We start from the raw sequence: 54807 nt of genomic DNA, 5'->3' as shown, positions 1-54807 counted from the left end.
CAGGCCGAGGTAGAGGCGGCGGGTGCCGGCCCGCAGGCCCAGCAGCCGGGCGTCCTCGCTGACGGCGGCGTTGACCTCGCCGATCAGGACGATCTCGTCGGGGGCGCGGGTGCCCACCTGCCGTGCGGTGTCGCGGACCGCCTGCCACAGCACGGGTTCCTGCGCCTCGGTGACGGGGACGCCGGCCGGCGGTTCACCCCGGGGGGTGCGCAGCATGGACATGCCGCGCACGATCGGGACGGCGAGGACCACGGAGACGAGGGCCAGCTTGCCCATGGCCAGGCCGTGCAGGCCGTTCGCGAAGGCCACGTAGTCGAGCCCGGCCAGAACGGCCAGCAGGACCGCGCCGAGCAGATAGAAGCCGGCGAGCAGGACGAGCGCGCGCAAGGCACGCAGTGAAGCGCCCATATGGACAGATCCCCCCACGGGATGGATGCGGTGCGGAAGTGCGTGGTGCGTCCGCGTCCGTGTTCCCGCCCCGTACCCGCGATGGGTCGCCCGCGATGCGGCCGTGCGAGGGTGCGTGCGCGCGCCGCCACCGCCGCATCATGCGGCCCGGAGGGCACTTACGGCAACCTTATTGAGCGGCGGTCTCGCGGCGGTCTTCCCTGGTGGGGCGTCCTGCCCCGGGCCGCCCCGCCCCGCCGCGCCGCCCCGTCAGTGCGGCAGTGTCGCCGGGGAGCCGCCGTTGGCCTCGTAGCCGGCCACCGCCAGGGCGCGGCACACCGCGTACGCGGCGGCCGGGTCCGGCGAGGCGGACCACGGGAGGGCGCCCACGCAGCCGTCCACGTGCCGGACCTGCTCCATCGCCTCCGCCCAGCGCTCCATGTTCACCAGGAACCACAGCAGCAGGTGCCGTACGTGCGCCAGCATCGGGTCGTCGGCCCGCGCCGACTGCACCGCGTACAGCGCGCCCTCCACCGCCCGGGTGACGACCGCGCTCCGCCAGAAGCTGCCGACCAGGACCACCTCGGGCAGGTGCTCGTACACCGCGAACAGCGGCAGCGCCGCCAGCAGCGAGCCGCGCGGGGCGCGCGCGGCCGCCGCGTGCGCGAAGGCGTCGGCCTGCTCCCGCGAGCCGTGCCACTTCTCGCACCAGTAGTGCAGCGCCGCCAGGTGCGCCCCCATGTGCGCCGGGGCGAGGTCGATCACCTTCGCCCACAGCGCGTCGAAGTCCGCCTCGGAGTACCCCAGCGCCCGCGCGATGGCCAGCTCCGTGATGTACGGGACCGGGTCGCCCGGTGCCAGCAGGGCCGCTTTGCGGCAGGCCGTCCGCGCCTCCTCCAGGATGATCCGGTGGTCCTCGGAACCGACCCCGCCCGAGTGCCGCCACGCCTGCTGCACCAGCAGCTCCGCGTGCACCTGGGCGCCGCCCGCGTCCTTCTCCGCCTCCAGCCGCCACGCCTTCAGCCACAGCGCGCCCGCTCCGGGCTGCCCGGGGGACGTCTCCCGGCGGTGGCCGGGGGAGAGTTCCAGCGCGGCCGCGCCGCCGAAGGCCTGCACGCGCTGCCAGCGCTGCTCGCCCTCCTTCGGGGTGCCGGCCAGCAGCGCCGAGGCCGCCTGCCACTGCCCGCCGCGCTGGACGTGGCCCAGGGCGTCCATCAGGTCCTGGTCGGGTCCCGGCACCCGGACGTCCAGCTCCTCCTGCAGGGCGAAGCCGTAGTCCGCCGGGTCGGCCGCGTCCGGGCTGCCGGGCGCCACCAGCCGGGGGCCGCCACCGCCACGCCTGACCCGGACGAAGCGGAACGTCATCGCCACGGCCAGGGCGAGCACCATCAGGACCCAGATCATCTGCATGACCTCAAGCGAACCAGACGGGGTGGCGGAAAGGCGAATGCCCCCGCCCCCGGAAGCCGTGCCGGGACGCGGCCGCCGCGCAAGCCGGGACGCCGGTCGGGGCGCAAGCCGGGATACGGACCGGGGTACAAGCCGGGACGCCGGCCGGGGCGCAGGTCAGCGAGCGGGTCAGCGGCCCGCCAGCGCACCGTCAGGCCAGGAGAGGACCACGGCCCGCCCGGGGCATAGCATCGGCCCATGAGCGACGACAGCCACCAGCACCAGAGCTTCGAGACCCGCGCGATCCACGCGGGCAACACGGCGGACCCGCGGACCGGCGCGGTCGTGCCCCCGATCTACCAGGTGTCCACGTACAAGCAGGACGGCGTGGGCGGACTGCGCGACGGCTACGAGTACAGCCGCAGCGCCAACCCGACCCGCAGCGCGCTGGAGGAGAACCTCGCGGCGCTGGAGGGCGGCCGGCGCGGCCTCGCCTTCGCGTCCGGGCTCGCCGCCGAGGACTGCCTGCTGCGCACGCTGCTCTCCCCGGGCGACCACGTGGTCATCCCCGACGACGCGTACGGCGGCACCTTCCGCCTCTTCGCGAAGGTCGTCTCCCGCTGGGGCGTCGAGTGGTCGGTGGCCGACACCTCCGACGCCGACTCCGTACGCGCGGCCCTGACCCCGAAGACCAAGCTCATCTGGGTCGAGACCCCCTCGAACCCGCTGCTCGGCATCACCGACATCGCCATGGTCGCCGACATCGCGCGCACCGCCGGCGCCAAGCTGGTCGTCGACAACACCTTCGCCTCCCCCTACCTCCAGCAGCCGCTCGCGCTCGGCGCCGACGTCGTCGTGCACTCGCTGACCAAGTACATGGGCGGCCATTCCGACGTCGTCGGCGGCGCCCTCGTCACCGCCGACGAGGCCCTCGGCGAGGAACTCGCCTACCACCAGAACGCGATGGGCGCCGTCGCCGGCCCCTTCGACTCCTGGGTCGTGCTGCGCGGCATCAAGACGCTCGCCGTCCGCATGGACCGGCACGCGGAGAACGCCGAGAAGATCGTGGAGGTGCTCAAGCGCCACCCGAAGGTCACCAAGGTCCTCTACCCGGGCCTGCCCGAGCACCCGGGCCACGAGATCGCCGCCAAGCAGATGCGCAACTTCGGCGGCATGGTGTCCTTCCAGGTCGCCGGCGGCGAGGAAGAGGCCGTCGCGGTCTGCGGCCGCACCAGGATCTTCACCCTGGCCGAGTCCCTCGGCGGCGTCGAGTCCCTCATCGAGCACCCGGGCCGCATGACCCACGCCTCGGTGGCCGGCTCGGCCCTGGAGGTCCCGGCGGACCTCATCCGCGTCTCCGTCGGCATCGAGAACGCCGACGACCTGATCGCGGACCTCACCCAGGCCCTCGGCTGACACCCCCTGCCCCTGGAGGGCTACCAGCCCTCCAGGGGCGGGGAGACGTCGCTCGGCGGCGTGGCCCAGGGGTGGGTCAGCGCCGCCCACACCGTGAAGGCCAGCGCCGCCGCGCACAGCAGCGCCCAGCCGAACCGGCGCAGCGCCCGGCGGCGGCGCAGCATCCGCCGCCCGCGCGCCCGGGCGGCCGCCGCCAGTCCGGCCGGGACCGCCGGATGGGGTCCCGCCAGCAATGCCCTGACCTGGGCTTCCTTCCGGTCGAGGGGGCTCATGCGGCCGCGCCCCGGGCCGGGTTGGCCGCCGTACGCATCGTGGCCACCGCCCGGTTGCAGACGGCCTCCACCCGCTCCGGCGCCAGTCCCAGCTGCGCGGCCGTGACCTCCTCGGCGACGCCCTCGTAGATCCGCATCACCAGGACGAGCCGCTCCAGCGGGCTCAGCCGCGCCAGCACCCCGGTGCCCGGGCCCAGCCGCCGGGCCGTACGGGCGTACGCCGCGCACAGCTCCTGGCGGGTGTGGTCGTACGGGTCGTCGCCGCGCAGCCGCTCCCAGTGCGTGTACGTACGGGCCAGCGCGCCGGCCAGCAGCCCGCGCGCGGCGGGCGCCCCCTCGGCGGCGCCCGCCGCCACCGCCGGTGCCCCCGCCCGCGGTTCGGCGGTCAGCAGGACGGCGACGTGCAGCAGCCGCCCCGCCGCGCCCGCGACGAAGGCCTCGAACTCCGGGTCGCGCCCCGAACGCCGGTCCACGGCACCCATGGTGGGGCCGGTGCCACCACCCCGGTCAAGGGGTCGGACACGGCCGGATCAGCGATACCGCCTCAGGAGGCCGGACCGCCCTCGGCCGCCGCGGCCATCTGCTCCGACAGCGCCAGGTTGAAGCGGGTCAGCAGCTTGGTGAACACCTCGCGCTCCTCCTCGTCCCAGCCCTCGGTCACCCGCACCATCAGCTCGCGCCGCGAGGAGCGGACCTCCTCCAGCCGCGCCAGCCCGCGCGCGGACAGCGCGAGCACCACGGCCCGGCCGTCCTCGGGGTGCGAGGTGCGCTTGACCAGCCCGGTGTCGACGAGGGGGGCGACCTGCCGGGTGACGGTGGAGGAGTCGATGCCCATCCCGCCGGCCAGCGCCTTCACCCCCATCGGGCCTTCCAGGTCGAGGCGGTTCAGCAGCAGGTACGCGGCGCGGTCCATCGAGTTGCGGGCCTGGCCGACGCCGCCCAGGCGGGTCTGCTCGGCCCGCCGCGCGAAGACCGCGACCTGGTGCTGGAGCGCGTCGAGGAGACCGGATCCGGCGGGCGCTTCGGCCGCCGCGGGCAGGTCGGAACTGGCCGGGATGGAGGGCATGGCCGTGGGCTCTCTTCGGATGGGGCCGACAAGGATGGGGGACAGAGTACGCGGCCGTACGGCGCCTCGTACGCCGCGTACGAGAACTCGTACGGCGCTTGGACCCGGCGGCCCCGGCGGCGTTCCGCATGGCGAGATTTCGCCCCTGGGCCGGGACTGTGTCGCACCGGTCCCTCCCCTGAGCGCGGCTGAGCCGCGACCCGCGCGGGCTGCGAGACTGGCCGCATGAACTACCGCGTGCCCGAGCCCGTCCCGCAGGTCATCCTCGACGACGTCCGGGGTGCCCAGAAGATGCTCTCCGGCGTGTCCCGGGTCACCGCGATGGAGGGCAGCCGGCACCTCTCCGCCCTCACCGGCTCCCCGGTCCACTTCAAGTGCGAGAACCTCCAGCGGACCGGCTCCTTCAAGCTGCGCGGCGCGTACGTGCGCATCGCGGGCCTGCGCCCCGAGCAGCGCGCGGCCGGCGTCGTGGCCGCCAGCGCCGGCAACCACGCGCAGGGCGTCGCGCTCGCCTCCTCCCTGCTCGGGGTCCGCTCCACGGTGTTCATGCCGGTCGGCGCCCCGCTGCCCAAGGTGGCCGCCACCGAGGAGTACGGCGCGGAGGTGCGCCTGCACGGCCAGGTCGTCGACGAGAGCCTCGCGGCCGCCCAGGAGCACGCGGACCGCACGGGCGCGGTGTTCATCCACCCCTTCGACCACCGCGACATCATCGCCGGTCAGGGCACCGTCGGCCTGGAGATCCTGGAGCAGTGCCCGGAGGTGCGGACGATCCTCGTCGGGATCGGCGGCGGCGGTCTCGCGGCCGGGATCGCCGTCGCGGTGAAGGCGCTGCGCCCGGACGTGAAGGTGATCGGCGTCCAGGCGGCGGGCGCGGCCGCCTACCCGCCCTCGCTGAAGGCCGGCCACCCCGTCTCCCTCGACGACCCGGTCACCATGGCGGACGGCATCAAGGTCGGCCGCCCCGGCGACATCCCCTTCCGCATCATCGGGGAGCTGCTGGACGATGTCCGTACGGTCTCCGAGGACGCGCTCTCCAGCGCCCTGCTGCTCTGCCTGGAGCGGGCCAAGATGGTCGTCGAGCCGGCCGGGTGCAGTCCGGTGGCCGCGCTGCTGAGCGAGCCCGAACGGTACGGGAACGGGCCGGTCGTGGCCGTCCTGTCCGGCGGCAACATCGACCCCCTGCTCCTCCAGCGCATCCTGCGTCACGGCATGGCCGCCGCCGGCCGCTACCTGTCGCTGCGGCTGCGCGTGACCGACCGGCCGGGCGCCCTCGCGGGCCTGCTCGGGGTGCTGTCCACCGTCGACGCCAACGTGCTGGACGTCAGCCACGTACGGACCGACCCGCGTCTCGGGCTCACCGAGGTCGAGGTGGAACTCCACCTGGAGACGAAGGGCCCCGAGCACTGCGCGCAGGTGGCCCGGACCCTGCACGCGGCGGGGTACCCGGTCACGGGCTGAGGGCGGGGGCGACCCGCGGCCGGGCGGCACCCGGAGCCGTGGGGTGCGGGACTTCGGGAAACCCGTGGCGCAACGCGATATGACGCGATACGGTGCCGGTGCGCCGGTCGAGGGCCGCCCGGCATGCCTAGGATTCGCGTAGGAACGCCCCGATTTCGATACCGATGTCGCCGCGCCCCTACGGTCCGATCGACTCTGGGAGCACCGCTATGCCAGGCGCCATCTACGCCGAAGGTCTGGTCAAGACCTTCGGCGACGTCCGGGCTCTGGACGGAGTGGACCTCGACGTCCCCGAAGGCACCGTGCTGGGCCTCCTCGGCCCCAACGGCGCCGGCAAGACGACGGCCGTCCGCGTCCTGACCACCCTCCTCCGGCCCGACCGCGGCCGGGCCGTCGTCGCCGGGATCGACGTCCTCAAGCACCCCAACGACGTCCGCCGCTCGATCGGCGTCTCCGGCCAGTTCGCCGCCGTCGACGAATACCTCACCGGCCGCGAGAACCTCCGGATGGTCGGCCAGCTCTACCAGATGAGCGCCAGGGCGGCCAAGGCGCGCGCGGCCGAGCTGCTGGAACGCTTCGACCTCGCCGGGGCCGCCGACCGCACCGCCAAGACCTACTCCGGCGGCATGCGCAGACGCCTCGACCTCGCCGCCGCGCTCGTCGTCCGCCCGCCCGTCATGTTCATGGACGAACCCACCACCGGCCTCGACCCGCGCAACCGCCAGGCCCTGTGGGACGTCATCGAGGAACTCGTGGCCGGGGGCACCACCCTGCTGCTCACCACCCAGTACCTGGAGGAGGCCGACCGCCTCGCCCACGACATCGCCGTGGTCGACCACGGCAAGGTCATCGCCCGCGGCACCTCCGACCAGCTGAAGGCGCAGACCGGCGGCGAACGCGTCGAGGTCGTCGTCCACGAGCGCGACGACATCGCCACCGCCCGCCAGGTGCTCGCCGGCTTCGGCAAGGGCGAGACCACCGTCGAGCCGCACACCCGCAAGCTGACCGTCCCGGTCTCGGGCGGCGCCAAGCTCCTCGCCGAGGTCATCCGCGAACTCGACGGCCGGGGCATCGAGATCGACGACATCGCCCTGCGCCGCCCCACCCTGGACGACGTGTTCATCTCCCTCACCGGCCACGCCGCCGAACGCACCCCGGACGACGAGGGCGGCACCGCCCCGGCCGCCGGGGGCACGCCCGCCGCCCCGACCGGCGACGCCCGGCCCACCGAGCCGACCGGGGCCGCCCGGCCCGCCGCCCCGACCGGGGCCGCGCAGCCCACCGACCCGACCGGCGACGCCCGGCCCACCGACACGACCCGGGGCGGAAACGGCCCGCACAAGGAGGCGGCGCAGTGACCGTCACGTCCCCGGCCCCGGAACTCGCGGCCCCCCGCCCCCGCGGCGGCCTCGTCCAGGGCGTCCGCGACTCCCTGGTGATCGCCCAGCGCAACCTCATCCGGATGTCCCGCATCCCCGAGGTGATCATCTTCGGCGTCATCCAGCCGGTGATGTTCGTCGTCCTCTTCAGCTACGTCTTCGGCGGCGCCATCGCCGTCGGCGGCAGCACCGACCCGGCCGCGTACCGCGAGTTCCTGATGGCCGGCATCTTCGCCCAGACCGTCACCTTCGCCACCGCCGGCGCGGGCGCGGGCATCGCGGACGACATGCACAAGGGCCTCATCGACCGCTTCCGCTCCCTGCCCATGGCCCGCGGTGCGGTCCTCACCGGCCGCACCCTCGCCGACCTCGTCCAGACCACGCTCACCCTCGTCGTCCTCGCGGTCGTGGCCCTGCTCGTCGGCTGGCGCACCCACACCAGCGTCGGCGAGGTCCTCGCCGGCTTCGCCCTGCTGCTCCTGCTCGGTTACGCCTTCTCCTGGATCGGCGCCCTGATCGGCCTGTCGGTGCGCACCCCGGAGGCGGCCACCTCGGGCGGGCTGATCTGGCTGTTCCCGCTGACGTTCATCTCGAACGCCTTCGTCCCCTCCGACAACATGCCGACCTTCCTGCGGCACATCGCGGAGTGGAACCCCTTCAGCGCCACCGTCCAGGCGGCCCGCGTACTCTTCGGCAACCTCCCGGAGGGCTACCCGGTCCCCGCCGCCTGGCCGATGCAGCACCCGGTGGCGGCGTCCCTCCTGTGGTCGGTGCTGATCGTGCTGGTCTTCCGTACCCTCGCGGTCCGCAAGTACCGCTCGGCGACCGCCTGAGCCCGCGGACGCGCGTGAGCCCCCTCCGGACGCATCCGGAGGGGGCTCACGTACGAGCGCGTAGGCACGCGCACACCAGGGCGATCGGCCCGATGATCAGCCGGTGAAGGGCTTGACCGCCAGGATCTTGACCGCGGCCTTCTTGCCGTTCGGCAGCTCGTACTCGGCGTCCTCGCCGATCTTCTTGCCCATCACGCCGCTGCCCAGCGGGGACTGCGGGGAGTAGGTCTCGAAGTCCGAGGACGCGTACTCGCGGGAGGCCAGCAGGAACTCCAGCGTGTCGTCCTCGTCGCCGTCGAACGCGATCGTCACCAGCGTGCCCGGGGCGACGACGCCCTCGGCGGCGGGCGCGGTGCCGACCTTGGCGTTCTCCAGCAGCTGGGTGAGCTGGCGGACCCGCAGCTCCTGCTTGCCCTGCTCCTCCTTGGCCGCGTGGTAGCCGCCGTTCTCCCGCAGGTCGCCCTCTTCCCGGGCGGCCGCGATCTTCGCGGCGATCTCCGTGCGGGCAGGACCAGAGAGGTAGTCCAGCTCGGCCTTCAGCTGGTCGTACGCCGCCTGGGTCAGCCAGGTGACGCTCTCGCTCGTCTGGGTCACGGGTGCTCCTCGTCGGTACAGGGGACTACAAAGCCGCCAGCGGCGGGCGAAACCACGAGCCTAACAATTCGGGAAGAAAAGGGGGAGGACACCCTGTGTATGAAGTGTGTCATTGCACCCGCCGAAACCGTCGTACGGCCTGGTGGCACCGGTCGTCCGCGCTCGAAATTGGTCAGGACACGACCCTCGACCTGCGCGTGTTCCCACCGGCGACCCGTGGGGCCGCCTCGTGAGGCTCAGCCCCGCGCGGACGCCACCTGGCAGCCGACGAGTTCGATCATCGTCGCGCGGCCGGTGGTCTTCAGGGTGACCATCTCGTCCACGCGCGTGCCGCGCTGCGCGAAGGTGAAGTCGGCCCGGCCCACCTCGCCGTGCTGCTCGTCCTGGGACATCAGGGTGCACACCCCGGTGACCGAGGCGTCCTTGCGGACCTCCAGGTGCACCTTGACCTCGGAGTCCGACACGATCTGGAACTTGATCACCTCGGCACTGACGGCCTGCCCGCCGACGTAGTCCCAGCCGATCCACCCGACCACGGCCAGCAGCCCGACCCCGAGCACCGACCCGACGACCTTGAGCTTCCGGTCCGCCCGCTCGTCCGCCGACCGCCCGTACCGACCCTCGGGCAGCCCTTCGCGCACCGCACTCATGATCGTTCCTCTCTGCGGGGCCGGGGGACGCACCTCCGGTCCGATCGCCTGCCAACCGAGCATGCCATGGCCACCGCACGGCGAGGCAATCGGGCTCCTTCGGAGACGGAACCCGGTCGGTCACCCGTTCGGGTGGCGTAGTCGGTTTATCGGAGAGCGGCCCGGGCCCGGCTCCTAGGTTGGTGCCGTGACGGAATCGGAGGGACCGCGCGAGCCGGGGTACGCCCGGTACACCTACCGGCTGCGCGTGTCGTCCACCGCCGTGTCGGCTCTGCTGTCGGAGTGGGACCGGTGTCGGTGGGTGTGGAACCAGTGCGTCGCGCGGTCGCGCGCGGCGTTCCGGGCGGGGGAGGAGTGCGGGGCCGCCGGGCTCGACCGGATGCTGACCGGGTGGCGCGGGGAACATCCGTGGCTGCATGCGGGGGGCAGTGTGCCCCAGCAGCAGACCGTCCGGGATTTCGCCACGGCGCGCGCCCGGGCTGTGCAGGACATCAGGGACCGCAAGCCGGTGCGGCGGCGGGCGGGCCTTCCCGGGTTCAAGAAGAAGGGTGTGGCGGCTCCGTCGCTGAACTACACACGGCGTGGGTTCCGGGTGCGGGACGGGCGACTGCGGCTGGCCGGCGGGGTCACGGTGGCGGTGGTGTGGTCGCGCGGGCTGCCCGCCGAGCCGTCGAGCGTACGGGTCTACCGCGACGCCCTCGGGCACTGGTACGCCTCGTTCGTCGTCCGGACCGAAACCCGGCCGCTGCCCGCGACCGGTGCGGTGATCGGCATCGACTGGGGTGTGCGGGAGACCGCGACGACGACCAGCGACGCCCATGACCTCCCCCACCCCCGCCACGGCGAGCAGGCGGCGGGGCGGCTGGCCCGGTATCAGCGGATGATGGCCCGGCGCCGGCCGGGGCCGGGCCGCCCCGCCTCGAAGGGCTACCGGTGGGCGCGGCGGCAGGCCGCGAAGGCGCACAGGAAGACCGCCCGGCAGCGCCAGGACACGGCCCGCAAGTGGGCCAGGCGCGTCGTGCGGGACTTCGACCACCTCGCGGTGGAGGACTTCCGCCCGAAGTTCCTCGCGAAGTCCACACTGGCCCGCAAAGCGGCCGACGCGGCGATCGCCGCCACCCAGGGCGAACTGCTCGGCATGGCGCGCAAGCACGGTCGGACCGTCCACCTCGTGGATCCGGCGTTCACCACCATGGACTGCGGACGGTGCGGAGCGAGAGCCAAGCACGCCCTGCCGCTGTCGGAACGCACGTACACCTGCACCGCGTGCGGAGCCGTCTCCCCCAGGGACAAGAACTCCGCGCGCGTGATGCTCGTCCGGGCAGGTCTCGACCCGGCCGGCGCCGATCGCGGAAGACCCGGCCGTCCACCGGACGGCCGGGCGGCGTGAGCCGGGAATCCCCTTCGTGGTTTGCAGAGGGGAGGCGTCAATATAGGAGTTGCCCGTCGCGCCCCGCCCGCGCCCAGATCACAGAGGATCCTGTCTTGACCGAGCAGCTTCGACTGATGGCCGTCCATGCCCACCCCGACGACGAGTCGAGCAAGGGCGCGGCCACCATGGCCAAGTACGTGTCCGAAGGAGTGCCCGTCCTGGTGGTGACCTGCACCGGCGGGGAGCGCGGCTCCGTGCTGAATCCCAAGCTCCAGGGCGACAAGTACATCGAGGAGAACATCCACGAGGTGCGGGCCCGGGAGATGGACGAGGCCCGCGAGATCCTCGGCGTCGAGCAGGAGTGGCTCGGTTACGTGGACTCCGGCCTGCCCGAGGGCGACCCGCTGCCGCCGCTGCCCGAGGGCTGCTTCGCGCTCGCGGACGTCGACGAGGCCGCCGGCGAGCTGGTGAAGAAGATCCGCGCCTTCAGGCCGCAGGTCATCACCACGTACGACGAGAACGGCGGCTACCCGCACCCCGACCACATCATGACCCACAAGATCACGATGGTGGCCTTCGACGGTGCGGCCGACACCGAGAAGTTCCCCGAGGCCGAGTACGGCGCCCCGTACCAGCCGATGAAGCTGTACTACAACCAGGGCTTCAACAAGCCCCGCACCGTCGCGCTGCACGAGGCGCTCCTCGCGCGCGGCCTGGAGTCGCCGTACGGGGAGTGGCTGGAGCGGTGGAAGGAGTTCGAGCGCACGGAGCGGAACCTCACCACGCACGTGCCCTGCGCCGACTTCTTCGAGATCCGTGACAAGGCGCTCATCGCGCACGCCACGCAGATCGACCCCGACGGCGGCTGGTTCCGCGTCCCGATGGAGATCCAGAAGGAGGTCTGGCCCACCGAGGAGTACGAACTGGCGAAGTCGCTCGTCGACACTTCCCTCCCCGAGTCCGACCTCTTCGCGGGCATCCGGGAGAATGCGTAGCTATGAGCGCTACGCAGGCAGCAGTCACCCAGCTCCTTCCGCTGGCCGCCGACACCTTCGACAAGAACAAGGTGACGCCCGGGCTCCTGGGCTTCATCGTGTTCGCCGCCCTCGCCGTCGGCGTGTGGGTCCTGATGAAGTCCATGAGCCGGCACATGGGCCGGGTCAACTTCCAGGAGGCCCCGGAGCCCGCCGCCGCGGCGCCGGCCGCCGAGGGCGCCAAGGGCGCCAAGGCCCGCAAGGGCGCTTAGCGGCGCCTGGCCCGCCCGGCCCCGCCGTCCGGCCCGCCCGGCCGTCCGGGCGGACGGGCGGCGCGTGCCGTTTGCGTACGCCGCCCCGCCCGCGCGTTTCCGTACGCGCGGCGGTGGGGCGGCGGTTCCCGGGCATCGCCGCGCGCCTCCGGGGCCGCGGTCCGACGCGCGTGCGGCCGGGCAGCGGCGGTCAGTCCGCCGTCCGGGAGGGGAGCGGGACGCCCATGACCTCGCGGGCGGCCAGGTCCGGGACCATGCCGAGGCGCCACGCCTGCCAGCCCTCCGCCGGGTCGACGCCCCGCCCGAGGACCACCCCGTACGTCTCCAGGAACTCCGCCAGCCGCCCGTCCCGCAGCGGGTGCGGGGCCGCCGTCAGCCGGTCCAGTTCCGCCCGCGCCTCCTGCGGCGCCGCCGGCACCGCGTACGGCAGCAGCGTGCAGCGCAGGAAGCGGGCCCAGTCCTCGCCGCGCCGGTCCCCGTACGAGATGAACAGCCGGGTCGCCTCCTCGCACAGCACCAGCGCCTGCGCCACCCGCCCGTTGCCCGCGTCCACCACCGCCAGCTCCAGCGCGGTCCAGGCCTCCCCGTGCGCCAGCCCGATCCGCCGGAAATCGGCCCGGGCGTCCACCAGCAGCTGCCGGGCGAACCCGGAATTGCGCAGGTTCCCCGTCCGCGCCGCCCGCTGGTCGCGCGTCACCCGGCCCGACTGGTAGCGGGCGTGCGCCAGCCCGTACACGTCCCGCATCCGCGAGAACATCGTCCGGGCCCGCTCCAGCTCCCGCACCGCCCGGTCGAGCTCCCCGTCCTCCTCCAGCGCCAGCCCGAGGTAGTACAGCGTCCAGGCCTCGCCGCGCGCGTCCTCCGCCAGCCGGTGGCGGGCCAGCGCGTCCCGCAGCCGTTCCAGCGCCCCCGCCGGATCCCCGTCGACCACCCGGGCCCGGCCCAGCTGGGTCAGCGCCCACGCCTCGCCCCGGTCGTCGCGCGTGCGCCCGTACAGTTCCAGCGCCCGGCCCAGCTCCGCCTCCGCCCGCGGTACGTCGCCCAGCCGCAGGTGGACCTGGCCCAGCTGGAAGTGCGCCCACGCCTCCCCGTGCACGCTCTCGCTGTCGCGGTGCAGGGTCAGGGACTCCTCCAGCAGCGCCATCGCCTCCGCCAGGTGCGCCCGGTCGCGCTCGACCGCCGCCAGCGCGTGCAGCCCCCACGCCCGGTCCCCGGCCAGCTCCGGCGCCTCCTGGAGCGCCAGCGCCTCCCGGATGCGGGCCGCCGCCTCCGGCAGGTTGCCCTGGTGGTGCAGGGTGATGCCGAGCGAGACCAGCGCCATGCCCGCGCCCGCCTCCTGCCGGGCCTCGCGGAACTGGTCCACCAGTGAGGTGAGCGTCGTACGCGACTTGTCCAGCTCGCCCAGCTGGCGCGCCGCGATGCCGGTACGCCACTGCACCGACCGGTTCAGCCGGCCGCCGTCCACGGCCCGGGTCAGCTCGTTGATCTCGCCGAGCCGGTACAGGTCCCCGCGCAGCAGACAGAAGTCGCACAGCGCGCCCAGCAGGTCCAGTACCGCCTGCTGGTCCACGCCCTCCGAGTGCCGCAGCGCCGCCGTGATGAAGCTCGACTCCTCGTCCAGCCAGCGCAGCGCCGCGTCCAGCGAGGCGAAGCCGTGGCCGCCGAAGGCGTGGGCGCGCGTGGACATCTTCCCGTCGACCATCCGGATCACCGCGTCCGCGAGCTGCGCGTAGTCCCGGATCAGCCGCTCGTGCGCGGCCGCCGCCTCCGCCCGGTCCTCGTCCGCCGCCAGCCGGGCCGCCGCGTAGGCCCGTACCGCGTCGTGCATCCGGTACCGCTCCCCGCGTACGAGGTCCAGCAGGCCCGCCTCGGCCAGCTCGCGCAGCAGCCGCCCGGCCTCGGCCCGGTCCGTGCCCGCCAGCGCCGCCGCCGCGGCCGCCCCCAGCGAGGCCCGGCCCGCCAGGGTCAGGCGCCGCAGCAGCCTGCGGCGGTCCTCCGGCAGGCGGGCGTACGCCAGGTCCAGGGCGTGCTCCAGCGAACCGTCCCCGGCGTCCGAGGCGCGCGCCGACCCCAGCGGGGCCAGCGCGCGCAGCGCCAGCGGCAGCCCCGCGCCCAGCTCCAGCAGCCCGGCCGCGGCCGCCTCGCCCGGGGCCGGCCCGCCCGCGGCGCGCGCCCCGGCGGCCAGTACCTCGGCCGCCTCCGCCCCGGCCAGGCGCGCCACCGGCAGCTGGTGCACCCACGCCGACAGGCCGGACGGCAGCTCCAGCGGCTCCCGCGCCGTCACCAGCACCAGGCTCTCGGAGCGCTCCGGGACGAGCGCGCTGACCTGCTCCGCGTCCACCGCGTCGTCCAGGACCACCGTCACCGGGAGCCCCTGGAGGTGCTGGTGGTACAGCTCGCCGAGCCGGCGCACCTGCTGCTCCGCGGTGGCCCCCTCGCGGAAGAGGAGCTGCTCGCGCGGGGCGCCGAGGCGGTTCAGCAGGTGCAGCAGCGCCTCGCGGGTGGGCAGCGGGGGCTCGCCGGGGGCGGTGGACCCGCCGCGCAGGTCCACCAGGCAGGCCCCGCGGAACTGGTCCCGCAGCGCGTGCGCCGCCCGCAGGGCCAGGGCGGTGCGGCCCACCCCGGGCTCGCCGTGCAGGACCACCACCACCGGGCGGGTCTCGGTGCCGGCCCGGGCGGTCCGCAGCCACTGGGCGATGCGGGTCAGCTCGGCGCCGCGGCCGGTGAACAGGGCGCCGGGGTCCGGGAGCTGCCCGAAGGACTGCTCCAGCACGCGGCGCCGGCGGGCTTCGGCGCTGCGGTCGCCGCCGCGCCCCGACGGGACGGAGCGGGACCCCGGCGGCTTCGTGGCGCCGGTACGGGTGCCGTTGGCGCCGGGCGGAGCCGACCGTACCGGGCGCCGCTGCTCCAGGAAGGGACGTATCCCGCGTACCTCCAGCGCCGTCAGCCACTGGAGCCTCAGCTGTTCGGCCCCGCCGGGGCGGCCCGCGGCCCCGGCCCGGCGGTTCGCGGCGGGCAGGTGCACCGCCGCCACCTTGGCGGCGGTCGTGGCCGCCCCCGCGACGCCGACGACGATGCCCGCGCTGAGCGCCGTACCGGCGGCGACGCCGAAGGCCAGGTCGGCCCCGGCCGCCGCGACGGCCGCGACCGCCGTCACGAGCAGGGCGCTCGCGCTGCCGCCCTGCCGGAACGCCTCGCCGAGGGACTGCTGCCCGGCCGCGGCCGCGTCCAGGGCCGCCACGTACGCCGCGTACTCCTCGGCCGCCGCCGCGGCGAGCCCGTCCAACGCCTCCCGCCCGCTCGCCAGCAGCCCTTCCCGGTCGACGGCCGCCCCCGCTCCCGCCCGCCGCACCTCTTCCCCGACGGCCCGGGCCAGCAGCCGTTCGGCCTCTTCGCGATGGCTGTCCCGCATCGGCATCCTCCTCGGAGAGCTCCGTGCAACGTGGCCCAAGTGTGCGGCGCCCCCGCCCACCACGCGAGCAATCTGAGCTAGTTCAGAGGGAGTTGGCCTCAGACCTCTTTGTACTGGTCCACCTTCACGATGCGGTCAGTGGTCTCCGAACCGGGCGACACGACCTCGACGACCAGGAGTACGTGCTCGGGACGGGTAGGCGTGAGGTCGATGGTCTCCGCCCGGTAGACGATGACGTCCGGACGGCGGTTGGTGAGCGGAACGTCCTGCAGGCGGACGTCGAAGTCCGTGTCCGCGTTCCAGTCCGGGCCCGCGGCGGCGTCCAGGGCGTTGGCCAGGATGCGGGCCAGCCGGTTGTGCCGCTCCGAGGTGCTCGGGTCACGACGACCATGCCGTCCACGATCTCGATGCCGGCGCACTGTTCCTCGGACCAGGAGTCGTACTGCTCCGCGCTGATCTGCGCATGCATCCACGCGGGCGCCACCATCTCGGCGCTCATGGTGTACCTCCTTCGAGGAGCATCGCCAGGTCCGGCGCTGCCGCGCCCAGCCTATTGTTCCGGGGCGTGGGGCCGCCCGACTCGCAGGAACGCGACACAGTGCCTCACCCGTGCAATACGGCCAGGCGAGGTGGGCCCGTCAGGGGTTCGCCGGCCGCGGCAGGCGTTGTGAGAGGCTGGGGCGTATGAACCGGCTGGCTGGTGTGACCTCGCCTTATCTGCTTCAGCATGCTGACAATCCGGTCGACTGGTGGCCCTGGGAACCCGAGGCGTTCGAGGAAGCGCGACGGCGTAACGTGCCCGTGCTGCTGTCGGTCGGTTACTCGGCGTGTCACTGGTGCCATGTCATGGCGCATGAGTCCTTCGAGGACGAGGCGACCGCCGCCTATATGAACGAGCACTTCGTCAACGTCAAGGTCGACCGTGAAGAGCGGCCCGACGTCGACGCCGTTTATATGGAGGCCGTGCAGGCCGCCACCGGGCAGGGCGGGTGGCCCATGACCGTCTTTCTGACCGGGGACGCAGAGCCGTTCTACTTCGGGACCTACTTTCCGCCCGAGCCCCGGCACGGCATGCCCTCCTTCACGCAGGTCCTCGAAGGGGTGGCCGCCGCGTGGACCGGGCGGCGCGACGAGGTCGGCGAGGTGGCCCGGAAGATCACGCGGGATCTGGCCGGGCGGCAGCTGGACTACGGCAAGGCCGGCGTTCCGGGGCCCGAGGAGTTGTCCGGCGCGCTGCTCGGGCTGACCCGCGAGTACGACTCCGTACGCGGTGGCTTCGGCGGCGCGCCGAAGTTCCCGCCGTCCATGGTGCTGGAGTTCCTGCTGCGCCACCACGCCCGCACCGGGTCCGAGGGCGCCCTCCAGATGGCGGCCGACACCTGCGAGGCCATGGCGCGCGGCGGGATCTACGACCAGCTCGGCGGCGGGTTCGCCCGGTACTCCGTCGACCGGGAGTGGGTCGTCCCCCACTTCGAGAAGATGCTGTACGACAACGCCCTGCTCTGCCGGGTCTACGCCCACCTCTGGCGGGCCACCGGGTCGGCCCTCGCGCGGCGGGTCGCGCTGGAGACCGCCGACTTCATGGTGCGGGAACTGCGCACCGAGCAGGGTGGTTTCGCCTCCGCGCTCGACGCCGACAGCGAGGACCCGGCGAGCGGGAAGCACGTCGAGGGGGCCTATTACGCCTGGACGCCCGCGCAGTTCGCCGAGGTGCTCGGGGAGGCCGACGCGGCGGTGGCGCAGGCGTACTTCGGGGTGACCGAGGAGGGCACCTTCGAGCACGGCACCTCCGTACTGCAACTCCCGCAGGACGGGCCCGCCCTCGACGCCGAGCGGCTCGCCGGGATCAAGGAGCGGCTGCTCGCCGCCCGTGCGCGTCGCCCCGCGCCGGGCCGGGACGACAAGGTCGTCGCCGCCTGGAACGGGCTGGCCGTCGCGGCGCTCGCCGAGTGCGGGGCGTACTTCGACCGCCCGGACCTGATCGAGCGGGCCACCGAGGCCGCCGATCTCCTGGTACGGGTCCACATGGACGCCGCCGCCCGTCTGGCCCGGACCAGCCGGGACGGCAAGGCCGGGAGCAACGCCGGGGTGCTGGAGGACTACGGCGACGTCGCCGAGGGGTTCCTGGCGCTGGCCTCGGTCACCGGTGAGGGGGTGTGGCTGGAGTTCGCGGGGTTCCTGGTGGACCTGGTGCTGGCCCGCTTCGCCGCCGAGGACGGCTCGCTCTACGACACCGCGCACGACGCCGAACAGCTGATCAGGCGGCCGCAGGACCCCACCGACACGGCGACGCCCTCCGGCTGGACGGCCGCCGCGGGCGCGCTCCTCTCGTACGCCGCCCACACCGGCTCGGAGCCCCACCGCACGGCGGCGGAGCGGGCGCTCGGGGTGGTGCGGGCCCTCGGGCCGCGCGCCCCGCGCTTCATCGGGCACGGGCTGGCGGTGGCGGAGGCCCTCGTGGACGGGCCGCGCGAGGTGGCCGTCGTCGGGGACGCGGGGGATCCGGCGCTGGCCGCGCTGCACCGGACCGCGCTGCTGGGGACGGCTCCCGGGGCGGTGGTGGCGGCCGGGCCGGCGCGCGGCGCGGACGGCGGCGCAGCGGAGTTCCCCCTGCTGGCCGGGCGTGACCTGGTGGACGGCTCGGCGACGGCGTACGTGTGCCGGCACTTCGTCTGCGCCCGCCCCACGACCGACCCGGCCGAACTGGAACGGGAGTTGGGGCCGGCCCCGGCCTGAGGCGTCCGGCGGCCCCGCGCACACATCGCGTCCTCGCCGGCGACGCGCAGTGGCTCGGCGCTGTTCATCGCGGTGTTGCACCCGGGGCGGGCCCGGTCCGGTTCTCCAAGGGGACCTCGGCCGCGCCCGCCGTCCTCGCCCCGGCGGGCGGCGGGTGGCGACGGCCGTACGAGGATCCGCCGCCCCGACCGCGAGAGTGGGAGCAGACCACCATGAGCGAGGACCTGTGGCCCCCGCGCGCCCTGGACGACCACCCGGAAGCCGCCGACGCCCCGGCTCCCACCCCGGGCAGCGTCACCCTGATCGTGCCGGCCCCCGACGGGCCCGCGGGCTTACGGGAATTGCTGTCCGGGCTCCGCGCCTGCCTGCCCGTCGGCCCGCCCTGTGAGGTGCTGGTCGTCGGCGGTGCCCCGGGCGTGACCGAGGAGGCGGGGCGGGAGTGTCCCTTTCCGGTGCGCGTCCTGCGCGGGGAGCCCGCCGGGGCCCTCGCCGGGTGGGCCGGGCACGCCCGGTCCGAGTGGATCGTCGTCATGGGCGCCGACCCGCGGCACCCGCCCCAGCTGGTCCCCGAACTGCTCCGGGAGGGCCTGCGCACCGGGGCCGACCTGGTCGTCGCCTCCCGCTACACCGCCGGCGGCAGCCGGGCCGGGCTCGCCGGGAGCCGCCGCGCCGTGCTCGCGCGCGGGGCGGCCTGGCTGGCCAAATGCCTCTTCCCGAGGGCCCTGCGCGGCATCACCGATCCGCTGAGCGACCTGTTCGCGGTACGCCGGACGGCGCTCGGCGTCGGTGTAGGCGTCGGCACCACGGGCACCACCGCCACCACGGCCCCCGCCACCCCCGCCCCGTGTCCTCCTGGCCGCCGCATCCTGCTGGAGCTGGCCGTCCGCCGCCGCCCGGCGAAGACCGCCGAGGTGCCCCTCGTCGTCCCGGACCGCCCCTCGGCGGAGCCCCAAGCCGGACCGGGCCCGCGCCCGACGGCGCCCGACGGCCCGCGCCCGACGGCCCGCAAGGGCCTGCGCACCACGGCCCGCGAAGGGCTCGGCCTGCTCGCGCACCTCGCCGTCCTGCGCTCCGCGAGCCCGCTCGCCCGGATGATCGGCTTCGGGCTGATCGGGCTCTCCGGCTTCGCCCCGAACCTGCTGGCCCTCTGGCTGCTCACGCACGCCGGGGTGCAGTACCTGGCCGCCGAGGTCCTCGCCAACCAGGCCGGGGTGCTGTGGAACTTCCTCCTCATCGAGGCCCTGCTCTTCCGCGACCGGCGCCGCCACCGCCACTGGGCGGACCGCGTCGGGCGTTTCGCGCTGCTCGCCAACGCCGATCTGCTGCTGCGGATCCCGCTCATCGCGCTGTTCGTCGCCCGGCTCGGCCTCGGCGTGCTGCCCGCGACGGCACTGGCGCTCGTGACCACCTTCGTGCTGCGCTTCGCCGCCACCGAAGCCCTCGTCTACCTGCCGCGCGGGCGCCACTGAGACCCGTACCGCGGTCCCGTACGCCGGCTCAGTGCTGGTACGCCGCCAGCGAGATGCCGACGTAATGCGCCACGAAGGCCGCCAGCGTCAGCGAGTGGAACACCTCGTGGAACCCGAAGAAGCGGGGCGAGGGGTTGGGCCGCTTGATGCCGTAGATGACGCCGCCCACGCTGTAGAGCAGCCCGCCGACGATCACCAGCACCAGGACGGCGATGCCGCCGGTGCGCAGGAAGTCGGGCAGGAAGAAGACGGCGGCCCACCCCATCGCGATGTAGCACGGGGTGTAGAGCCAGCGCGGGGCGCCTACCCAGAAGACGCGGAAGGCGATGCCGGCCGCGGCCGCGATCCACACCGCCCACAGCAGGGTCCGCCCGGTGGAGTCCGGCAGCAGCAGGACGGTGAGCGGCGTGTACGTACCCGCGATGATCAGGAAGATGTTGGCGTGGTCGAGCCGCCGCAGGATCGCCTCGCCGCGCGGTCCCCACGTACCGCGGTGGTAGACGGCGCTGATCCCGAAGAGCAGGCAGGCGGTGAGGACGTAGACCCCGCAGGCCACGCGGGCCCGGGTGGAGTTGGTGAAGGTCATCAGCACCAGGCCCGCGACGACCACGGCGGGGAACATCCCGGTGTGCAGCCAGCCGCGCATCAGCGGCTTGGCCTCGGTCTCCGCCGCCGGCAGCTCCGGCGGGGCCGCGACGGCGGCAGCGTCAGAAGTCATGGTCCACATGCTACCTACGGGTCCGTAGGTTTCCGTTAGTCCTCTTTACGGAAGATTGACGGACGTGGCGATGCTCACGTGAGAGGCCCTCTGGACATATGCGCACATCCACCGGATGATCAGATGAGTGCGGTCGGCACCGGATGAGCGGAGCGCGAAGCGTCCGGGTCGCAGCCCCCACGGGGCAACACCAAACAAACCCCTCAACAAGGAGCAATCGTGGCGCGCGACAACGCGGCTCCCACTACCCCGACGACTCACCAGGAGCTGATCTCCTGGGTGGACGAGATCGCTGCCCTGACCGAGCCCGACCGCGTCGTCTGGTGCGACGGTTCCGAGGCCGAGTACGAGCGCCTGTGCGAGGAGCTCGTCGCCAAGGGCACGTTCAAGAAGCTCGACGAGACGAAGCGCCCGAACTCGTACTACGCCGCCTCCGACCCCTCCGACGTCGCGCGCGTCGAGGACCGGACCTTCATCTGCTCCGAGAAGGAGGAGGACGCGGGCCCGACCAACCACTGGAAGGCCCCTTCCGAGATGAAGGAGCTCTTCGCCGGCAAGGACGGGCAGGAAGGTATCTTCCGGGGCTCCATGAAGGGCCGGACGATGTACGTCGTCCCCTTCTGCATGGGCCCCCTCGGCTCCGAGCTCTCCGCGATCGGCGTCGAGATCACCGACTCCGCCTACGTCGCGGTCGCCATGCGCACCATGACCCGCATGGGCAAGGCCGTCCTCGACGAACTGGGCACCGACGGCTTCTTCGTCAAGGCCGTCCACACCCTCGGTGCCCCGCTCGCCGAGGGCGAGGCGGACGTGCCGTGGCCCTGCAACACCACCAAGTACATCTCGCACTTCCCCGAGACCCGCGAGATCTGGTCCTACGGTTCCGGCTACGGCGGCAACGCCCTGCTCGGCAAGAAGTGCTACGCCCTGCGCATCGCGTCCGTGATGGCCCGCGACGAGGGCTGGCTCGCCGAGCACATGCTGATCCTCAAGCTCACCCCGCCGCAGGGCGAGGGCGAGGCGAAGTACATCGCCGCCGCGTTCCCGAGCGCCTGCGGCAAGACCAACCTCGCCATGCTGGAGCCCACCGTCCCCGGCTGGACCGTGGAGACCGTCGGTGACGACATCGCCTGGATGCGCTTCGGCGAGGACGGCCGCCTCTACGCGATCAACCCCGAGGCCGGCTTCTTCGGCGTCGCCCCCGGCACCGGCGCGCACACCAACGCCAACGCCATGAAGACCATGTACGCCAACACCGTCTTCACCAACGTCGCGCTCACCCCCGACGGCTCCGACGTCTGGTGGGAGGGCATGACCGAAGAGGCGCCCGCCCACCTCGTCGACTGGAAGGGCAACGCCTGGACCCCGGAGTCCGAGACCCCGGCGGCCCACCCCAACGCCCGCTTCGCCGTCCCCGCCGCCCAGTGCCCGACGATCGCCCCCGAGTGGGAGGACCCCAAGGGCGTCCCGATCTCCGCGATCCTCTTCGGCGGCCGCCGCGCCTCCGCCGTGCCGCTGGTCACCGAGTCCTTCGACTGGAACCACGGCGTCTTCATCGGCTCGAACATCGCCTCCGAGAAGACCGCCGCCGCCGAGGGCAAGGTCGGCGAGCTGCGCCGCGACCCCTTCGCGATGCTGCCCTTCTGCGGCTACAACATGGGCGATTACATGGGCCACTGGATCGACGTGGCCAAGGGCAAGGACCAGTCGAAGCTCCCGAAGATCTACTACGTGAACTGGTTCCGCAAGAACGACGCGGGCAAGTTCGTGTGGCCCGGCTTCGGCGAGAACAGCCGCGTCCTGAAGTGGATCGTCGGCCGCCTCGACGGCACCGCCGACGGCGCCCTGACCCCCATCGGCGTCCTGCCGACCAAGGACTCCCTCGACCTCGACGGCCTCGACCTCCCGGCCGAGGACCTCGACTTCCTCCTCACCGTCGACAAGGAGGTCTGGCGCGAGGAGGCCGCCCTGGTCCCCGAGCACCTGAACACCTACGGCGACCACACCCCGAAGGAGCTGTGGGACCAGTACCACGCGCTCGTCGAGCGCCTGGGCTGACCCCGGCCCCACCCCCCAGAACCAGCGGCCGGCTGTCCCCGACCGCAGGGCTGACGCGGGAGTCCCCGACCTAGGGCTCTCTGCGACCTTCCAGATAGGTCGTGTGCGTCTGCTGACGGCGGGCCTCCGTTTCCCGGAGGTCCGCCGTCACGCGTTCCGCCTCCTCCAGCAGCAGCGCCAGCTGCCGCTCCAGGTGCCGCTCCGGTGATTCGCCGCCCGGCGTCAGCCGCGTCCACCACCGCGTCCGGTTGTACGTGTCCACGCACTCCGGCACGTCCAGCCGGATCGCCCGCGACAACGTGTGCACCGCCTCCGGGTCGGTGGCCAGCACGTCCGCCACCCACCCCGGATCCAGCAGCGCCGCGTACCGCTCCAGCAGCTCCGCGAGCCGGGCCCCGGCCGCCGCCGGGAGCTCCACCTCCGCCACGTACTCGCGCAGCCGCCCCAGGTCCTCCCGTACGACGCCCAGCTGTTCGGCCGGATCCGGGAAGTACGGGGTCTCCGCCCGCTGTGGCGGGGCGATCAGCGCCCCCGCCCCGTACAGACCACCGACCACCAGGGGCCAGTACGTCCCCGCCACCCCGGCCAGGGTCAGCCCCAGCCCGGCCAGCCCGCACGCGCTGCCCGCCAGGTTCTTGGACGACTCCAGCCAGGCCAGGACCCTATTGGTAGCCACGGATCTCCTCGAAGGCCCCGTCCAGCGAGCCGTTGCCGTCGGTGGCGTCGAAGAGGCGGCCGCCCGTCAGGTCCGTGATGTGCGTGAGCTCCTTGCGGTCCGAATCCCCGAACAGCACCGCGAAGACGGGCGTGTGCTTCTGCCCCTCGGGCAGCCCCGCGTAGAAGGAGTCGAAATCCTGCACCTTGTCCCCGCTCTGCCCGTCCGTCATGAGCACGATCGAGGTGAACGCGTCGGCGTTCCCCTGCCCCAGGTGCTGGTACGCGGCCTTCAGGCTGCCGTACACGGCCGTACCCCCCTCCGGGCGCAGGGAGTTCACGTCCCCGCGGATCGCGTCCAGGGCGGCCCCCGGATCACCCGGTTCGACGACGTGCGTCAGCACCTTCTTCACCTTGTCACCGAAGGGCAGCAGAGTCACCTCCTCGCGGTCCCTGAACCGCTCCCCGGGGCCCGAACCGCCGCTCCCCGTCAGCTCGGTGAGCGCCGCGCGCAGCCGCCCGATCCGGTTCTGCTCCGCCATCGACCCCGAGGTGTCCAGTACGTACACCGTCCGCGACGGCCGGCGCAGCTCGTTCTCGTACGAGGACAGCAGCCCGTCCGCCACCGACCGGGTCCCCGGGAACGGCAGCTCGCGCCGCTTCTCCCCGTCCAGCCCCGGCGCCGCGGCCACCCCGGCCGCCACCGGGCGCCGCAGCGTCTTCTCCGTGATCGCCTTCTGCGCCGCGTCCCCCCGCAGGTACTCCGTCAGCAGCCGGCCCGACTCCCGCGCCCCGGCCGGGGCCGAGGTGAGCAACGTCAGCGGATAGTGCGCCGTGACCACCCCGTCCCTCGGCCGGATCACCGTCAGCGGGTCCTTCGCCCGGCCGTTCATCGACAGCAGCACCGACTCGTAGTTCACCAGCGCGTCCACGTCGTCGCGCTTCGCGTACGCGGTCCCCAGCCAGCCGGAGGAACCCGACGTCAGCTTCTGCCCCTTGAAGAACTCCCGCAGCCGCGGGCGCGCCTTGTCCACGTCGGCGTCGGTCAGCGCGGACTGCGCCCCCGACAGCCCCGAGGCCACCGACACCAGCGCGGAGAAACCGGAGTTGGAGCGCACCGGGTCCGTCATACCGTACGTCAGCTTCCCGGCGGCGACGGCCTCCTCGACCGCCGACCAGGTCACCTCCTGCGGCTTCCAGCCCAGCCGCGCGAGCGCCTGCGGCTTCACCCCGATCGCGACCGGCGAGGACATCACCGGGGTCTCGTTGGTGAGCTTCGTCGCCGCCTCCGGGCGCAGCCGCAGATAGTCGTTGGACGACAGCCAGATCGCGTCGTACTTCCCGTCCGCCTTTCCCGAGGCCACCTGCTCCGCCGCGTCCAGCGTCCCCGACCAGGTGAAGTCCACCGATACGCCGGTGGCCGCCTTCGCCGCCTTCAGGACCGGCTCCATGTCGGCGAGCTCGCTGGACGCCAGCACCCGCAGCCGGCCCTCCTGGTACTCCTGCGGCTTCGGGGCGCCGGAGGGGCCGGAGCCGCCCGAGGCCGTCGAGGGCTCCTCGGAGGTGCAGGCCGCCGCGCCCAGCAGCGTCGCCGCCAGGGCCAGGGCCGCCGCGAACCGTCTGGAGGGCCGCGCCGTGCCACGCGTCGTACGTCCGCTCATCGTTCCCCGCCTTCCAGGGCGTTCGCGTTCCGCGTCCGGGCCAGGTGGACGGAAGCCGCCTGGAGCTCACCGGTCAGGGACTCCACGGTCGCCGCCATGTGCTGCGTCGCCTGCGCCTTGAACGCGTCGATCGCGTCGAGGGTCTGGTAGATCTGCGCGAAGGCCGACCGCAGCGTCTCCGCCCCCACCGCCGGATCCGCGGCGATCCGCTGGATCTCCCCGCTCTGCGTGGACAGCATCTCCGCGTTCCCCCGGATCAGTTCCTCGGTCGTCCCCTTCAGCGCGTCGACCTGTGCGCTCACCCGACGCTGGTGGTCCAGTGCCGAGGCCAGCATCACCGCGATCCGCAGCGCCGAGACCGTGGTCGTCGCCGCCCGGTCCACGCCCTTGATCAGCTCGTCGTTGTTGCGCCGCACCACGTCCATCGCCAGATAGCCCTGCGCGCACACCGCCAGCTGGGTCAGCAGGTCCTGGTGCTTCTGCCGCACCGGGAACAGCACGTCCGCGCGCATCGCGTCCGCCTGCGCCGGATCGGTGCGCTCCGCCTCGGCGATCCGCAGCTCCACCGCCGCGTCCAGGGCCTCGGTGAGGACCGCGTACTCCTGGAGCCTGCCCATCGTCTCCCACAGCCGGGTCCGCTCGGTGTGCAGCGCCGCGTTGTCACGGCGCAGCTCGTCCTGGCCGCCGCGCAGCGCGCCGACGATCCGGTGGAGGGTCGCCTGCGAGGAGGCGTACGCGGCTACGTGGTCGCGCAGCCGGTTCCCGCCGGGCAGCTTCGCGAACAGCCGGCCCAGCCCCTTGGCGGGCGCGTCCCGCGGGTCCAGGTCCTCGACGGTGCGCCGCAGCTCGACGAGCGAGCCCGCGACCCGGGCCTGCGCGTCACCGGCGCCGCCGCCCGAGCCCAGCGCGCGGACGGCCCGCTCCAGCATCCGGTTGGACTGCTGGGCGGCGTCGCGCACGTCGGCCGCACCGAGTCCGGCGATCTCGCCGATCCGGGTGGCGAACTCGGGCGAGCGGGCGTCGAGTCCGTCGAGCCGCTCCACGTACTCCCCGGCCCGGCGGGCCATCTCCTCGCGGGCTCCGTCCGCCAGCGGGACGAGCCCGGAGGCCTGCTCCCGGCGGACGGGCGCGACGGGCCCGGGGGCGGTGAGGACGAGCGGGGCGTCCCCGGGCGGTGCCAATGCCGGTGCCGGTTCCGGTTCCGGCGTCGGTATCGCCGTCATGGCGTGCCCCCCTGTCCCTTGGCGCGGGCGGCCATCGCCATCAGGACCTTCACGGTCGGTGCGCCGACCTGCCGGATGCCGCTCAGCCCCGGATTGAGGTACCCGGCGTACGGGGCCGTCGCGGCGGTGAACTCGGCGACGCCCTCCTGCGGGCGGAAGCCGTGCCGTACGGCCAGCTCGCGCAGCTTCGGATCGGTGGCGAGCAGGGTGCCGAGCTCCCGTGCCTTGTCGCTCAGCGGCACGAAGGTGTGCGGGGAGTTGACGGTGGTGTCCGGGTAGAGCACCACCATGTCGTCCACCCCGCCGGCGGCCTGCTTCTGGATCAGGAGGGAGGCCACCTGGGACTCGTAGGCGAGGATGAGCGGCTCGCCGCTGCCGCTGATGAACGCGCGGAACGGGTCGTCGGTGCTGGGCTCCAGGGCGCCCTGCACCGAGATCAGCTTGCGCAGCAGGGGCGCGGTGCGGTCGATTCCGGCATCGTCGGAGACGACCGTGCCGTTGTTGGCGACGTTGGAGGTCGCGGCGATGAACAGGGCACCGGAGTTGGAGGTGGCGGGGTCGGTGGTCTTGATGAACACCGTGCCGGTCAGCTCCGGGTACTCCGCCGAGCCGGGCAGCTGCTGCCAGGTCCGGTCCTCGCCGGCGGCCTTCAGGTAGGGGCCCATGAGGAGGGTGCCGGAGTTCTTGCCGGTCGTCTTCACGAGGCCGTTGTCGGCGAGCACCTTTGCCGCGTTGGCCCGGGCGATGACGACGAGGGGGGAGAAGAAGGGCTTGGTGGTCTGCGCGCCCTTCACACCGGCGGCGGCTTCGATCTCCTGCGCCGGTTCACTGCTGCCGGGGAAGGCGAAGTCGTAATCCTTCAGGGCCAGTTGGTCCATGGCCCAGGATCCCGAGGTTTCGGTCTTCACGGTGAAGCCCTTGCCGGCAAGGGCCTTGTTGACGTCGGGGTCGCGGAAGAACTCGGACTTCTCCGACCCGATGACGCCGCGCACGCTCGTCGTTGGCGTGCCTCCGGACCCTGATCCCCCGAGGATGATGACGGCGATCACGCCGCCGATCAGGAGGACCGCCAGAGCGATTCCCAGGTTGCGTCTCACGTGGGGCAGCGTGCTCGCGGAAACCCACATTCCGCGGTGAGTCGGGTGAACGCGGGGTGTCCAGGCGGTCCCACTTCGAAATGCTGTGTGGGCCCGTGGGTGCTGGTGGGCCGGGCGGGGGCCCGGGAGGATCGTGCCATGGGCGTGAGCGCGTTGAAGTGGCAGGGCTGGCTGGTCGGCCTGATGGGACTGGCGGGCCTGCTGGTGTTCGCCCCGCTGGGCCTCTACGTATGGGCCAGCGGCGGAGGCGGGGCGGCGGCGCCCGCGCCGCGGCCGGACGTCCGTGTGACGTCCTGCCGCGTCGATCCGGTGAGCCGGCGGGTGGCCGCGACGGTGCAGGCCACGGTGGCGGCGGGGGCGGCCGGGGAAGCGGCGGCCGGGGAGCGCGGCGGGGTGGCGTACGTGGTCACCGTCGAGTTCCGCGACCAGCGGTCCCTGGGTCCGGACACCCGCACGTCCCAGGCCCTGATCCGCATCCCGGGCCTCTCCGCGGCCGCCCCGTCCTACGCGGAGGCCATCGGTCCGGTCTGGCCGGCGGGGGCCACGCCGTGGTGCGGGGTGGCGGGGGTGGAGGCTGAGGCGGCCCGGGCCGACCCGGCGTCGTGACACCGCACGGCGGACCGGCACTGCCCTGTACTGCCTGCAACACTGCCCCGCAATGTCATGGCACCCGGTCCGGAGCCTCCGCGGCCCCGGACCGGGGCCGTCAGTGGGCGCCGGCCAGGTCGACGGAGTCGAGGGCGGCGGCGTGCGCGTCCATGCGCTCGGCGGCGAGGATCGCCGCGGTGGTGTCGGCGCGGGACGCGGCGACGAGCAGGGCGCGGGCGGCGAGGTCGTGGGCCCGCCGGTGCAGGGCGGTCCGGTCCTCGGTGGAGTGCCCCGCCGCGCGGGCCGGGCGGGCTCCGCGCAGCCGCGCCACCTGGGCGGCGATCTGCTCGGCGGCCTCGTCCAGACCGAGCTCGTCGGTCAGGGCGAGCAGCGCCGAGAGGTGCCCGGCGAGCTGGATGTCCAGCGCCTCCGCGCGGCTGCGGTGCGGGTAGTCGTTGTCGCCGGGACGGACGCCCTCGCGGTGGACGACCGGCTTGGAGCGGATCGGCTCGTACATGAGGAGGCCTCCTGCGTGGTTAGGAGACCCATCCTACATTGGAACCCGTCTAAAGTTGAGTTGAATCCTGATTGAGTGTGGCTGGAGCGGCTCCCCGCCCCGCCCACCCGCCCCGCTACGGCTGCGCGTACCCCTCCAGGAAGTTCCCGATCCGCGTCACCGCGTCCGCGAGGTCCTTCGCGTTGGGCAGGGTCACGATCCGGAAGTGGTCCGGATCGGGCCAGTTGAAGCCCGTACCGTGCACCACCATGATCTTCTCGGCCCGCAGCAGGTCGAGGACCATCTGGCGGTCGTCCTTGATCTTGTAGACGGACGGGTCGAGCCGCGGGAAGGCGTACAGCGCGCCCTTCGGCTTCACGCACGTCACGCCGGGGATCCGGGTGAGCAGGTCGTAAGCGACGTTGCGCTGCTCCAGGATCCGTCCGCCCGGCAGGACCAGGTCCTGGATCGACTGCCGGCCGCCGAGGGCGGTGGCGACGGCGTGCTGCGAGGGCATGTTCGCGCACAGACGCATGTTCGCGAGGATCGTCAGGCCCTCGATGTACGACGAGGCGTGCTTCTTCGGGCCGCAGACCGCCATCCAGCCGGCCCGGAAGCCGGCGACGCGGTAGTTCTTCGACAGGCCGTTGAAGGTGAGCGTCAGCAGGTCGGGCGCGATGGCGGCGGTGTTGGTGTGCGTGGTGCCGTCGTAGAGGATCCGGTCGTAGATCTCGTCCGAGCAGATGATCAGGTTGTGGCGGCGGGCGATGTCCGTCAGCCCGCGCAGCATCTCGTCGTCGTAGACGGCGCCCGTCGGGTTGTTCGGGTTGATGATCACCAGCGCCCGGGTGCGGTCCGTGATCTTGCGCTCGACGTCGGCGAGGTCCGGCATCCAGTCCGACTGCTCGTCGCAGCGGTAGTGCACCGCCGTGCCGCCGGCCAGGCTCACCGAGGCGGTCCACAGCGGGTAGTCCGGGGCGGGGACCAGCACCTCGTCGCCGTCGTCCAGCAGCGCCTGCATCGACATCTGGATCAGCTCGGAGACGCCGTTGCCGAGGTAGATGTCCTCGACGTCCAGCTCGATGCCCTTGGTCTGGTAGTGCTGCATGACCGCGCGGCGCGCCGAGAGCAGGCCCTTCGCGTCCCCGTAACCGTGGGCGTGGCCCAGGTTGCGCAGCATGTCCTCAAGGATCTCCGGCGGGCACTCGAAGCCGAAGGCCGCGGGGTTGCCGGTGTTGAGCTTGAGGATGCGATGACCTGCCGCTTCGAGCCGCATCGCCTCTTCGAGGACGGGTCCGCGGATCTCGTAGCAGACATTGGCGAGTTTCGTTGACTGGATCACCTGCATGACGGGAGCTTACGGGTCCCCGCCCGCCGCCCGCTTCGCCAATTCAGCCGAACGTGGGGGTGCGAAATGCCCCGTTACGCGTGAAGGGTGGGTGGGGACCGGATCCACCCTTGGAAACGGCGGCCCGCCGGGGGCGAGGCCTGCGGAATCAGGGAAGGCGGGGGCGGGAGGTCGGAGTGTTGCGCTCGTCACCTCGGGGGTGGGGCGGGGCGGGGCGTCGGGGGTGGCGGGGCGCCGGGCGGGTCAGTGGCGGACCGCGTACGTGGCCTGCGCGAAGCCCGCGCCCAGGGGCTTGGCGGACCGGAGCGTGAGGTGGACGTCCCGGCCGCCGAGTTCGCCGAACAGCGGGATGCCGGAGCCGAGCAGGACGGGCGCGGTGGTGATCGTGAGCTCGTCCAGCAGGCCCTCCCGGAGGAAGGTCTGCACGACCCGGCCGCCGTCCGCGTAGACGTTCCGGGCGCCTTCGGCGTCCAGCCAGGCCAGCAGCGCGTCGAGGGAGCGCAGGACGGTGACGCGTGCGTCGTCGGTGGTGAGGGTGGTGCTCAGGACGGCCACGCGCTTGGCCTCGTAGGGCCAGAAGCCGAAGGTGAGCACCTTCTCGTAGGTGTTGCGGCCCATGACCAGCGTGTCGATCCCGGCCATGAACGCCTCGTAGCCGGTGTCGCCGACCTCCTCGGCGTCGTACGAGGTGAGCCACTCGATGTCCCCGTCGGGGCGCGCGATGAACCCGTCCAGGCTGACCCCGATGGTGACGGCGGTGCGGAAGAGGCGGGCGGGTCGGGTGGGAGTGGTGGTCATGCCGGGTCCTCATCTCGTGGGGTGGGGCGGGGCAGGGGGAGGTGGGGGCGCAAGGCGGTCTCCAGCGCGGCCAGGCGCCGCCCGGGAAGCGTGCCGACCCGGTCGACGGCCCACAGCAGCCCGGCCCCGGCGACGGCTTCCTGGACGAAGCCGGCCAACGCCGCGCAGTCGGTGCCGGGGCGCAGGCCGCCGGCGGCGACGGCTTCGTCCAGCAGGGCCCGTACGGCGGCCTCCTGCCGCCGGTGCACGGTCAGGGCGAGCTGGTGGAGCTCGGGGTCGGCGAGATCGGCGCAGAGGAAGGCCAGGTGGTGCGCGAAGGCCCTCGCGTCCGTCATCGCCGCCACGGCGTCGACGGTCACGGCGCGAAGCGCGGCCAGCGGATCGGGGTGCCCGGCCCGCGCCTCGGCGTGCAGGGCCTCCACCTCGCGCACGCTCTGCTCGGCGAGGGCCACCAGCAGCCCCCGCTTGGACCCGAACCGCTGCGACAGCGTCCCGGGCACGAGCCCGACCTCCCCCGCGACGGCCCCCAGGGTGAACCCCCCGGGCCCGACCCGCCCCATGACGGCCACGGCGGCTCGCAGGATGGCGGCGTCATCAAGGGTGCGGGGACGGCCGGGCATGGGGGCTCCTGGGGGAGTTAATGAATGGCTGGTCATTTATTAAAGCGGAGAGGGGGCGGGCGGGGCAAGGGGGGCGGGTGGGTATGGGGAGGGGGTCGGGGGTGGGCGGTGCACCCCTGGTGCGCTCAGGGAGGGGCTGGGGCTGCCCGCCAGTCCATCGTCCTTCCGTGGCGGGCCGGTCCCTCAAGGGCGCTCCCTTCGGTCGCGTCGCTTCGCGATGGCCTTCGGCCACCCTTGACCGACCGACCCGCCACGGAATGCCAAAGACTGTCGGGAAGCCGCGAGGAACGGCCGGGAGGAACCCGTGACCCACGGCCCCGTCAGAGACGAGACGACGAGCCGGGCGCCGCCCGACCACACCAGGCAACGCTGAGACGAACCGACCGGCCCACACCACACAGCAGACCGCATGGCACCCCTCGTCCTTCAGTGTCTGCGAGCCGTCTCGGGCTGGACATAAGCCGCCCACGCTCCGGTGGGCGGCTGACCTCACCTGGCGACGACGAGGCAGTGATTGGGGGATGTGCGAGGAGTCAGTGGGAGTGGGAAGTCGGGGTGGCGGCCTCCAGCTCTTCGATCGTGCCGGACATGATGGTGCGTACGTGTGCGGTGATGTGTTCGATGGGCCAGTCCCACCAGCCGAGGCGCAGGAGGCGGGCGATGTCGGGGGCGTCGTAGCGGGTGCGGATGAGTCGTGCCGGATTGCCGCCGACGATGCCGTAGTCGGGGACGTCGTCGACGACGACGGCTCCGGACCCGATGATCGCGCCGTGTCCGATGCGGACCCCGGGCATCACCGTCGTGTCGTACCCGAACCAGACGTCATGGCCGACGACGGTGTCGCCGCGTCCGGGCAGTCCGGTGATGAGGTCGAAGTGCTCAGCCCACGATCCGCCCATGATGGGGAAGGGGAAGGTGGACGGGCCGTCCATTCGGTGATTGGCGCCGTTCATGATGAACCGCACCCCGGTGCCGAGTGCGCAGAACTTTCCGATGACCAGCTTCTCCGGCCCGTAGTGGTACAGGACGTTGCGGGTCTCGAAGGCGGTCGGATCGTCCGGATCGTCGTAGTACGAATACTCGCCGACCTCGATCAGCCCGGACGTCACGAGCGGTTTGAGCAACACCACGCGCGGCTGGTCGGGAAAGGGGTGCAACACCGTTGGATCCGCAGGCAGCTGAGTCATGGTGAGCCACGCTAGTCGCCCTCGTCGTCGGCCTCGTCGTCGCCAGGTGAGGTCAGCCGTCCACCGGAGCGTGGGCGGCTTATGTCCAGCCCGAGACGGCTCGCAGACACTGAAGGACCAGGAGTGCGTCGCGACCTGCTGTGTGCTGTGTGGTGTGGGCCGGTCGGATCGTCTCAGCCTTGCGTCGGGTGGTGGGCGGCGCCCGGCCCGTCGTCTCTTCTCTGACGGGGCTGGTGCCTGGAGGTTCCTCCCGGCCGTTCCTCGGGGCTTCCCGACAGTCTTTGGCATTCCGTGGCGGGTCGGTCGGTCAAGGGTGGCCGAAGGCCATCGCGAAGCGACGCGACCGAAGGGAGCGCCCTTGAGGGACTGGCCCGCCACGGAAGGACGATGGACTGGCGGGCAGCCCCAGCCCCTCCCTGAGGGCGTCGGGGGTGCACCGCCCACCCCCGACCCCCCCACCCCCCTCAGCCCCGCCGTGGTGTCCAGGCTTGGTGGCGGAGGCGTTCCAGGCCGTCCAGGAGGAGGTCCAGGGCGAACTCGAATTCCGACTGGTCGTCGCAGCCGCCGCCGACCGTGGAGCCCCCGTCGTGCGCGGCCGTCGTGGCCAGCTCCGCTATGTGCGGGTAGCGCTCGGCGAGTGCCGGGTCCGGTGGGGTGGCCTCGCCCCCCGATGCGTCGAACAGTTCCTGGCTGAAGCCGAGCAGGCGGCTGCCCATCGCGTGCATGGCGTGGTGCGTGAGGTCGGCGGAGAGGCCGCCGGCCCGGAGGATCCCGGCCATCGAGTCCAGGTACTCCAGCACGGCCGGGGTGGGGCCGGTCCGCGACTCGATGACCCGGGCCGCCCAGGGGTGGCGCAGGAGGGCCCGGCGGGCCGAGAGGATCCGTTCGCGGACCAACTGGCGCCAGTCGGGGCCCGTGCCCGGGGGGTCGATCTCGGCGACGACGGCGTCGGCCATGGCGTCGAGGAGCTGCTCCTTGTTGGCCACGTGCTTGTAGAGGGCCATCGGTACGACGTCCAGCTCCTGCGCGAGCCTGCGCATGCTGAGCGCGTCGATGCCGGTGCCGTCGGCGAGCGCGACGGCGGCGCGCAGCACCCGTTCCCGGTTGAGCGGGGTGCGCTGCGTGGCTTCCTGCCGGGTCGTTCGGGTCGTTCGCGTCGTTCGGGTCACTCCGGCCTCCCTTCCCACCTTGACGAGTGTACGGCGTACACCTAGGGTCGCCGTCAGAGCCGGAGGTGTACGCCGTACACCTCGGTGGAAGCGAGGGGGAGCGAGACATGGGCCCCGACCGGAGAACCGCGGTGGCCGCCGGGCTGCTGTTCCTGCTGACCGAGGCCGCCGCCATCGCGGGGGCCGTGCTGTACCGCCCCCTGCTCGGCGCGGCGGACGGCCGGCTGGCCCAGGGCGCCGACACGTCGGCCCTGCTCGGGGCGCTGTGCGAGGTGGTGCTGGTGGTGGCGGTGGTCGGTACGGGGGCGGCGCTGTTCCCCGTCCTGCGGCGCCACGGGGAGGGGCTCGCGCTCGGCTACGTCTGCGGGCGGCTGCTGGAGGCGGCCCTCATCGCCGTCGGGATCGTCGCCGTACTGGCGCTCGTCACCCTCCGGCGGGAACCCGGGGCCCCCGGTGCGGCCGCCGCCGACGCCGTGCTGGTCGCCGTGCACGACTGGACGTTCCTGCTGGGCCCCAACGTCGCCCTCGGGATGAACACCGTCCTGCTGGCGTTCCTCGCCCACCGCGCGCGGCTCGTGCCGCGCTCCCTCGCCCTGCTCGGGCTGGTCGGCGGGCCGCTGATCTGCGCCTCGGCCGTCGCCGTGGCGGCCGGGCTGTACGCCCAGCTCTCCGTCCCCGGCTCGGTCGCCGCGCTGCCGGTGTTCGCCTGGGAGCTGGGGTTCGCCGGGTGGCTGCTCGTGCGGGGGTTCGGGCCCCGCACGGGCGCCGAAGCGGCCGCCGCGACGGGTGACCGCCCGTGAGGCCGCCCCGAGGGTGACGGCCCCGAAAGGGTGGTGATGCGGGGACGCGCCGCGGCGGCGGCCCGTGACGGATCGATTCGCCGGACGCGGCCCTCCTAGGGTCGGCCCCATGAAGCTCCGCAACGCCTTCGGCGCCGCCCTCGGCGCCCTCGCGCTCACCCTGTCGATGTCCGGCTCGGCGCTGGCCGCCACCGGCGAGTTCCACTACACGTTCCGCGGTGAGGGGGACCGCGAGCTGACCGTCACCCTGCCCGACCCGCGCAGCGACCGCTGCATCGACCTCTACGGCGTCGACTCCGACGAGTCCGCCCCCGGCTACGCCCCGCACAACGACACCGACGCCTGGGTGACCGTGTACGACGGCACCGGCTGCGAGGGCCGCACCTGGCGGCTGAAGCCCCACGGCCGCAAGGCCGGCGACCGGCTGCTCGTCCGCTCGGTCCGCTTCGACGCCCCCACCGACGACGAGCGGACCAGGCGCACCACCGGCTGACCGGGGCAGCTGACCGCCCCGGTCAGGCCTCGATGATCACCAGCGGGATCTCCCGTGGCCAGGCCGCGGCCTGGTAGTCGTCGAAGAGCGGCCACAGCGCCGTCATCGCCTCCCAGTACGTCTCCCGCTCCACCGGGGTCGCCGTGCGCGCCCGGGCCGTGAAGACGTCCGCGCCCACCTGGAGGCGGACCTCCGGGTGGGCCGTGAGGTTCCCGTACCAGGCGGGGTGTTCGGGGCCGCCCGAGGCGGCGGCCACGACGAGGTGGCGGCCGGCGTCCCGGCCGTAGACCAGCGGGGTCCGCGCCGTGCGGCCGGTGGCCCGGTCGAGCGTGGTGAGCAGCAGGGTGGGGACCCCGTGCCACAGGTGCCCGTCGGCGCCGCCGCTGGAGACGTAGGTGCGGACGTGGTCGAGCCGTGGACCGGGGCGCGGATCCGTGGGGTGGTCCCAGTCGACGGTGACGGCGACGCTGTTCATCTGACCTCCGTGGCGCTGCCCCCGGACGGCTAACGAGCCCCCACCGATTCTGTTCCGCACGCGGCCCACGGACCCGGCCCGGGCCGCGCTCCCGGCCCGGGTCCCGGCCGTCCCTACGGCAGGTACCGCTCGATGACCTGAGGGCCCTCCTCCTCCATCAGGCGGCGTGCCTTCTCGACCCGCTCCGGAGTCGGGTCGTGCCCGGTCGCCATCACCAGGTCCTCGGGGTCGTACGGCCGCTCGCCACCCGTGAAGAGCTGGTCCGAGCGGGTGGGCCGCTGGTCCTGCTGGTCCGTTTCACTGTCCATCGGTACCTCCCTCGGTGCCCCCCAGGCCCCCATCGTCCGGCCCCGGCCCCAAGAACGCACCTCGGACGGCGTCAGCCCGCGGTGAGGGTGGCGGCGGCGCCGAGGGCGACCAGGAGTCCGCAGATCCAGAGGTTGACCGTCCGGTGCTCCCAGAACACCGCGACGAACTCGCGCAGGGTGGCGCTCGGCAGGAAGTAGCGCGCGGTCGGCGCGCCCACGACCTGGCCGTTGACCCCGGCCTTGCGGGCCATCATCGCGGCCCGGAAGGCGTGGAAGTTGTTGGTGACCACCACGCACCGGTAGCCCGGGACGGCCGCCTCCATCAGCTCGCGCGAGAAGAGCATGTTCTCCTCGGTGGTGGTGGAGCGGTCCTCCGCCACGATGTGCTCCGCCGGGACGCCCTCGGCGATCAGCCAGTCGGCCATCGCCCGGGCCTCGGCGACCTTCTCGTCGCTGCCCTTGCCGCCCGAGGGGAGCAGCACCGGCGGGCGGCCGCCGCGGGCCAGCTGGGCGGCGTAGATCTCCCTGCCCTTGCGCAGGCGGGAGGCCAGCAGGGGCGGGACCCGGTCGCCGCCGACCAGGCCGGAGCCGAGCATGACCACGTGGTCGACGTCGCCGCGGACCTTGATCCGGCCGTAGAGGAAGGCGTAACCGAGGAAGCACAGGAAGAGGAACGAGACGTACGCGACGACCAGGGTGAGGGTGGCCGCGATGCCGTTCAGGGTGCGCGAGCCGAACCAGGGGACGGTGAGCAGCAGCGCGGTCATCCCGAAGATGCCGAGGCCCGCGAGCAGCGACAGCAGGTTGTTGGGGCTGCGGCCTTCTCTGCGGACCATGGTCACGCCGTTGGCGACGAGGAAGCCGCCGATAGCGAGGACCCCGGCGGTGGGCAGGGCGAGGGCGAGCACCAGCACGGACAGCGCCGCCCACGACGGCAGCACCGTCAGCTGGAGGAGCAGCGCGAAGGAGAGGGTGAGGCAGGTCAGGCCGAGCAGCACCGCGTTGCTGAAGCGGCGGCGGTCCTTCCAGGCGCTCGCGCACAGGGCGAGGAAGAGCAGGGCGGGGAGGAGGAACGCGGCGGCCATGCGGTTCATCGTATGGGTCGGATCATCGAGGCCGCCGCGCCCGGGCCCGGGCGGGGGTCCGGCGTACGGAGCGTCCCGCCAGGACGTCGGTGCGGCGGCCGTCGCGGATGACGAAGCGCCCGTCGATCAGGACGTACGGGATCCCGGTGGGCAGCGCGCGCGGGCGCTCGTACGTGGACCCGGCGGCCACGGTGTCCGGGTCGAACAGCACGAGGTCGGCGCGGTGGCCCTCGCGGACCAGGCCCCGGTCGGGCAGGCGCAGCCGCGCCGCCGGGCGGCCGGAGAGGTGGGCCACGCACTCCTCCAGGGAGAGCACGCCCAGCTCGCGGACGTAGTGCCCGAGGTAGTGCGGGAAGGTGCCGTACGCGCGGGGGTGCGGTTTCGCGCCGTGCAGGATGCCGTCGGAGCCGCCGGTGTGGACGCGGTGGCGCATGATCGCGCGGACGTTGCCCTCGTGGCCGACGTGCTGGAGGACGGCCGGGCCGAGCCGGTCGCCGAGCAGCAGGTGCCGGGCGGTGTCCCAGCCGTCGAGGCGGGTGCCGACGTGGCCGGCGTACGCGGCGGAGGTGGTGCCGGAGACCTCGATCGACGGCCAGTGCACCGGTACGCCGTGGCAGCCGTCGGCGCCCTCCACCTCCAGGGCGTGGCGGATCCGCTCGGCGGTGGTGTCGTCGCGCAGCCGGGCGAGGAGCGCTTCGGGGCCGCCTTCGTGCGCCCAGCCGGGCAGCAGGGCGGCGAGGGTGGTGCAGCCCGGGGTGTAGGGGTAGCTGTCGAGGGTGACGTCGGCGCCGTCGGCGAGGGCCGCGTCGAGGAGGCCGAGGAGTTCCCCGGCGCGGCCCTCGTTCTCGGGGAAGTTCATGGTGGCGTGCGCGAGGTGCAGGGCGCAGCCCGCCTCGCGGGCCAGGGCGAGCATCTCGGCGTAGGCGCCGAGCGCACCCCGGCCGTACGAGCGGTGGTGGGGGCAGTAGTAGCCGTCGTACGCGGCCACGACCCGGCACAGGGCGGTGAGTTCGGACCCGGTGGCGTACATGCCGGGGGTGTAGGTGAGGCCGGAGGACAGGCCGACGGCGCCCTGTTCCAGCCCCTCGGCGACGAGCCGGCGCATCCGGTCGAGCTCGGCGCGGGTGGCGGGCCGGTCGTCCCAGCCGAGGGCGTACGCGCGGACGGTGCCCTGGGGGACGAGGTAGGCGGCGTTGACGGCGATGCCCTGCCCGTCGAAGCCGTGGTCGAGGCGGTCGAGGTAGCCGCCGACGGTGCGCCAGTCGAAGTCGACGTCGTCGCCGGGTCCGTTCCAGCCGGCGATGGCGGTGCGCACGGCGGCGAGGGTCCGCTCGTCGGCGGGCGCGTAGGAGAGGCCGTCCTGGCCCAGGACTTCGAGGGTCACGCCCTGGGCGGCCTTGGCGCTGTGGTCGGGGTCGCGCAGCAGCGCGAGGTCGCTGTGGGCGTGCATGTCGATGAACCCGGGGGCCAGGACCAGCCCCCGGGCGTCGAGCGTGTGGCGTGCGCCGCCCGGGATCCGGCCAACGGCGGTGATGCGGCCCTCGTGGACGGCGACGTCGGCGGTGCGGGCCGGGCGGCCCGTGCCGTCGGCGACGCGGGCCCCCCGGATGACGAGGTCCACGGCTAGAAGAAGGTGCGGACGTAGTCGGTGACGGTGCCGTCGGCCTGGACCAGCGGGATCAGCGGCCACTTCTCGAAGATGGTGCAGGGGTGGGACATGCCGAGCGCCACCCAGTCGCCGACCTGCACGTCGTCGGCGGAGCCGGTCTCCAGCCAGGCGTGCTGGTCGGAGAGCTTGACGACGCGGACGCCGGTGGCGGGCCGCGTCTCGCCGGTGAGGGCGTCGCGGACCAGTTCGGCCTCGGGCAGGCCGAGGTCGTAGGCGATGTCGCGCTTGCCGGCGTTGACGAAGGCCTGGGTGGGGCTGGGCCGGGAGACCACCTGGGTCCACAGCCGGAAGGCGGGGCGCAGGCCGCCCTCCCCGGGGACCCGGTTGAAGGGGGTCAGCCGGGTGTACCAGCCGTGGTCGTGGGAGACGTACGCGCCCGAGCGCAGCAGCTTCAGGACCGGCCGGGACAGCTTCGGGAGGGCGGCGAAGACGTCGGCGACGGCGTCGAACCAGGCCGAGCCGCCCGCGCTGACGACGATCTCCTCCAGGCCGGCCCCGAAGCGCCCGGCCGCGTCGAACTCGACGGCGAGGGAGGTGAGGCGGCGCAGGTAGGCGTGGACGGTGTCCGGGTCGGCGCCGGGCACCTCGGCCTCGTACCCGGCGATGCCCACCAGGCGCAGGGTGGCGGCCTCGGCGACGGCGTCGGCGACGGCGCGGCAGTCGTCGTCGCCGCGGGCCCCGGTGCGGGCGCCTTCGCCGGCGCCGAGTTCCACGACCACGTCCACGACGGCGCCCCGGCCCCGGAGGGCGGCGTCCATGAGGCGGACGCCGCGCACGGAGTCGACGTAGCAGATGAAGCGGAAGTCGGGGTCGGCGGCGAGTTCGGCGGCCACCCAGTGCAGGGCGGCGGGGTCGACGAGCTCGTTGGCGAGGAAGATCCGCCGGATGCCGAAGGCGCGGTAGACGCGGGCCTGGTGGGGGACGGCGGCGGTGATGCCCCAGGCGCCGTGCTCCAGCTGGCGCTCGAAGAGCTGCGGGGCCATGCAGGTCTTGCCGTGGGGGGCGAAGGCCAGGTCGTGGCGGCGGGCGTAGGTGCCGAGCGCGGTGAGGTTGTGCTCCAGGGCGTCCGCGTCGAGGGTCAGGACGGGGGTGGTGAACCCGCCGGTGTACAGGTCGCGGGCCTGGGCGGCGAGCGCGCCGACGGTGAGGCCGGCGGCCTCGGCGTCCGGGGGGAGGCCCTTGAACCGGTGGTCGACCGGCTCGTCGGCGAGCCGTCGGACTGCGTCGCTGGCCATGCGGGTGCCTCCTCGTGTGTTGCGTGATGCGCAACACTCGTTGCGGGTGGTGCTCCTGGTGTCTAACATCCCCGATGACGACGGGTCAACGGTGCCCGGTTCCACCGACGTACGGAGGGCACGCGTGAGCCAGTCGGTGGAACGGGCGCTGCGCATCCTGCCCGCGCTGGCGAAGGGCCCGGCGGGCCTCGGCGAGGTGGCCGGCGCACTCGGCGTGCACAAGAGCACGGCCCTGCGGCTGCTGCGCACCCTCCAGGCGCACGGCCTCGCCTACCGGCAGCCGGACGGCCGCTACCGGCTCGGGGCGGGGCTGTTCGCGCTCGCGGCGGAGGCGGTCGAGAACCTCGACGTCCGCGACGTGGCCCATCCGCACCTGGTCGAGCTGAACCGGCGGACCGGCCACACCGTCCACCTCGCCCTGCACCAGGACGACGAGGTGGTGTACGTGGACAAGGTCGACAGCCGCTACCCGGTGCGCATGTACTCCCGTATCGGCAGGCCCGTGCCGCTGACCGTCGCCGCCGTCGCCAAGCTGCTGCTGGCCGACCTGCCGGAGGCCGACCGGCGCGCCCTGGCCGGGCGGATCGACTACCCGCGCTACACCTCCCGCTCGACCCCGGACGCCGAGGCGTTCCTGCGCGAGCTGGCCCTCGTACGGGAACAGGGCTGGGCCGCCGACCTGGGCGGCCACGAGGAGGCGCTGAACTGCGTGGGCGCTCCGGTGCGCGGGCCCGGCGGGCGGGTGGTCGCCGCGATGTCCGTCTCGGCGCCCGGGGTGGTGATCGGCGCCGGAGAACTGCTCGAACTGCTGCCCCTGGTGCGGCGCACTGCCGACATCATCAGCCGGGAGTACTCCGGTACGGCGGCGGATCCGCTTGCGGACGCGCCGCCGGAAGCAGCACTCGAATCCGAAGCAGCAGAACCACAGGACGAGGACGAGGAAATTCCGTGACCGAGAAGACCGCCATCACCCCCGCCGGCCACACCGCCCCGCCCGCGAAGTTCTCGCACGGCGTGCGCAAGGGCAACATCCTCCAGGTCGCCGGCCAGGTCGGCTTCCTCCCGCGCGTCGAGGGACAGCCGCCGACGCCGGCCGGGCCGACGCTGCGCGAGCAGACCCTCCAGACGCTGGAGAACGTCCGCGCCGTGCTGGAGGCGGGCGGCGCGGGCTGGGACGACGCGGTGATGATCCGCGTCTACCTGACCGACACCGGCCACTTCGCCGAGATGAACGAGATCTACAACGCCTACTTCGAGGAGCAGGGCCTCACCTCCGCCCCGGCCGCGCGCACCACCGTCTACGTCGGCCTCCCGGCCGGCCTGCTGGTCGAGATCGACGCGCTCGCCGTCCTGGGCTGAGCCGGGTGCGGGGCAGGGGCGCCCCCCTGGCGGTGAGGCGCCCCTTTCGCTCATCGCCCGCGGGCTAGGAGCAGTACTGCGCTTCCTTGCCGATGGAGCGGTACATGCAGTCCGCGTTCTCCAGGAGCTGGAGCACGGCCTCCTTGTTGCGCGACGTCTCGCGGTCGATCACCTCGTCGGGCGGGTAGAAGCCGCCCCCGCCGCCGGAGTCGGACGGGTACATCTCGAAGGTGTACGCGAAGACCTTCTGGGTGCCCCACAGCCAGTCGTCGATCGTGCCGTCGGTGATGTAGAGGTCGCTGGACTGCTCGGGCGTGTAGCCGTTGCTGGCCGCCATGCCGGTGCCGATCTTCTTGTAGGCGGCGAGGTCGTCGGCGGTCATGCCGGGCGCGGTGTCGTTGTAGGTCCAGCCGAAGGGCCACAGGACCAGCTGGCTGTAGGTGTGGAAGTCGATGGCGGCCTTGATCTGCTGCTTGCCGCCGACGACGCGGCTGCGCACGAAGTCGGAGACCACCTTGACCTCGGGCGCGGAGGCGGCGGCGGGCCCGCGGTAGGTCTCGGAGCTCTTGCTGGAGCTGGAGCCGCCGCAGCAGCCCCACTTGTAGTCCCAGTTCCGGTTGAGGTCCGTACCGGCGTAGGACGAGCCGCTGTTGGGCTGCCGGTTCTTGCGCCAGGAGCGGTAGGAGCCGGTGGCGATGTCGTACTCGCCGCCGTCGGGGTTGAGGTCCGGCACGATCCAGATCTCGCGCGCGTCGACCATGTTGGTGACGCGGGGTTCGGTGCCGTACTTGGAGCCGAACTCCTTGAGCAGGTAGAGGGCCATCTCCACCGTGAGGTGCTCCCGGGCGTGCTGGTGCGCGGTGAAGAGCACCTCGGGCTCGGCCTCGTCGGTGGCGACGTTGTCGCTGACCTTGATGGCGTAGAGGTTGCGGCCCTCGTACGACTTACCGATGACCTGCTTGCTCATGATCCCGGGGTACTGGGCGATGAGCTGGTCGATCTCGGTGTTCGCCTCGGCGTAGTTGTGGTACTTCGAGTCCGCCGACGGGAAGTCCATCGGCTTCGCCGCGATCCCGCGCTCGGTGCGGTCCGGCGGTCCGGGCAGCGGGGTGAGGACGTAACCCCGTGCCCGGAGCGTCCTGGCCTGCGCGGGGTCGGCGCTGACCACGACCGAGCGGGCGTCGACCTCGTCGATCGAGACGCCGGCGCCGAGCAGCGCGGTGCGTTCGGCGGCCGTGGAGGGGCCCTGGATCTCGTACTGGACGACCGCCTCGTCCTGGGTGGCGGTCGACGGGGTCGGGGACGGTGCCGCCGTCGCGCTCATTCCGTAGGCGGGCGCGCCGAGCGCGAGGGCCAGCAGGGCCGCCGTGACGGCGGCCCTCCGGCGGTGATGGAGCCGCATGCGTTCTCCTGGGGTGGAGTGTGGGGGTAGCCGTGCGGACGCGCACAGCGTGCTCTCGTGGCATGTCCCGGTCAATATGTCGCTGGTGCGCGCAGGACCGAATCAGCCACCCCCACACCTACCGCCTACGGGAGGCCGTGGACCTTGGGACCCACCGCGTTGGACCAGGCACTACCCGCCTTGGCGTCCCAGTTGGTCGACCAGGTCATCGCGCCGCGCAGCCCCGGGTAGGTCTTCGACGGCTTGAAGGAGCCGCAGCCCGTGCCCCGGGCCAGGCAGTCCAGGGCGTTGTTGACGACGGTCGGGGAGACGTAGCCGCTGCCCGCCCCGCTGGGGGAGGCCGGGACACCGATGCCCACCTGTGAGGGGTCGAGGCCGCCCTCCAGCTGGATGCAGGCCAGCGCCGTCAGGAAGTCCACCGAGCCCTGGGAGTAGACCTTGCCGTCACAGCCGTTCATCGCGCCGCTGTTGTAGTACTGCATGTTGACCACGGTCAGGATGTCCTTGACCGCGAGCGCCGTCTTGAAGTAGCCGCCCTGGGTGGACTGCATGTCGATCGTCTGCGGGGCCATGGTCAGTACGAACGAGGGGCCCGCCTTGGCCGCGAGCGCGCGCAGCGCCTGCGTCATGTACGTCGGGTTGAGGCCGTTCTCCAGGTCGATGTCGATGCCGCTGAAGCCGTACTCCCGCATCAGCGCGTACGCCGAGTCCGCCAGGTTGTTCGCGGAGACGGAGTCGTTCACCGAGATGGTGCCCTTCTCGCCGCCGATGGAGAGGATGACGGACTTCCCGGCCGCCTTCTTCGCCGCGACGTCGGCCTTGAACTGGGCGACGGTGTACCCGCCGAGGCCCGCCGAGTCCAGGTTGAAGGCGATGGCGCCGGGCGTGCTCGTGGCGTCGGCGAAGGAGACGGCGATGATGTCGTACTGGGCGGAGACGTCGGAGATCTTCTGGACGGTCGCGCCGTTGTTGAAGTTCTGCCAGTAGCCGGTCAGGGCGTGCCGGGGCACCGACGGGTTCGGGTTCGGGTCCGGGTTGCCGCCGCCGGTGGTGGTGCCGGTGACCGGCGCCGACCGGGGCCCCTCGCCCGCCGCGTTGTACGCGCTCACCTGGAAGGAGTACGAGGTGGCCGCGGCGAGCCCGGTGATCTGGACGGGGGCGCCGGAGACGGTCCGGACGCGGACCCCGTCCTGGTAGACGTGATAGCCGCTCGCCCCGCTGACCGCGTTCCACGAAAGGGTGAGCCCGTTCGCGCTCTGGCCGGAAACGGCGGCCCCGGCGGGCGCGCCCGGCACGCTCGGGCCGGGATCGGTGCCGCCGCCCCCGTCCGGGCCGAAGACGCTGAACTCGTCCACCGTGTAGGCGGGCTGGCCGTACCAGCCGTGGGTCCAGACGGTGACCCGGGTGGTGCTCGGGCCGGTGGTGAAGGTGGTCGACAGCTTCTGCCAGCCGCCGCCGGAGCCGGGGGTCCAGGTGGAGACGTCCTGGGCGCCGGTGCCGGTCGCGCCGAGGTACACGTACGAGCCCTGCACCTGGGCGCTCAGCGTGTACGTGGAATTCGGCTTGACCGTGACGGTCTGGGCGCACTGCGCGTTGTCCGAGCCCGCCGGGGTGGCGCGCAGGGCGCCGGCCCCGGAGAAGACGGGGGAGGAGACGGCGGCGCCGCTGCCCCCGGTGCAGGACCAGTCGGCGAGCCCGGACTCGAAGCCGCCGTTGCGGGCGACGTTGACGTCCGCGGCCTGGGCGGTGCCCGCCGCGAGGGCGGTCAGCCCGCCCGCGGCGAGGGTGGCGGCGCCCAGCAGGGCGAGGGAGCGTATGCGGTTCACGTGGGCTCCGTGGGGGGAGGAAGGGAACAGCGGGAACGGGCCGGAGGGGGAGTGGGGGTCCCCGTGATGAAGTGCCGGTGCGGCCAAGTTGGTCCAGACCAATCTCCCTGTCAAGGGTCTTTGCGAAGTGGCTTGAAACGAGCGGGCTCCCGATCCCTGTTGTCCGGGTTTCCGGCCACCTGTAACCGGGGCTTCCCGCACGGGAATCGGCAAGGCCCTGCCCTGTCAGGGGCGACGCGGATATGGTGCTGGGGCAAGGGGGAAGGGCGCTGATCGTTTGCGGTCGCGCATGTTGTGCGCGTACGTGACGGCCACGCGAACCGGCGCCGCGCACCGGGTGAACGGGGGGATTCGCGTGCCGACCGCCATCGCTGTCACCAGTGCCGATCTGGTGCTGCCCGCCCCCGACCGGCACACCCCCGGCGCCGCCGTCCTGCGCCCGCCCGCCGAAGCCGGCCTGGAAGCGGCGCTCGCCGAGACCACCGCCCTGCTGGAACGGCACGGCCACCTCGTGGCCGTCGTCCCGCCCTGGCTGCCCGCCGCGACCGTCCGCCGGCTGCACACCGTACGGGCCATCCTGGAAACCGACCGGATAGCGCTCCTCGACGTCGACCTCCCGCCGCTGGGCACCGCCGTGCTGGTCCGTCAGCTGCGCCAGCTCACCGTCTGCGACTTCAGTCCCGGAGTGATCGCCTCCGCCGCCCGGCTGCTGTCCCACTACATCTACGCGGGCGCCCTGCTCGGCACCGTCGCCAAGCTGGACCGGATACCCGTCGGCCTGAAGGCCCACGCCCGGTCCTGGTCACCGAGCGCGCAGTTCGCCGTCCTCGCCCACCCGCAGCCGCACCTGGCCCGGCTCGGCGCCTCCGGCCAGGCGGCGGCGGGAGCCGGGGCCGTGCCGCCCGGACCCGGCTTCGCCACGCACCTCACCTTCGCCCGCGGCGCCCTGTCCTCCGACTGGGTGAGCGCCGAACTGGCCCCCGCCTGGCAGGTGCAGGGCGTCATGGAGCACCCGCTGCCCGCCGACTCGGCCGGCTGGTGGGCGACCCCGAAGCTCGTCGAGTTCGCCGCCGCCATCCCCGACGTCTCCGTGCTCTACCAGCTCGTCGCCTCCGTCCGCCGCGAGGAGTGCCGCTGGTGCGGGCTCGAACTCATCGGCGACCGCTGCGGCTTCTGCGCGGCCCCGCTGGCCGCGCCCCCGCCCGAGGAGGACGCCGCCCGCACCGGCACCCGTACCCGCTCCAGATCCTGACCGGCCCGAACGAACGAAGAACGGCGAGGTAGTACGGCTCATGAACTCACGCCAGCGCCGCGGCGTCATCCTGCTCCTGCTGTCGGTCCTGTGCGCCCTCGCGGCCTTCGCCGGAGTCCTCGTGGTGATCGGCGACGTCAACTCCAAGGTCGGGGCCGAGGTCGTCGCGTACCGGGTCAAGGGCGACATCGCCCCGTACAGCCCGCTCAGAGCCGGGCAGTTCGAGCAGGTCAAGGTCCCCAAGCGGTGGCTCTCCGACACCGCCGTCACCGACCTCGGCGCGCTCCAGGGCAAGATCGCGCTCACCACCCTCAAGCGCGGCTCGCTGCTCCAGAGCGACATGTACGTCGACCAGCCCCGGCTCCAGCCGGGCGAGCAGGAGATCGCCATCATGATCGACGCGGCCACGGGCGTGGCCGGCAAGATCACCTCCGGCGCCAAGGTCAACATCCTCGCCACCTTCAAGGGCGCCAAGGACACCGACCCCGACCGCTCGGTCATCATCGTCTCGAACGCCCGCGTCCTGAACGTCGGCAAGCTCACCCCCCTCGACAAGGACAGCGACAAGAAGGGCCCCGCCGAGGCGGTCCCGATCACCTTCGCCCTGAACACCAAGGACACCCAGCGCGTCGCGTACGCCGAGTCCTTCGCCGAGCACGTCCGCCTGGCCCTGGTGGCCCCCGGCACCGATTCGGCACCCGGCCCGGGCGAGCGCACGTACACCCTCGACGGGGACAAGTGAGGCCCGGATGACCACCCGAATCCTCCCCGCGGCCGCCGACCCGGACGCCGCCCGCGCCCTCGTGGCGCTGCTCAGCCAGCTCCCGGACGCCGAACCCGCCGCTCCCGTGCCCGACTCGACCACCCTGCTCGACACCCTGGGCCGGCTCGCCGCCGAGTCCCTCGACGAGCTGCCCGAGGTGGTGCTCGTCCACGAACGGATCGGCCCCGTCACGGCGCTGGAGCTGATCCGCGACGTCGCCCTGCGCTTCCCGGCGGTCGGCGTGGTGCTGATCTCCTCCGACGCCGGGCCCGCGCTCTTCGCCGCCGCCATGGACTCCGGGGCGCGCGGCCTGATCGGCCTGCCGCTGGGCTACGAGGAGCTCGCCACCCGCGTCCACGCCGCCGCCCAGTGGGCCGCGGGCGTACGCCGCCACCTGGGCCGGGGCCCCGAGGTGCCGGCCGGGCCGGGAGGGCGGGTGGTCACCGTCACCGGGGCCAAGGGCGGCGTCGGCACCACCTTCGCCGCCGTCCAGTTCGCGCTGGCGGCCGCCGCGGCGGGCCGGCGCACCGCCCTGGTGGACCTCGACCTCCAGGCCGGGGACGTCGGCTCGTACCTCGACGTGCGCTTCCGCCGCTCCATCGCCGACCTCGCCGGGATCCAGGACATCTCCCCGCGCGTCCTCCAGGACGCCGTGTACGAGGACCGTACGGGCCTGGCCCTGCTGCTGGCCCCGGCGGAGGGCGAACGGGGCGAGGAGGTCGACGAACGGGCCGCCCGGCACGTCATCGGCGCCCTGCGCGCCCGCCATGAACTCGTCGTCATCGACTGCGGCACCCAGGTGACCGGCGCCAACGCCACCGCAGTGGAGCTCGCGGACGTGGCCGTCATGGTCACCACCCCGGACGTGGTCTCCGTACGGGCCGCCAAGCGGATGGTCCGGATGTGGGAACGGCTCCAGGTGCGCAAGGCCGAGGACACCGTGATGGTGGTGAACCGCTGGAGCCGGCACACCGAGATCCAGCCCTCCCTCATCGAGAAGATCACCAGGACCCGGCCCACCCGCACCCCGGTCCCGGCCGCCTTCAAGGAACTCCAGGCGGTGGTGGACGCGGGCCGGGTGCAGGACCTCGACAACCGCTCGACGGTGAAGCAGGCCCTGTGGGCCCTGGCCGGCGAACTCGGCCTGCTCGCCGCCCCGGGCGAGGCACCGGGAGCGGCGCCGAAGCCCGGCGCCGGCCGGGGCGGCTCCGCGGGCTCCGCCCTGGCGGTGCGGGCGACCGGCCCGGTGGCCCGGCTGCGGCGCGGCCGGGAGGGCTGAGCGGTGGCGGCGGCCGGGCGCAGGAGGACGGAGCGGGGCCAGGGCCGGGACCGGGGTCAGGTGGCCGTCGAGTTCGTCGGCATGGTCCCGCTCATCCTGCTGCTCGTGGCGGCGGTGTGGGAGTGCGTCCTGATCGGTTACGCCTTCTCGCTGGCGGGCAACGCGGCGGACGAGGCGGCGCGGGCGGGGGCGGTGCACGGGGATGGTGGGTTCTGCGAGGCGGCGGCGGCCGAGCACATCGGGAGCGCCTGGGGCCTCGTGACCGACTGCGGCCGCTCCGGCGACCTCTACAAGGCGACGGTCAGGCTCAAGATCCCGGTCCTCTACCCCGGGCTGAACTTCGGCGAGATCACCGGCACCGGCGGTGCGGCGATGGAGAAGGGGGCGGAGTGACATGGGACGGCGACTACGGCGCATCCGCTCCGACCGGGGCCAGGTGGCCCTGGAGTACATCGGCTTCATCCCGATCCTGCTGTTCGTCGCGCTGTGCGGGATCCAGCTCGGCTGGATCGCGTACGTCCACGAACAGGCGGACACGGCGGCGCGGACGGCGGCACGGGTGGAGGCGCGCAAGGGCTCGGGCGGGATCGCCGCCGGTCAGGCGGCCGTCCGCAGCGGGCTGGCCGCCGAGGTGAGCGTCAGCAAGAACACCGACGCCGTCACCGCCACCGTGACCATAAAGATCAACTCCCTCATCCCCGGCCTCGGCGTCCCGGACGCCACGGCCACCGCCGTCATGCCCGACGACGACCCGAACGGAGCCCGTCCATGAGCCTGCGTTCCCGGGTCGGCACCCCCGACGACCGCCACAGCCCCCGCGAGGACGGCCGGCTGGTCTCCTCGTACCGGGCCAAGCTGCTGGAGGAGATCGACCTCGCCGAGATGTCCGCGCTCGCGCCCGCCGAGCGCCGCGCGCGCCTGGAGCGCGTGCTCGGGCACATCATCAGCCGCGAGGGCCCCGTCCTGTCCACCGCCGAGCGCGCCCAGCTGATCCGCCGGGTCGTCGACGAGGCACTCGGCCTCGGCGTCCTCGAACCGCTCCTCGAAGACGCCTCCATCTCCGAGATCATGGTCAACGGCCCCGACCAGATCTTCGTCGAACGCTCCGGGCGGGTCGAGCAGCTCCCGATCCGCTTCGCCTCGCACGAGCAGCTGATGCAGACCATCGAGCGCATCGTCTCCACCGTCAACCGCCGCGTGGACGAGGCCAATCCGATGGTCGACGCGCGCCTGCCCAGCGGCGAGCGCGTCAACGTCATCATCCCGCCGCTGTCGCTGACCGGCGCGACCCTCACCATCCGCCGCTTCCCGCGCGCCTTCACCCTGCCGGAGATGATCGCCCTCGGCTCCCTGGACGAGCAGATGCTCCTGCTGCTGTCCGGGCTGGTGCAGGCGAAGATGAACGTGATCGTGTCCGGGGCCACCGGCACCGGCAAGACCACCCTCCTCAACGCCCTCTCCGGACTGATCCCCGAGGGCGAGCGCATCATCACCATCGAGGACTCCGCCGAACTCCAGCTCCAGCAGGCGCACGTGATCCGGCTCGAATCCCGCCCGGCGAACGTGGAGGGCAAGGGCCAGATCACCATCCGCGACCTCGTACGCAACTCCCTGCGCATGCGCCCCGACCGCATCATCGTCGGCGAGGTGCGCGGCGGCGAGACCCTGGACATGCTCCAGGCGATGTCCACCGGCCACGACGGCTCCCTCGCCACCGTGCACGCCAACAGCAGCGCCGACGCCCTGACCCGGCTCCAGACCCTCGCCTCCATGTCGGAGGTGGAGATCCCCTACGAGGCGCTCCAGGACCAGATCAACAGCGCCGTCAACGTCATCGTGCAGCTCACCCGCTTCGGTGACGGCTCGCGCCGCATCACGGAGATCTCCCTCCTGGAATCCCACGGCCGCGAGCCCTTCCGCATCACCACCGTCTGCCGTTTCGCCGCCGAGCCCATGGGGCCCGACGGGCGCGTCCGCGGCTACTTCGCGTACGCCCCGCTGCCGCGCCGGGTCGCGGAGCGCCTCTACATGACCGGCCAGCCGATCCCCCAGGCCTTCGGCGTGGCCCCGCCCGACGCCCTCCTCGACCCGCTGACCTCCCGGACCGTCCTGTGACCCACCTCGTCCTCCTCACCCTCGGCGCGACCCTGCTCGCCGGGCTGTTCACGGCCCTCGGGGTGCACGCGTACGCGGCCGGGCTCGCGCAGCGTGCCGCGCTCGTCGAACGCCTCTCGGCGAGCGGCGCACCCCCGCCGGCCGGGCGCAGACGCCGCTTCCGGGGCGTGGACCGCCGGCTGCGCCGGACCGGGCTGGGCCGCCGCATCGAGCTGAAGCTGGCGACGACGGGGCTCGACCTCACCCCGGGCGAGTTCTTCGTCTACATGCTGCTGGCCGTGGCCGGGACCTGGCTGGTCTGCGCCTCCCTGCTGGCGCCCTTCTTCGGGCCGGTGGCCGGGCTGGTCGGGCTCTGGGCCGCCAGCGCCTTCCTGAACTGGCAGCGCGCCCGCCGCACGGAGCGGTTCATCAACCAGCTCCCCGAACTCGCCCGCATCCTGGCCAACGCCACCCAGGCCGGACTCGCCCTGCGCACCGCCATCGCGATGGCGGCCGAGGAGCTGGAGGCCCCGGCGGGCGAGGAACTGGCCCGGGTCGCGGACCGGCTCGCCGTCGGCCACTCCATCGAGGAGGCCCTCGGCGAGATCGTGGACCGGCTGCCCTCCCGCGAACTGGTCGTCCTCGTCTCCACCCTGGTCCTCTCCGCCCGCGCGGGCGGCGCCATCGTCGGCAGCCTGCGCAACCTCACGGTGACCCTGGAACAGCGCAAGGAGACGCGCAGGGAGATCCGTACGCAGCTCTCGCAGGTGACGGTGACCGCGTACCTGGTCCCGGTCATCGGGCTCGGCTCGCTGCTGCTGGTCAACGCGATGATGCCGGGGGCGCTGGACCGGATGACCGGGGCGTTCCTGGGGCAGGTGGCGGTCATCGTGTCGCTGGCGCTGTTCGCGCTGGGTTTCGTACTGATCCGCCGGCTGTCGAAGATCGACGTGTGAGGGGGGCGACGAGATGACCGCGTACGTACCCTTCCTCCTCGCGCTGGCCGTGGCCCTGTCCGTCTTCGGCGCCCTGTACGGCATCCGCCTCTACCGCGCCGACGTCCCCCTCCCCACCGACCTCGCCCTGGCCCTGGAGGTCGGCGCGACCCGCACCACCGCCGTCGGCTCGGTCGTGGACCGGCTCGGCATCCGCTGGGCGCCGCTGGTGCTGCGGCTGATGGGCCCCAAGCGGGTGGCCCGCAAGCGCCGCCAGATCGACATGGCGGGCAACCCGGCCGGTCTGACCATCGACCGGTACGCCGCCCGGCGCGCGGTGTACGGGTTCCTGGGCGGGCTGGGCGCGCTGGCGATGCTGATGAACGGCCGGCTCGTCTTCGCCCTGCTGATGGTCGCCTTCGGGCTGTTCTGGATCGAGTTCGGCCTGTGGTCGGCGATCCGGGTCCGCCGGGACCACATCGAGCGCACGCTCCCCGACTTCCTCGACGTGCTGGCGGTGGTGGTGAGCGCCGGGCTCGGCTTCCGGCAGGCGCTGGAGCGGGTGGCCGACAAGTACCAGGGCCCCTGGTCGGACGAGATCCGCATCACCCTCCAGCAGATGGACATGGGCGTCAGCCGCCGCCAGGCCTTCGACGAGCTGCGCCGGCGCAACGACTCCGAGCAGGTCGCCCAGTTCGTCACCGCCCTCCAGCAGGGGGAGGAGCTGGGCTCGCCGATCGTGGAGACCCTGATCGCCATTGCCGAGGACATGCGGCGCACCGACGCCCAGAACGCCCGCCGCCGCGCGGCCCGGGCGGTCCCGAAGGCGACGTTCGCGGTGACCATGTTCATGCTGCCGGGCACGCTGATCCTGCTCGTCTGCGGCTTCGTCTACGGGGCGGACGTCGACTTCGGCGCGCTGCTGGGGGGTGGCGGTCCATGACCCCGCCCTCCCCCACGGAGCGGGCGGGCGCGCTCCTCGGACCCCGCCCGGGCCACCCCGGCACCCGGGTCGGCCCGACGCTGCCGCTCGGGGGTGCGTGATGCCGGTCCGCGTCCTGATCGCCGACGGCAATCCGGTCGTACGGGCGGGGCTGCGCAGCCTGCTCTCCACGACGGCCGACCTCACGGTGGTAGCGGAGGCCCGCGACGGCCGCGAGGCCCTCCACCTGACCCGGCTCCACACCCCGGACGTGATCCTGCTGGACGTCCGCATGCCCGGCGTCGACGGCATCTCGGCCCTGCCGCACCTGGTGGCCCTGGCGCCGGTCCTGATGCTGACGTACTGCGGCGAGGCCGGCACCGTCCGCGAGGCCCTGCTGCTGGGCGCGGGGGGCTACCTGGTGCACGGCGAGTTCACCCCGGACGACCTCCTCCGCGCGGTCCGCGACACCCCCGCCGGCCGCGCCCACTTCTCCCCGACGGCGGCCAACGCCCTCCTCGCGGAGCTGCGTTCCTCTTCGCAACAGCAACGTTCTATGGCACAGTCTTTGGAGAGGGCGCCCAACTCAACGCTGTTCGGCCTGAGTTCGAGGGAGGTGGAGATCATGGACCTGATCGCGTCCGGCATGAACAACCAGCAGATCGCCGGCGCCTGCTTCATCAGCGAGAAGACGGTCAAGAACCACATCAACCGGATCTTCGCCAAGCTCCACAGCACCACCCGCAGCGAGGCGATAGCCCGCTGGCTGGGAACCGCCCGTCCAGGGGTGACCGGCCATGGGTAGACACGGTGCGCAATGGGTCCGTATTTGGGCCCCGAGACCCTTGGTGACGACCGGTGACGCGGCGTACCGTCCGCAAATCAACAGCGGCACCTGCCCGGGAGGGAACCCCCATGTCGCACAACAGGCTGCTGAAGGCGTCCATCGCAGCGAAACTCCGCCTGACCGACTGGACGAACACGACCACAACGCGCCTCCGCCAACGCTACGCCCACCCCGACCGAGGCCAGACGGCCTTCGAGTACCTGGGCATCATCCTGGTCATTGTGGTGATCATCGGCGCAATGGTGGGTACGGGGATCGGCACGGCGATCGTGGGCCGCATCACGACGGCGATCGGGAACCTCACTGCCGGTTCATGACCGCAGGAATGCCGGCCGATCGAGGCCAGGTCTTTCCGCTCTACATCGTCGCCGTGGTCGCCTTGCTGTTCGCCGCACTCGTCTTCTTCGCTTTCGGTCAGGCTTCCATCGTGCGTAGTGATGCACAGGGGGCGGCGGACGCGGCGGCCCTGGCGGCGGCGCGGGAGGCCCGGGACCATCTGGTGCCGGGTCTGGACCTGGCGACGCTCAAGCCCGAAGAGTGGAAGCGCATCCTGGAAGGCGACTCCTTCGACACGGTGAGGGCGTGTGGGGCGGCGGAGGACTTCGCACGTCTGAACAAGTCGGAGGGCACCTGTACGGGATCTCTCCTGCGCTTCACGGTCAACGTGACGACGGACGGCACGGTCGGAGAATCGATGGTTCCAGGGACCAACGCCATGCAAGGCAGGGCCAGAGCGGTGGCAGAGATCCAGCCCCGCTGTGAACTCGGCTCCGCTCCTGCGCCCATTGCCACACCGACGCCCGCCCCGACCGGTACCCCGTCGCCCGGTCCGGTCGTCATCACATGCAAGGGAGGGGCGACCGTCAGGTTCGACCCTCTGAAACCGGATACCTGGCGCACGCTGGCGCGAAGCCTGTTCGACGTGCGACTGGTCGGCTGACTGAGTACGAGAGACAAGGAAGCTTCTTACATGAGCGTTCGGCACATGGTGACGGTCCGCGGGGGAGCGGCCGCTGCGGTTGCGGCGGCTTTGGTCCTCACCTTGGCCGGATGCGGGGACGAAGGGCAGGCGAAGGCGCCCCAGAGCCCTCCGCCCGGGAAGAGCTCGAATGCCGCGTCCGTGCCGCCCGCCGGTGGCAGCAGCAGCCAGCCCACTGCTCCGCCTCCCGTGCTGGCCACGCTGAACGGCGAAGGCGGCGTCGTGCTGACCGTCAACTCCGCTGCCCGGGACGGCGGTGGTTTCGTGACGGTGAGCGGGCAGATCAAGAACACCAGTGACAAGGCTTTCGGGAACACGGCTCCCTGGCGCGGCAACGAGCTCAAAGCCAGTGGTGTCTCGGTCGCGGGCGTCACGTTGATCGACAAGGCGGCCAAGAAGCGGTACTACGTCCTCAGGGACACAGAGGGAAGGTGCCTGTGCACCACGGGCGTGGTCATCATCGAAGCCGGCCAGTCGGTCCCCTTCTTCGCCCAGTTCCCCGCCCCTCCTGCCACCACCGGCGAGGTCGAGTTCAACTTCCCGACCTTTGCTTCGGCCACTCTGAAGATCACCGGGTGACGCCATGACGAAACGCCACCGCACCATCGCCGCCACGGCCGTCGTCGGGCTCGTGGTCACCGGCGTCGGCTTCCTCGGCGCGGCCAGCGCGTACGCCGATGACCCCCCACCCTCCGTGCCCCCCGGCACCGAGGCGTCGGCCCCCGCCCCCGTACCCATCGACTCCGCGTCGCCCGGCCTGAAGATCCCGCAGGGCGGAACCCTCGCCCCCGCCAAGGTGCTCGACATCGCCGAGGTCGTCGAGGACCTCGGAGGCGAGCAGCGGCGGCAGGAGACCAACCAGACGGTCATGATGGCGCTGCAGTCCGAGGTGCTGTTCCCCGAGAACAGTGCCGTCTTCAACGCCCAGGCCGCCGCCCGCATCCAGGCCATCGCGCAGGAGATCAACACCCAGAAGGCCACCCGCATCCGGGTGTTCGGCTTCACCGACGACCAGGGCAGCTACGAGCACGGCAAGGAGCTCTCCAAGCAGCGCGCCGACGCCGTGCAGGCGGAGTTGTCCAAGACCGTGACCGCCCCCGGCGTCACCTACGACGTCCGGGGCTACAGCGAGGACTACCCGATCGCCGACAACAGCACCGAGGAAGGCCGCAAGAAGAACCGGCGCGTCGAGATCACCTTCCCCCGCGGCGCCGCCGGAGGCTAGCGCGCCGCCGCCAGCAGGGCCCGGGCCGCCGCACCGGCTCTGAGGGCGGGCTCCGGGCCGGGGGAGAGGGCGGCCACCGCCGTCGCGCCCTCGACCAGGATCAGCAGCTGGTCGGCGTGGGCCGGGGCGCCGGGGGTCAGCCCCGCCAGCAGGGAGCGCAGCTCCGCCTTGTGGCGGCGTACGGCGTCCAGCACCGCGGCGGGCCCGCCGCCGCCCAGCTCCCCGTACGCGTTCATGAAGGCGCAGCCCCGGAAGTCCGGCTCCGAGAACCAGCGCGCGAGCCAGTCGAAGACCGCCGCGACCGGGTCGTCCGGAGCCCCGGCCACGGCCTCCCGCAGGCCGGCCGTCCAGCGTTCGTCGCGCCGCTCCAGGTAGGCGGTGACGAGGGCCTCCTTCGCCGGGAAGATCCGGTACAGCCGCTTCAGCGGTACGCCCGAGGCCGCGCGCACGGCATCCATGCCGACGGCCTGGATGCCGTGCGCGTAGAACAGCTCCTCCGCCGCGTCCAGGAGCCGGGTCCGGGCCTCTTCGTCGTCCACGCAAGCAGCGTAACCCAGGCGGCC

General features: G+C 73.0%; 55 protein-coding genes and 1 pseudogene (1 of these 56 only partly in view). 28 read left to right on the top strand and 28 right to left on the bottom strand.

Going from position 1 to position 54807, the window contains the following annotated elements; translation table 11 throughout:
* Positions 1-408: the 5' portion of a M48 family metallopeptidase gene (locus tag ACZ6ZT_RS23185; RefSeq protein ID WP_469721725.1), read on the bottom strand. 1194 nt of this gene lie to the left of the window's left edge; only the first 408 of its 1602 coding nucleotides appear in the window; its start codon is at positions 406-408; the stop codon falls past the left edge of the window.
* Positions 409-657: 249 nt separating this feature from the next.
* Positions 658-1797: a hypothetical protein gene (locus tag ACZ6ZT_RS23180; protein ID WP_469721724.1), complete on the bottom strand. Its 1140-nt coding sequence runs from the start codon at positions 1795-1797 to the stop codon at positions 658-660.
* A gap of 237 nt (positions 1798-2034) precedes the next feature.
* On the opposite strand from ACZ6ZT_RS23180, the gene ACZ6ZT_RS23175 reads away from it, so the two are divergent.
* A complete protein-coding gene (locus ACZ6ZT_RS23175) occupies positions 2035-3192 on the top strand; it encodes a cystathionine gamma-synthase (RefSeq protein WP_469721723.1) in 1158 nt (385 codons plus the stop codon).
* A gap of 20 nt (positions 3193-3212) precedes the next feature.
* Here the strand turns inward: ACZ6ZT_RS23175 and ACZ6ZT_RS23170 are convergent, their stop codons facing one another.
* From ACZ6ZT_RS23170 to ACZ6ZT_RS23160, 3 genes are all read right to left on the bottom strand, one after another.
* Positions 3213-3464 (bottom strand): hypothetical protein, encoded by a 252-nt coding sequence (locus ACZ6ZT_RS23170; protein ID WP_469721722.1) that lies wholly within the window; start codon positions 3462-3464, stop codon positions 3213-3215.
* Positions 3461-3946, bottom strand: coding sequence for an RNA polymerase (locus ACZ6ZT_RS23165; protein WP_469721721.1), 486 nt, complete (start codon positions 3944-3946; stop codon positions 3461-3463). The genes ACZ6ZT_RS23170 and ACZ6ZT_RS23165 overlap by 4 nt, the downstream gene beginning before the upstream one ends.
* A gap of 62 nt (positions 3947-4008) precedes the next feature.
* Positions 4009-4530 (bottom strand): MarR family winged helix-turn-helix transcriptional regulator, encoded by a 522-nt coding sequence (locus tag ACZ6ZT_RS23160; protein ID WP_469721719.1) that lies wholly within the window; start codon positions 4528-4530, stop codon positions 4009-4011.
* 225 nt (positions 4531-4755) lie between these two features.
* Between ACZ6ZT_RS23160 and ilvA the strand changes: the two genes are divergently transcribed.
* The 3 genes from ilvA to ACZ6ZT_RS23145 all read left to right on the top strand — a co-directional run bounded on the left by ilvA (position 4756) and on the right by ACZ6ZT_RS23145 (position 8200).
* Positions 4756-5988 carry a threonine ammonia-lyase gene (gene ilvA / locus ACZ6ZT_RS23155; RefSeq protein ID WP_469721717.1) on the top strand — a complete coding sequence of 411 codons (1233 nt, stop codon included), beginning with the start codon at positions 4756-4758 and terminating at the stop codon, positions 5986-5988.
* Positions 5989-6197: 209 nt separating this feature from the next.
* Positions 6198-7346, top strand: a complete 1149-nt coding sequence (locus ACZ6ZT_RS23150; protein ID WP_469721716.1) for an ATP-binding cassette domain-containing protein — start codon at positions 6198-6200, stop codon at positions 7344-7346.
* The gene (locus ACZ6ZT_RS23145) at positions 7343-8200 is read left to right on the top strand and encodes an ABC transporter permease (RefSeq protein ID WP_469721714.1); all 858 of its coding nucleotides are present in this window, start codon (positions 7343-7345) and stop codon (positions 8198-8200) included. The genes ACZ6ZT_RS23150 and ACZ6ZT_RS23145 overlap by 4 nt, the downstream gene beginning before the upstream one ends.
* Before the next feature lie 96 nt (positions 8201-8296).
* Here ACZ6ZT_RS23145 and greA read toward each other — a convergent pair whose 3' ends face one another.
* Complete coding sequence (gene greA / locus ACZ6ZT_RS23140) at positions 8297-8794, bottom strand: transcription elongation factor GreA (protein ID WP_469721713.1); 498 nt, start codon at positions 8792-8794, stop codon at positions 8297-8299.
* A gap of 236 nt (positions 8795-9030) precedes the next feature.
* A complete protein-coding gene (locus ACZ6ZT_RS23135) occupies positions 9031-9444 on the bottom strand; it encodes a DUF4307 domain-containing protein (protein ID WP_469721712.1) in 414 nt (137 codons plus the stop codon).
* 187 nt (positions 9445-9631) lie between these two features.
* On the opposite strand from ACZ6ZT_RS23135, the gene ACZ6ZT_RS23130 reads away from it, so the two are divergent.
* The 3 genes from ACZ6ZT_RS23130 to ACZ6ZT_RS23120 all read left to right on the top strand — a co-directional run bounded on the left by ACZ6ZT_RS23130 (position 9632) and on the right by ACZ6ZT_RS23120 (position 12062).
* Entirely contained in the window at positions 9632-10834 is a 1203-nt protein-coding gene (locus ACZ6ZT_RS23130) for an RNA-guided endonuclease InsQ/TnpB family protein (RefSeq protein WP_469721711.1), read from the top strand.
* A gap of 95 nt (positions 10835-10929) precedes the next feature.
* Positions 10930-11811, top strand: coding sequence for a mycothiol conjugate amidase Mca (mca, locus tag ACZ6ZT_RS23125; protein ID WP_469721710.1), 882 nt, complete (start codon positions 10930-10932; stop codon positions 11809-11811).
* A gap of 2 nt (positions 11812-11813) precedes the next feature.
* Positions 11814-12062 (top strand): hypothetical protein, encoded by a 249-nt coding sequence (locus ACZ6ZT_RS23120; RefSeq protein ID WP_469721709.1) that lies wholly within the window; start codon positions 11814-11816, stop codon positions 12060-12062.
* A gap of 190 nt (positions 12063-12252) precedes the next feature.
* Here ACZ6ZT_RS23120 and ACZ6ZT_RS23115 read toward each other — a convergent pair whose 3' ends face one another.
* Entirely contained in the window at positions 12253-15474 is a 3222-nt protein-coding gene (locus ACZ6ZT_RS23115) for a tetratricopeptide repeat protein (protein WP_469721707.1), read from the bottom strand.
* A 110-nt stretch (positions 15475-15584) separates the two neighbouring features.
* A pseudogene (locus tag ACZ6ZT_RS23110) lies at positions 15585-15973 on the bottom strand (Uma2 family endonuclease); the annotation flags it as partial.
* Positions 15974-16158: 185 nt separating this feature from the next.
* On the opposite strand from ACZ6ZT_RS23110, the gene ACZ6ZT_RS23105 reads away from it, so the two are divergent.
* Together ACZ6ZT_RS23105 and ACZ6ZT_RS23100 are read left to right on the top strand one after the other, a co-directional pair.
* Positions 16159-18210, top strand: a complete 2052-nt coding sequence (locus ACZ6ZT_RS23105; RefSeq protein WP_469721706.1) for a thioredoxin domain-containing protein — start codon at positions 16159-16161, stop codon at positions 18208-18210.
* A 212-nt stretch (positions 18211-18422) separates the two neighbouring features.
* Positions 18423-19679: a GtrA family protein gene (locus tag ACZ6ZT_RS23100; protein ID WP_469721705.1), complete on the top strand. Its 1257-nt coding sequence runs from the start codon at positions 18423-18425 to the stop codon at positions 19677-19679.
* Between the two features lie 28 nt (positions 19680-19707).
* On the opposite strand, the gene trhA is transcribed toward ACZ6ZT_RS23100, so the two are convergent.
* Complete coding sequence (trhA, locus tag ACZ6ZT_RS23095) at positions 19708-20406, bottom strand: PAQR family membrane homeostasis protein TrhA (RefSeq protein ID WP_469721704.1); 699 nt, start codon at positions 20404-20406, stop codon at positions 19708-19710.
* Between the two features lie 210 nt (positions 20407-20616).
* Here trhA and ACZ6ZT_RS23090 point away from each other — a divergent pair, with 210 nt between their 5' ends.
* A complete protein-coding gene (locus ACZ6ZT_RS23090; RefSeq protein WP_469721703.1) occupies positions 20617-22455 on the top strand; it encodes a phosphoenolpyruvate carboxykinase (GTP) in 1839 nt (612 codons plus the stop codon).
* Between the two features lie 70 nt (positions 22456-22525).
* Here ACZ6ZT_RS23090 and ACZ6ZT_RS23085 read toward each other — a convergent pair whose 3' ends face one another.
* The 4 genes from ACZ6ZT_RS23085 to ACZ6ZT_RS23070 are packed head-to-tail and all read right to left on the bottom strand — an operon-like array spanning position 22526 to position 27090.
* Positions 22526-23131 (bottom strand): hypothetical protein, encoded by a 606-nt coding sequence (locus ACZ6ZT_RS23085; RefSeq protein WP_469721702.1) that lies wholly within the window; start codon positions 23129-23131, stop codon positions 22526-22528.
* On the bottom strand, positions 23118-24770 hold the full coding sequence (locus ACZ6ZT_RS23080; protein ID WP_469721701.1) for a substrate-binding and vWA domain-containing protein: 1653 nt from the start codon (positions 24768-24770) through the stop codon (positions 23118-23120). The genes ACZ6ZT_RS23085 and ACZ6ZT_RS23080 overlap by 14 nt, the downstream gene beginning before the upstream one ends.
* Positions 24767-25993 carry a toxic anion resistance protein gene (locus ACZ6ZT_RS23075; RefSeq protein ID WP_469721699.1) on the bottom strand — a complete coding sequence of 409 codons (1227 nt, stop codon included), beginning with the start codon at positions 25991-25993 and terminating at the stop codon, positions 24767-24769. Before ACZ6ZT_RS23075 ends, ACZ6ZT_RS23080 begins: the two co-directional genes overlap by 4 nt.
* Positions 25990-27090 (bottom strand): hypothetical protein, encoded by a 1101-nt coding sequence (locus ACZ6ZT_RS23070; RefSeq protein WP_469721698.1) that lies wholly within the window; start codon positions 27088-27090, stop codon positions 25990-25992. Before ACZ6ZT_RS23070 ends, ACZ6ZT_RS23075 begins: the two co-directional genes overlap by 4 nt.
* A gap of 144 nt (positions 27091-27234) precedes the next feature.
* On the opposite strand from ACZ6ZT_RS23070, the gene ACZ6ZT_RS23065 reads away from it, so the two are divergent.
* Positions 27235-27696 carry a hypothetical protein gene (locus ACZ6ZT_RS23065; protein WP_469721697.1) on the top strand — a complete coding sequence of 154 codons (462 nt, stop codon included), beginning with the start codon at positions 27235-27237 and terminating at the stop codon, positions 27694-27696.
* Positions 27697-27796: 100 nt separating this feature from the next.
* Here the strand turns inward: ACZ6ZT_RS23065 and ACZ6ZT_RS23060 are convergent, their stop codons facing one another.
* The 6 genes from ACZ6ZT_RS23060 to ACZ6ZT_RS23035 all read right to left on the bottom strand — a co-directional run bounded on the left by ACZ6ZT_RS23060 (position 27797) and on the right by ACZ6ZT_RS23035 (position 33296).
* A complete protein-coding gene (locus ACZ6ZT_RS23060; RefSeq protein WP_469721695.1) occupies positions 27797-28195 on the bottom strand; it encodes an SCO4983 family protein in 399 nt (132 codons plus the stop codon).
* A gap of 115 nt (positions 28196-28310) precedes the next feature.
* The gene (locus ACZ6ZT_RS23055; RefSeq protein ID WP_469721693.1) at positions 28311-29522 is read right to left on the bottom strand and encodes a pyridoxal phosphate-dependent aminotransferase; all 1212 of its coding nucleotides are present in this window, start codon (positions 29520-29522) and stop codon (positions 28311-28313) included.
* 243 nt (positions 29523-29765) lie between these two features.
* The gene (locus ACZ6ZT_RS23050) at positions 29766-30320 is read right to left on the bottom strand and encodes a dihydrofolate reductase family protein (protein ID WP_469721692.1); all 555 of its coding nucleotides are present in this window, start codon (positions 30318-30320) and stop codon (positions 29766-29768) included.
* Positions 30317-30940: a TetR/AcrR family transcriptional regulator gene (locus tag ACZ6ZT_RS23045; RefSeq protein ID WP_469721690.1), complete on the bottom strand. Its 624-nt coding sequence runs from the start codon at positions 30938-30940 to the stop codon at positions 30317-30319. The genes ACZ6ZT_RS23050 and ACZ6ZT_RS23045 overlap by 4 nt, the downstream gene beginning before the upstream one ends.
* 533 nt (positions 30941-31473) lie before the next feature.
* Positions 31474-32127 (bottom strand): CatB-related O-acetyltransferase, encoded by a 654-nt coding sequence (locus ACZ6ZT_RS23040; RefSeq protein ID WP_469721689.1) that lies wholly within the window; start codon positions 32125-32127, stop codon positions 31474-31476.
* A gap of 464 nt (positions 32128-32591) precedes the next feature.
* Entirely contained in the window at positions 32592-33296 is a 705-nt protein-coding gene (locus ACZ6ZT_RS23035; RefSeq protein ID WP_469721687.1) for a TetR/AcrR family transcriptional regulator C-terminal domain-containing protein, read from the bottom strand.
* Between the two features lie 107 nt (positions 33297-33403).
* Here ACZ6ZT_RS23035 and ACZ6ZT_RS23030 point away from each other — a divergent pair, with 107 nt between their 5' ends.
* Together ACZ6ZT_RS23030 and ACZ6ZT_RS23025 are read left to right on the top strand one after the other, a co-directional pair.
* Positions 33404-34096: a DUF4386 domain-containing protein gene (locus ACZ6ZT_RS23030; RefSeq protein ID WP_469721686.1), complete on the top strand. Its 693-nt coding sequence runs from the start codon at positions 33404-33406 to the stop codon at positions 34094-34096.
* A gap of 109 nt (positions 34097-34205) precedes the next feature.
* Positions 34206-34589, top strand: coding sequence for a hypothetical protein (locus ACZ6ZT_RS23025; protein ID WP_469721684.1), 384 nt, complete (start codon positions 34206-34208; stop codon positions 34587-34589).
* Positions 34590-34611: 22 nt separating this feature from the next.
* Here ACZ6ZT_RS23025 and ACZ6ZT_RS23020 read toward each other — a convergent pair whose 3' ends face one another.
* The 5 genes from ACZ6ZT_RS23020 to ACZ6ZT_RS23000 all read right to left on the bottom strand — a co-directional run bounded on the left by ACZ6ZT_RS23020 (position 34612) and on the right by ACZ6ZT_RS23000 (position 39361).
* A complete protein-coding gene (locus tag ACZ6ZT_RS23020; RefSeq protein WP_469721683.1) occupies positions 34612-35064 on the bottom strand; it encodes a nitroreductase family deazaflavin-dependent oxidoreductase in 453 nt (150 codons plus the stop codon).
* Between the two features lie 113 nt (positions 35065-35177).
* A complete protein-coding gene (locus tag ACZ6ZT_RS23015) occupies positions 35178-35372 on the bottom strand; it encodes a hypothetical protein (RefSeq protein WP_469721681.1) in 195 nt (64 codons plus the stop codon).
* 71 nt (positions 35373-35443) lie between these two features.
* On the bottom strand, positions 35444-36457 hold the full coding sequence (locus tag ACZ6ZT_RS23010) for a YdcF family protein (protein ID WP_469721680.1): 1014 nt from the start codon (positions 36455-36457) through the stop codon (positions 35444-35446).
* Between the two features lie 22 nt (positions 36458-36479).
* Positions 36480-38078: an N-acyl-D-amino-acid deacylase family protein gene (locus ACZ6ZT_RS23005; RefSeq protein ID WP_469721679.1), complete on the bottom strand. Its 1599-nt coding sequence runs from the start codon at positions 38076-38078 to the stop codon at positions 36480-36482.
* A 2-nt stretch (positions 38079-38080) separates the two neighbouring features.
* On the bottom strand, positions 38081-39361 hold the full coding sequence (locus ACZ6ZT_RS23000) for an alanine racemase (RefSeq protein ID WP_469721677.1): 1281 nt from the start codon (positions 39359-39361) through the stop codon (positions 38081-38083).
* 124 nt (positions 39362-39485) lie between these two features.
* On the opposite strand from ACZ6ZT_RS23000, the gene ACZ6ZT_RS22995 reads away from it, so the two are divergent.
* On the top strand, positions 39486-40313 hold the full coding sequence (locus ACZ6ZT_RS22995) for an IclR family transcriptional regulator (RefSeq protein ID WP_469721676.1): 828 nt from the start codon (positions 39486-39488) through the stop codon (positions 40311-40313).
* On the top strand, positions 40310-40720 hold the full coding sequence (locus ACZ6ZT_RS22990; RefSeq protein WP_469721674.1) for a RidA family protein: 411 nt from the start codon (positions 40310-40312) through the stop codon (positions 40718-40720). The genes ACZ6ZT_RS22995 and ACZ6ZT_RS22990 overlap by 4 nt, the downstream gene beginning before the upstream one ends.
* A gap of 64 nt (positions 40721-40784) precedes the next feature.
* Here ACZ6ZT_RS22990 and ACZ6ZT_RS22985 read toward each other — a convergent pair whose 3' ends face one another.
* Both ACZ6ZT_RS22985 and ACZ6ZT_RS22980 read right to left on the bottom strand, forming a co-directional pair.
* Positions 40785-42122 (bottom strand): M14 family metallopeptidase, encoded by a 1338-nt coding sequence (locus tag ACZ6ZT_RS22985; RefSeq protein ID WP_469721673.1) that lies wholly within the window; start codon positions 42120-42122, stop codon positions 40785-40787.
* A 125-nt stretch (positions 42123-42247) separates the two neighbouring features.
* The gene (locus ACZ6ZT_RS22980) at positions 42248-43948 is read right to left on the bottom strand and encodes a chitinase (RefSeq protein ID WP_469721672.1); all 1701 of its coding nucleotides are present in this window, start codon (positions 43946-43948) and stop codon (positions 42248-42250) included.
* Positions 43949-44303: 355 nt separating this feature from the next.
* On the opposite strand from ACZ6ZT_RS22980, the gene ACZ6ZT_RS22975 reads away from it, so the two are divergent.
* The 13 genes from ACZ6ZT_RS22975 to ACZ6ZT_RS22915 all read left to right on the top strand — a co-directional run bounded on the left by ACZ6ZT_RS22975 (position 44304) and on the right by ACZ6ZT_RS22915 (position 54244).
* Positions 44304-45200, top strand: a complete 897-nt coding sequence (locus ACZ6ZT_RS22975; protein WP_469721670.1) for a hypothetical protein — start codon at positions 44304-44306, stop codon at positions 45198-45200.
* A 40-nt stretch (positions 45201-45240) separates the two neighbouring features.
* Complete coding sequence (gene cpaB / locus ACZ6ZT_RS22970; protein ID WP_469721669.1) at positions 45241-45942, top strand: Flp pilus assembly protein CpaB; 702 nt, start codon at positions 45241-45243, stop codon at positions 45940-45942.
* 7 nt (positions 45943-45949) lie between these two features.
* Positions 45950-47242 carry an AAA family ATPase gene (locus ACZ6ZT_RS22965; protein WP_469721668.1) on the top strand — a complete coding sequence of 431 codons (1293 nt, stop codon included), beginning with the start codon at positions 45950-45952 and terminating at the stop codon, positions 47240-47242.
* A 3-nt stretch (positions 47243-47245) separates the two neighbouring features.
* Positions 47246-47635, top strand: coding sequence for a TadE/TadG family type IV pilus assembly protein (locus ACZ6ZT_RS22960; RefSeq protein ID WP_469721666.1), 390 nt, complete (start codon positions 47246-47248; stop codon positions 47633-47635).
* Position 47636: 1 nt separating this feature from the next.
* Positions 47637-48014 carry a TadE/TadG family type IV pilus assembly protein gene (locus ACZ6ZT_RS22955; protein ID WP_469721665.1) on the top strand — a complete coding sequence of 126 codons (378 nt, stop codon included), beginning with the start codon at positions 47637-47639 and terminating at the stop codon, positions 48012-48014.
* Complete coding sequence (locus ACZ6ZT_RS22950) at positions 48011-49357, top strand: CpaF family protein (RefSeq protein ID WP_469721664.1); 1347 nt, start codon at positions 48011-48013, stop codon at positions 49355-49357. The genes ACZ6ZT_RS22955 and ACZ6ZT_RS22950 overlap by 4 nt, the downstream gene beginning before the upstream one ends.
* Positions 49354-50292 carry a type II secretion system F family protein gene (locus tag ACZ6ZT_RS22945; protein ID WP_469721663.1) on the top strand — a complete coding sequence of 313 codons (939 nt, stop codon included), beginning with the start codon at positions 49354-49356 and terminating at the stop codon, positions 50290-50292. The genes ACZ6ZT_RS22950 and ACZ6ZT_RS22945 overlap by 4 nt, the downstream gene beginning before the upstream one ends.
* 13 nt (positions 50293-50305) lie before the next feature.
* On the top strand, positions 50306-51214 hold the full coding sequence (locus tag ACZ6ZT_RS22940; RefSeq protein ID WP_469721662.1) for a DUF5936 domain-containing protein: 909 nt from the start codon (positions 50306-50308) through the stop codon (positions 51212-51214).
* Positions 51215-51314: 100 nt separating this feature from the next.
* Positions 51315-51998, top strand: a complete 684-nt coding sequence (locus ACZ6ZT_RS22935; protein ID WP_469721661.1) for a response regulator — start codon at positions 51315-51317, stop codon at positions 51996-51998.
* 110 nt (positions 51999-52108) lie between these two features.
* Positions 52109-52357: a hypothetical protein gene (locus ACZ6ZT_RS22930; RefSeq protein WP_469721660.1), complete on the top strand. Its 249-nt coding sequence runs from the start codon at positions 52109-52111 to the stop codon at positions 52355-52357.
* Positions 52354-52980, top strand: coding sequence for a pilus assembly protein TadG-related protein (locus ACZ6ZT_RS22925; protein ID WP_469721659.1), 627 nt, complete (start codon positions 52354-52356; stop codon positions 52978-52980). Before ACZ6ZT_RS22930 ends, ACZ6ZT_RS22925 begins: the two co-directional genes overlap by 4 nt.
* Positions 52981-53010: 30 nt before the next feature.
* Positions 53011-53598: a hypothetical protein gene (locus tag ACZ6ZT_RS22920; RefSeq protein WP_469721658.1), complete on the top strand. Its 588-nt coding sequence runs from the start codon at positions 53011-53013 to the stop codon at positions 53596-53598.
* Positions 53599-53602: 4 nt separating this feature from the next.
* Complete coding sequence (locus ACZ6ZT_RS22915; protein ID WP_469721657.1) at positions 53603-54244, top strand: OmpA family protein; 642 nt, start codon at positions 53603-53605, stop codon at positions 54242-54244.
* Here the strand turns inward: ACZ6ZT_RS22915 and ACZ6ZT_RS22910 are convergent.
* Positions 54241-54783: a TetR/AcrR family transcriptional regulator gene (locus ACZ6ZT_RS22910; protein WP_469721656.1), complete on the bottom strand. Its 543-nt coding sequence runs from the start codon at positions 54781-54783 to the stop codon at positions 54241-54243. The genes ACZ6ZT_RS22915 and ACZ6ZT_RS22910 overlap by 4 nt on opposite strands.
* Between the last annotated feature and the right edge of the window lie 24 nt (positions 54784-54807).

The organism is Streptomyces sp. NPDC102258 (assembly GCF_055584685.1).
Note: the sequence above shows the minus strand (reverse complement) of the source record. Positions and strands in the feature narration are given on the sequence as shown.

What these genes read in the sequence shown, in the direction of transcription:
- ACZ6ZT_RS23000 (WP_469721677.1), bottom strand. Translation starts at nt 39,361, where the DNA reads ATGGCCAGCGACGCAGTCCGACGGCTCGCCGACGAGCCGGTCGACCAC.
- ACZ6ZT_RS22935 (WP_469721661.1), top strand. Translation starts at nt 51,315, where the DNA reads ATGCCGGTCCGCGTCCTGATCGCCGACGGCAATCCGGTCGTACGGGCG.
- ACZ6ZT_RS23010 (WP_469721680.1), bottom strand. Translation starts at nt 36,457, where the DNA reads ATGGCCGCCGCGTTCCTCCTCCCCGCCCTGCTCTTCCTCGCCCTGTGC.
- ACZ6ZT_RS23045 (WP_469721690.1), bottom strand. Translation starts at nt 30,940, where the DNA reads ATGCCCGGCCGTCCCCGCACCCTTGATGACGCCGCCATCCTGCGAGCC.
- ACZ6ZT_RS23020 (WP_469721683.1), bottom strand. Translation starts at nt 35,064, where the DNA reads ATGAACAGCGTCGCCGTCACCGTCGACTGGGACCACCCCACGGATCCG.
- ACZ6ZT_RS23075 (WP_469721699.1), bottom strand. Translation starts at nt 25,993, where the DNA reads ATGACGGCGATACCGACGCCGGAACCGGAACCGGCACCGGCATTGGCA.
- ACZ6ZT_RS23050 (WP_469721692.1), bottom strand. Translation starts at nt 30,320, where the DNA reads ATGACCACCACTCCCACCCGACCCGCCCGCCTCTTCCGCACCGCCGTC.
- ACZ6ZT_RS23060 (WP_469721695.1), bottom strand. Translation starts at nt 28,195, where the DNA reads ATGTACGAGCCGATCCGCTCCAAGCCGGTCGTCCACCGCGAGGGCGTC.
- ACZ6ZT_RS23115 (WP_469721707.1), bottom strand. Translation starts at nt 15,474, where the DNA reads ATGCGGGACAGCCATCGCGAAGAGGCCGAACGGCTGCTGGCCCGGGCC.
- ACZ6ZT_RS22965 (WP_469721668.1), top strand. Translation starts at nt 45,950, where the DNA reads ATGACCACCCGAATCCTCCCCGCGGCCGCCGACCCGGACGCCGCCCGC.
- cpaB (WP_469721669.1), top strand. Translation starts at nt 45,241, where the DNA reads ATGAACTCACGCCAGCGCCGCGGCGTCATCCTGCTCCTGCTGTCGGTC.
- ACZ6ZT_RS23055 (WP_469721693.1), bottom strand. Translation starts at nt 29,522, where the DNA reads ATGCAGGTGATCCAGTCAACGAAACTCGCCAATGTCTGCTACGAGATC.
- ACZ6ZT_RS23100 (WP_469721705.1), top strand. Translation starts at nt 18,423, where the DNA reads ATGAGCGAGGACCTGTGGCCCCCGCGCGCCCTGGACGACCACCCGGAA.
- ACZ6ZT_RS23105 (WP_469721706.1), top strand. Translation starts at nt 16,159, where the DNA reads ATGAACCGGCTGGCTGGTGTGACCTCGCCTTATCTGCTTCAGCATGCT.
- ilvA (WP_469721717.1), top strand. Translation starts at nt 4,756, where the DNA reads ATGAACTACCGCGTGCCCGAGCCCGTCCCGCAGGTCATCCTCGACGAC.
- ACZ6ZT_RS23160 (WP_469721719.1), bottom strand. Translation starts at nt 4,530, where the DNA reads ATGCCCTCCATCCCGGCCAGTTCCGACCTGCCCGCGGCGGCCGAAGCG.
- trhA (WP_469721704.1), bottom strand. Translation starts at nt 20,406, where the DNA reads ATGTGGACCATGACTTCTGACGCTGCCGCCGTCGCGGCCCCGCCGGAG.
- ACZ6ZT_RS22950 (WP_469721664.1), top strand. Translation starts at nt 48,011, where the DNA reads ATGAGCCTGCGTTCCCGGGTCGGCACCCCCGACGACCGCCACAGCCCC.
- ACZ6ZT_RS23025 (WP_469721684.1), top strand. Translation starts at nt 34,206, where the DNA reads ATGAAGCTCCGCAACGCCTTCGGCGCCGCCCTCGGCGCCCTCGCGCTC.
- ACZ6ZT_RS23120 (WP_469721709.1), top strand. Translation starts at nt 11,814, where the DNA reads ATGAGCGCTACGCAGGCAGCAGTCACCCAGCTCCTTCCGCTGGCCGCC.
- ACZ6ZT_RS22925 (WP_469721659.1), top strand. Translation starts at nt 52,354, where the DNA reads ATGACCGCAGGAATGCCGGCCGATCGAGGCCAGGTCTTTCCGCTCTAC.
- ACZ6ZT_RS23030 (WP_469721686.1), top strand. Translation starts at nt 33,404, where the DNA reads ATGGGCCCCGACCGGAGAACCGCGGTGGCCGCCGGGCTGCTGTTCCTG.
- ACZ6ZT_RS22920 (WP_469721658.1), top strand. Translation starts at nt 53,011, where the DNA reads ATGAGCGTTCGGCACATGGTGACGGTCCGCGGGGGAGCGGCCGCTGCG.
- ACZ6ZT_RS23080 (WP_469721701.1), bottom strand. Translation starts at nt 24,770, where the DNA reads ATGAGCGGACGTACGACGCGTGGCACGGCGCGGCCCTCCAGACGGTTC.
- ACZ6ZT_RS23135 (WP_469721712.1), bottom strand. Translation starts at nt 9,444, where the DNA reads ATGAGTGCGGTGCGCGAAGGGCTGCCCGAGGGTCGGTACGGGCGGTCG.
- ACZ6ZT_RS23165 (WP_469721721.1), bottom strand. Translation starts at nt 3,946, where the DNA reads ATGGGTGCCGTGGACCGGCGTTCGGGGCGCGACCCGGAGTTCGAGGCC.
- ACZ6ZT_RS22955 (WP_469721665.1), top strand. Translation starts at nt 47,637, where the DNA reads ATGGGACGGCGACTACGGCGCATCCGCTCCGACCGGGGCCAGGTGGCC.
- ACZ6ZT_RS23170 (WP_469721722.1), bottom strand. Translation starts at nt 3,464, where the DNA reads ATGAGCCCCCTCGACCGGAAGGAAGCCCAGGTCAGGGCATTGCTGGCG.
- ACZ6ZT_RS22915 (WP_469721657.1), top strand. Translation starts at nt 53,603, where the DNA reads ATGACGAAACGCCACCGCACCATCGCCGCCACGGCCGTCGTCGGGCTC.
- ACZ6ZT_RS23150 (WP_469721716.1), top strand. Translation starts at nt 6,198, where the DNA reads ATGCCAGGCGCCATCTACGCCGAAGGTCTGGTCAAGACCTTCGGCGAC.
- ACZ6ZT_RS22985 (WP_469721673.1), bottom strand. Translation starts at nt 42,122, where the DNA reads ATGCGGCTCCATCACCGCCGGAGGGCCGCCGTCACGGCGGCCCTGCTG.
- ACZ6ZT_RS22940 (WP_469721662.1), top strand. Translation starts at nt 50,306, where the DNA reads ATGACCGCGTACGTACCCTTCCTCCTCGCGCTGGCCGTGGCCCTGTCC.
- ACZ6ZT_RS23175 (WP_469721723.1), top strand. Translation starts at nt 2,035, where the DNA reads ATGAGCGACGACAGCCACCAGCACCAGAGCTTCGAGACCCGCGCGATC.
- ACZ6ZT_RS23040 (WP_469721689.1), bottom strand. Translation starts at nt 32,127, where the DNA reads ATGACTCAGCTGCCTGCGGATCCAACGGTGTTGCACCCCTTTCCCGAC.
- ACZ6ZT_RS23015 (WP_469721681.1), bottom strand. Translation starts at nt 35,372, where the DNA reads ATGGACAGTGAAACGGACCAGCAGGACCAGCGGCCCACCCGCTCGGAC.
- ACZ6ZT_RS23180 (WP_469721724.1), bottom strand. Translation starts at nt 1,797, where the DNA reads ATGCAGATGATCTGGGTCCTGATGGTGCTCGCCCTGGCCGTGGCGATG.
- ACZ6ZT_RS22930 (WP_469721660.1), top strand. Translation starts at nt 52,109, where the DNA reads ATGTCGCACAACAGGCTGCTGAAGGCGTCCATCGCAGCGAAACTCCGC.